This window comes from Sphingomonas sp. Leaf407 (assembly GCF_001425385.1).
Lineage (GTDB): Bacteria > Pseudomonadota > Alphaproteobacteria > Sphingomonadales > Sphingomonadaceae > Sphingomonas.
The window spans coordinates 1-47229 of the sequence record NZ_LMQO01000009.1 but is presented as its reverse complement, the minus strand read 5'-3'; the positions used below and the strand labels follow the sequence as shown (position 1 = coordinate 47229).

Here is a 47229-nt window from a genome sequence, read left to right as displayed (position 1 = left end):
GTTTACAACTCGCAGTCACTAGATGGCTTCCGCCCTGGGAGATGAAACATGGCCGCCGTGGCCTTCAATATCGACGAGGCCTACGAGCCTACTGCACACGAGATCGAGGCGGCCGGTAACGCCGCGCGTGCACTGTCGAGGGTAGATTCCAGCCGCCCTATTCACCTGACTGTAGAAGGGGCAGGTGAGGACGTTATCAGCCTGCCGTCTGGTGTGTTCAACAGCATCGTCAAGATGCTAGTTGAGATCGGCAACGGTCATGCCGTCACTGTCGTGCCGGTACAGGCAGAGCTTACAACTAGCCAAGCAGCCGACCTGCTCAACATGTCGCGTCCACACCTCATTAAGCTCTTAGAACGCGGTGATCTGCCGTTCCGGATGGTCGGCACGCATCGTAAGCTGCTCGGACGCGACGTGCTGACCTACCGCAGCCGCATGGATGCGGCCCGGCATGAGGCCCTGCAGGAAATGGCGGATCTGGATCAGGAAGCTGGCCTCTTCGACGATCACACGCCTCTCGATCGTCCCTGATGCTGGTCGGCCGCTACACCGTCCTGCTCGATGCCAACGTCATGCACCCCTCCATCGTGCGGGGTGCGCTTTTGTGGTTCGCCGCCAGCCGGCTGTTCCGGCCGCTCTGGAGCGAGGCCATCCTGGCCGAGTGGGAGGAAAGCTTAAGGCGACGGTTTGCCGATCTGGCAGCTGACCATTTCCAACGCCAGCGGACCTACATGGACAGCTTCGGAGAGGCGCTGGTGGAAGGCTACGAACCGCTGATGCCTGCCCTGACACTGCCTGATCCCAAGGACGTCCATGTTCTTGCCGCAGCGATTCACGGCAGAGCCGACGCGATTGTCACGTACAACCTCAAGGATTTTCCGGTCGAAGCAGCCGCCCGCCACGGTATCGAGGTGAAGCATCCCGACGACTTCATCGTTAATGTCATCGACCTCGATACGGCCAAGGCGCTGACCGCAATCGGAAACCAACGCCGTCAGTTTCACAATCCCGCTGTCACCGCCGAAGATTACCTCGACCGCTTTCGGAAAAGCGATTTGGTCCAAGCAAGCCACCGACTGCAACCCCTTGTCGAGCTATTCTGAATGAGGGTTCTGACACCAGTAAGCGCTTGAAAGGCGGCGACCTATCTCAAGCGTCAGAACCGTTCGGTTTTGACACAAAGCTTCCTCGAAAACGATGGTCTTTTGGGAACGATAGATCTTTCCCAAAAGCCGTTTTCACACGAGAAGGGAGAACACTAGAACCGCTTGCGAACGCCCACAGGCGGTAGAGCGCGGCACGCTAAGCGCCGCGCTCGATCGGATTATTCAGCGAGGCTTTCGATAATTGGGCACTCCGGGCGATCATCGCCGTGACAGCGCTCAACCAAGTCGATCAGCGCCAATTGCATAGCTTTCAACGCGCGCGCCTTGCGGCCCAGCTCGGCAGCGCGCGCTTTCGCCAGCGCCTTAACTTCGGCGCTCGACCGATCCCGATCCGACCACAAGCCGAGTAGCGTGCGGATCTCCTCGATTGGAAACCCAAGGTCTCGCGCGTTGGCGATGAACCGCAGCCGATGAATGTCCACTTCCGAATAATCCCGGTAGCTCCCGCGCCGGAGCGGTGCGGGCACAAGGTCGATCTTCTCGTAGTGGCGGATCATGCGTTGCGAGACGCCGCTGGCCTCCGACGCCGCCCCGATGTTCATAGTTTCACCGTGTTCAGACGCAGCGCGTTGAGCACGACGGTGAAGGAAGAGAGGGCCATCGCAGCGCCAGCCAGCATTGGTGACAGAAGGATGCCGGCAACGGGGTAGAGCACGCCGGCCGCGACGGGCACGCCGACCCCGTTGAACAGGAATGAGAAGAACAGGTTCTGCCGAATGTTCCGCATCGTCGCACGGGCGAGCTTGCGCGCGCGCACGATCGCCGAAAGATCGCCGCGTGTGAGCGTCATGCCCGCGCTTTCTATCGCTACGTCGGTTCCCGTCCCCATCGCGAGCCCAACGTCGGCAGCGGCCAGCGCCGGGGCGTCGTTGATACCGTCGCCGGCCATTGCAACCTTGGCACCATCAGCTTTCAATTCGCCGATGATCCGCGCCTTATCTTCCGGTCGCAGATCGGCGCGTACATCGTCCAGGCCGCCCACGGCGCGCGCAACCGCATCGGCCGTCCCGCGATTGTCGCCCGTCAGCATGATAACGCGCAGACCTTCCTTGCGAAGAGCCGCGATGGCGTCGCGCGCCGAAGGGCGCACCGGGTCAGCAACCGCGAGCAAGCCCGCGAGTGCGCCGTCGATCGCGATCAGGATGACGCCGGCTCCCTCGCTCCGATGGCGATCGGCCGAAGCGTCGAGTGACTGGGGATCGGCACCGACCCGGCTCATTTGTGCGGCATTGCCGATCACCACCGATCGGCCGCCAACCGTGGCACTGACACCCATGCCGGTCTGCGAAGCGAAGTCTGCGACCGTGGCGAGTTGCAATCCGCGTTCCTTGGCGGCGACGACGATCGCGTGGGCTAGCGGGTGTTCGGACTGTCCTTCGACAGCCGCAGCGAGCGCGAGCATGTCGTTCTCTCCAACGGTGCCGGTTGCCTCGATCGCGACCAGCGACGGCTTGCCTTCCGTTAGCGTGCCCGTCTTGTCGATGACCAGCGTATCGACCTTATCGAGTGCCTGTAGGCTTTCGGCATTCTTGACGAGCACGCCGGCCTGCGCGCCGCGGCCGGTGCCAACCATAATCGACATAGGGGTCGCGAGCCCGAGCGCGCACGGGCAGGCGATCACCAGCACGGCGATCGCATTAAGAAGGGCGTGACCCATGCGTGGCTCGGGACCGACCAGCGACCACACCACGAAGGTCGCGACCGAGATCAGCACGACCAAAGGTACGAACCAGCCCGATACCCGGTCGGCGACCGCCTGGATCGGGGCACGGCTGCGCTGCGCTTCCGCGACCATGCGGACGATGCGCGCCAGCATCGTGTCCGAACCGACCGCGCCGGCTTCCATAACGAGGCTGCCCGTGCCGTTCACCGTCCCCCCCGTGACTGCGGCATCGACTTCCTTGAGGACGGGGGCCGGCTCGCCGGTGAGCATGGATTCATCGACCGAGGAGCGACCCTCGACCACCACGCCATCGACCGGGATCGCATCGCCGGGGCGGACCCGCAACCGATCTCCGGTTGCCACGTCGGCAAGGCTGACTTCTTCCTCTGACCCGTCAGACCGCAACCGTCGCGCTGTCTTGGGAGCGAGGTCCATGAGGGCGCGTATCGCGCGGCCAGTCGCCGCTCTGGCGCGCAATTCGAGAACCTGTCCGAGCAACACCAGTGTCACGACGACGCCGGCAGCTTCGTAATAGACTGGGACCATGCCCCCGTGCATCCGGAACGTCGCAGGGAAGATGCTGGGCGCGAGTGTTGCGACCAGGCTGTAGAGGAATGCCGCACCGACGCCGATCGCGATCAGCGTGAACATATTCAGATGGCGGGTGCGAAGCGACATCCACCCCCGCTCGAAAAACGGCCATCCCGCCCACAGCACAATTGGCGCAGTGAGTGCGAGTTGGACCCAAGGCGAAGCGGTAGGGCTAACAACATGGAGCCCAAACATCTCGGCGAACATCGAAACAATGAGCAGCGGAACGGTGAGCGCTCCTGCTACCCACAAACGCCGGGTGAAATCGACTAGTTCTGGATTGGGACCGTCATCGAGCGACGGCTCTTCCGGTTCGAGGGCCATGCCGCAAATGGGGCACGTTCCCGGCCCTTCCCGACGAATCTCAGGGTGCATGGGGCACGTCCACATCGCTCCCGGGGTTGCCACCGGCTCGGGCTTTGGCTTGGCCCCAAGGTAGGCATCAGGGTCAGCGACGAACTTGGTTCGACACCCTGCACTACAGAAATGATACTCGTGCCCGGCATGCTCGGCATGGTGCGCTGTTTTTGCCAGATCAACGGTCATGCCGCATACCGGGTCGGTCACTGTGGCAGAAGGTTCTCCGCCCGCTTTCCCTGAGCAGCATCCTTCCTTGGCAGCTTGTGGAACAGCCGGAGATTTGGAGGACGAGCAGCAGGACGCGCCCGCCTCGCGCTCGATCGCAGCAGCTTTATCAGCTTGCTTGTTCGAGCACCCGCAGCCCCCGGCCAAATGGGCGTGGAAATCAGGGTCGTTCATAGAAAAACTCCTTCAACCCGAGAGCATGTAGGGTCTGACACCGTGTCAGGGTCAAGCCCCCCTTCCAACGACTCACGGCACCTAATTAAATTACGTCGCAAAGCTCGATTGCCCTCAAACCAATAGCTACATGGCCGACGCAGGGGGTTCGAGCGTGCCGAGCCAACCTACCAGCACGAGGATCGCGACCACGCACGAAGCCTCGACTGCAAGACTTGTTCGCAAGGTTCGCAGCGCGCCTTTATAATCGCCTGCTGACACCGATCGTTCGAATGCCGGTGTAAAGCGGAAGCGGTTAAGCGAAGCGAGTCCGAGCATCCCACCCAACAGCACAAGCTTGGCGATCAAGAGCCTGCCGTAGACCGTCGTGCCGAGGGTCGGGAGATTGCCAAGGCCAACCAACAGCCAAGCGTTGATGAGGCCGGTGATGACGATCGTACCGACGACAATCGTGCCGGTCAGACCGAACCCGTGCAGCGCTCGATAGGTCAGTGCGAGGTGGGCGGCATCGGTGCGCCGCGCTGGTCGTGTCACCAGCAGCCCAAGCCCGAGCAGCGCTCCCACCCACGCACCAGCGCTCAGGAGATGGAGGATATCGGCCGCCAGATGCACCCACCCGGTCGCGCCTTCGTCCATCGCCCCGTGCCCCGTCCAGGCGAGCGTTGCGAGAGCGACGCCGGAAAAGATGGCGACCAAGCCAAGCGGCATCGTGCGCCGCGCCGCTATTAGGGCAGCGATAGACGCCACCAAGAGCGCGATCATGCGTACTTTCCATGCCGTGCCCGTTGCGGAGTCAGAGAGCAGCATTCCGACTGCTTCCCGATCGATCGGCCACGGAGGTGCACCTGCCATCGCGGCTGCGAGCAGCGCGACCGCTATGCCGGAGAATAGCAGGGCGAGAAGCCCGGTCCCGAACAGCCAAGGGCGGAAGGCAAGCGCGTTGCCGCGCTCACCGACCTTCAACCCGTAGAGGCCGAATGCCGAGAGGCCGAACAGCCCGCTCAGCGTCACGTAAAGCGCGAAGCGAACCGCGATCAGCGGCCAGTCGGCTTCCACCTTACTTCACCGTGAAGGCGTAGTTTCCGGTGATGCGGTGTGTGTCGGTCGAGACCACATGCCAGGCAAGCTTATAGCTACCCGCGCCGAGCGGCGACTTGGGCGTGACGACGAGGGTGCGACCGTCCGAGCCGACAGTTGCGGTCCCGACGACTTTCATTGGTGCGTGCGTCATGCCGCCATGCCCGGTCATCATCAGATCCGCACCGGAAAACTTGGGCATCAGCTTCTCGCTGAAGCGCAGTGTGACATTGGCGGGCTTCGCGACCATCGCATTCGGTGCCGGGGATGCGGATACGAGTTTGGGATGGGCCTGGGCGGCTCCGGCAAGGCCGAGAAGGACGACAGCGGTAGGAAGGAAGACGCGACGCATGGGAATACTCCGATCAGGTTCGTGCCTGTTCTACGCGGCCCGGCCGCTCGCCCCTCATGACGGAAGTCGAGGGGTGATGGGCATCGCTGCGTAACAAGTGGTAGAGGCGCGGAGTGGACAGCATGGACGATCTAGACAGAACATTGGCGAGGCTCGCGGGCGCACCCGTGCCGGCATCGCTGGACGGGATCGAAGCGCAGGTGTTCGCACGCATCGGTGCGCAGCCCGTCGCACGGTTGACCGGATTGGGCGTCGGGGGCGTGATGGTCGCAGCGCTCGCGATCGGCATGGTTGGCGCGGAACTTCCGGCGACCGCCAGCCCTGCGGTGTCGCTTTCGCCGCTCGGGGGCGCATCACCACTGGCGCCATCGGTCTTGCTGATTGGTGAGCCATGACATCGACCAAGCGGCTTATCGTCTGCGTTGTACTGGCCTTCCTCGCGGCTATCGCAGGCGTATTTCTTGCGCGCGTGTTGCTGCCCCAGCCTAAGCAACCGGGCACCGCCTTGCACGAGGTCCTGCACCATAAGCTGGCGCTTGATGGCAATCAGCAGGCCCGGCTGAAAAGCCTAGAGGACCGGTTCGCGGTGCAACGCCACGCGCTGGAATTGGAAATGCGCGCGGACAATGCACGGCTAGCCGAGGCCATTGAGACCGAGCATGGCAACGGCCCCAAGGTGACCGCCGCGGTCGATCAGAGTCATGCGGCGATGGGCGAGTTACAGAAGGCAACGTTGGCGCATATCTTCGCCATGCGGCAGCTTTTGCGCCCGGATCAGACCCCCCAATTCGATGCTGCGGTGGTGAAGGCGCTCACCGACGACCAGGGGTGAGCCTCGATTGGACCACCCTGTCCGACGGCGAACTGGCGACGCTCAGCATCGCTGGCCGACAAGCGGCATTCTCCGAAATCATGCGTCGCTATCGTCAGCCTATATTCCGGCTCGCGCGCGCCTTTGTCGGCGAGGCCGACGAAGCGCTCGATTTGGTTCAAGAGACGTTTGTCGCGGCGCATCAGGCGATGCCGCGCTACGATACACAGCGGGCGATGAAAGCATGGCTTTCTACGATCGCCGTCAACAAATGCCGGGATTGGGCAAGGAAGCGCGCGGTCCGTCGGTTTTTCTCCTTTGCCGCACCGCTCGACGAACAGGCCGAGACGATCGCGGACGATCAGGTAGCAATCGATGACGCAGCAGCCGATCGGCAGGAACTTGCCAAAGTGACGCGCGCCATCGCGACCTTGCCGATGAATCTCAAAGAACCGTTGGTGCTCCGCACGATCGAGGGTTTGAGCCAGGCGGAAACGGCCGATGTATTGGGGATCAGCCAGAAGGCGGTCGAAACCAGGCTATATCGGGCTCGCGCGCGCCTCGCCGAAAATTTGAAAGAGAACCAAGGGGTAGGCGCACGGGACGCGTAAGAGGTGAGACGGGCCGGCAGCGGCTCAATCCCAAGGAGCTACCATGTCGCGCGTTCTAGACCGCCGCCAATTGCTGCGCGGTGCCACTCTTGCAGGAGGCGGTGTTGCGCTGTCGGCATATATGCCGGCATGGGCGCAGCCTGTTTCCGCTGGTATTGTGAAGCCGCTGCCTACTGTATCGGGTGATGAAATCCGGCTCCGGGTCGCGCACCAGATGATGATGATCGACGGACGGCAGAGCCACGCCATCGGCATTAACGGCACTGTGCCCGCACCGCTGATCCGGCTGCGGGAAGGTCAGACCGTGCGGCTGCATGTCGAGAACGGTCTTGATGAGCAGACCTCGTTGCACTGGCACGGCCTGATCGTGCCGTTCCAGATGGACGGCGTGCCGGGCGTTGCCTTCCCCGGCATCGATAAGCGCACGACCTTCACCTACGAGTTCCCGATCGTGCAGGCCGGCACCTATTGGTATCACAGCCATTCCGGGTTGCAGGAGCAGATGGGGCTCTACGGCCCCATCGTGATCGACCCCAAGGGCGTTGACCCGATCCAGTCGGATCGCGAGCACGTTATCGTGCTGTCCGACCACAGCCAGCTCCACCCGCATCGCATCTTCATGAAGCTCAAGAAGCAGTCGGGCTATTTCAACCGGCAGCAGCAGACGCTCGCCGGCCTGCTCAAGGGCGAGGACCAGCCGCTCAAGGATCGCCTCGATTGGGGCAAGATGCGGATGGACCCGACCGACGTCGCCGACGTGACGGGTTCAAACTACACCTATCTCGTCAACGGGCATGGGCCGCAGGACAATTGGACGGGGCTGTTCAGGCCGGGCGAGCGGGTGCGGCTGCGTGTCATCAATGCGTCCGCGATGACGACCTTCAACGTCCGGATTCCGGGGTTGAAGCTGAGCGTTGTCCAGGCGGACGGCCTCAACGTCCGTCCCGTTGAGGTCGACGAGTTCCAGATCGGCGTGGCCGAGACCTACGACGTGATCGTCACTCCATCGGACGAGCGCGCCTACACGCTGGTCGGTGAGAGCGTGGACAGGTCCGGCATGGCGCGCGCAACGCTAAGCCCCCGCGAAGGCATGGCCGCTGAAGTCCCTCCACTTCGCAAGCGCCCTGTCGCCACCATGAAGGACATGGGGATGGACATGAACATGGATATGTCGGGCGGCGGTTCGATGCAGGGCATGGACCATAGTGGCATGCCTGGAATGGATCACGGATCAATGGCCACGGCTGAAAAGCCCGCCGCTGCGATGGACCACGCGCAGATGGACCACGGTGCTGCCGGTGCCGGCGCGGGCGGAATGGCCGGGATGGATCACGGCGCGATGCAGTCGGGTGCTACGATGCCAGGCATGGCAGGTGCGCCCGACGCCGCAGGTGGTATGGCAATGGGCGGCATGGCGGGCATGGACATGAACATGCGCGACTTTTCGAAAGCGCCGGGCGTGAAGAAGGGGCCGGGTGTCCAGACCATCTCGCCGATGCCGATGGATCGTACCGGCGACCCCGGTCAGGGTCTGGAGAATGTCGGGCATCGTGTGCTGAATTACCGCGATCTGGTCGCGGTCGATCGCAATCCCGATGTGCGCGCGCCGTCGCGCGAGGTGCAGATCCACCTTACCGGCAACATGGAACGCTACATGTGGGCGCTCGACGGTGAAAAGCTGTCCGAGGTGAAGGCACCGATCCCATTTCTTGCTGGCGAGCGCGTCCGCGTCACGCTGGTCAACGACACGATGATGGGCCACCCGATCCACTTGCACGGCCACTTCTTCGAATTGGTGACGGGGCACGGCGCGTACAGCCCGAGAAAGCATACCGTCATGGTCCAACCGGGGGGCAAGGTCAGTTGGGACGTGACCGCCAACGAGGGCGATTGGGCATTCCACTGCCACATGCTCTACCACATGCACGCGGGCATGATGCAGGTCGTCCAGGTCCGTTCGGCGAAGGGAGAGGCGGCATGAAGGCGCTGCTTCTCGCCGGGATCGGCGCGCTGGTCGCCACGGCACCTGCCACGGCGCAGACGATGGACCATTCAATGATGCCGGGCATGAGCATGCCGGGCATGAAAATGCCGGCGAAAAAACCGACCGCTAGATCGAGACCGGCCACAAAGCGGGCCCCTGCCAAGAAGGCAGCGACTAGGAAGGTCCCGGCAAAGCGTCCCTCCAAGCCTGCAGCCGATCCACATGCCGAACACACGATGCCCGGCATGGACATGAGCGGTGCGAACGCGGCCGATCCGCACGCCGGCCACGACATGTCCCAAATGTCAGGCATGAACCCTGCTCCGGCTACCGCAACAGGCGAGCACACCGGCCATGATATGTCGGCGATGCCCGGCATGGATATGGCACCCGGCCAGCCAACGCAGCATGACATGTCTTCAATGCCGGGAATGGCGACCGTGCCTGTCGGTACAGACCTGAAGCCGGGCAATGCGCCCGCGCCTGCACCATCTCCGGTGCTGGCAGCGTCTCGCTATTACGGCGAGGCAGCCATGAGCGATGCCAACCGCGACCTGCGCCGCGAGCATGGCGGAATGACCTACTACCAAGTGCTCTTCAACCTTGCCGAGTATCAGGCGCGCAAAGGCGGGGACGGCTATCGATGGGATGGCGAGGCTTGGATCGGGGGAGACATCAACCGTCTCACCCTGAAGAGCGAAGGCGAGGGCACATTTGGCAAACCGCTCGAAGCGGCCGAGGTGCAGGCGCTCTACAGCCGTGCGCTCGATCCCTATTGGAACCTTCAGGCGGGCGTCCGCTACGACTTCAAGCCGAACCCTTCTCGCACCTACGCGACGGTCGGGATCGAGGGGCTTGCGCCCTATTGGTTCGACGTCGAGGGGGCACTGTTCCTTTCTGACAAGGGCGACGTGCTTGGCCGAGCCGAGGCATGGTACGACGAGCGAGTGACACAATTCTTCGTCCTTCAGCCTCGCGTGGAAGCCAACTTTGCAGCCCAAGACGTGCGCCAGGACGGCATCGGATCGGGGCTTACGGACCTCGAACTCGGGCTCAGGCTGCGCTACGAAAAGTCGCGTGAGTTTGCGCCCTACATCGGCGTGTCGTGGGAAAGGCAATTCGGCGACACGGCACGCTTCACGAGAGCACGCGGTGATGACACGGGCGGCTTCAGCTTCGTTGCCGGCGTGAGGACCTGGTTCTGAGGAGCGGCAGGCTCCGCCTTCATGTCGGTGCCAGCAAGCTTCATCGCTGGCTGGCACTGATTATCGGGGTGCAGCTACTGCTCTGGTTCTCCAGCGGCTTGTTGATGAGCATCCTGCCGATCGAGCGGGTACGAGGAGAACACCTCGTTGCACGCGAGAACACGGCGACGATCGATCCGGCTCAGGAGTTTGCTTCCCCGGCATCGGTGTTGGGCGCTGCCCCCGGCCCGGTGCGCGAACTGCGCTACACGACCTTGTTCGGACAACCCGTCGCCGAGTTGACGATGGCTAACGGCACGGTCCGGATGCACGACGCCCGGACCGGTTTGCCGATGCAGCGTATCGATGCGCCCTTTGCGCTACGAGTTGCACGCGCGGCATATCGCGGCCCCGGTGTCCCTGTTGCGTCCGTCATGTTTGCTCGAACAGCGAGCACGGAGTTTCGTGGCAAACTGCCGGTCTGGCGTGTGGAGTTCGAGGACGCCGAGACGACGCGCGTGTTCGTGTCACCGGAGAACGGTAGGATTGTCGGTGTCCGAACGGGTACGTGGCGGCTCTATGATTTTTTCTGGGGCCTCCACATCATGGACTGGAAAAACCATGAGAACTTCAACACCCCTTGGATGATGGCATTTGCAGCTGGGGGGCTAGCCCTTGCGGTGGCAGGCGTGGTGCTGCTCTACATGCGCTGGCCGCGCCGCAGGCAAAGAAAAGTCCAAGGGGTGCACGACGTTGCCGCGTAACTCTCTCTAGGTGGGGGATACCTCGGGAGAACGACTATGAAGACCATTACCACGATCGGCATGTTAGCCGCAGCGCTCGCCGCCAGTCCGCTTGCCGCACAGAGCAGCATGGCGGGCATGGATCATAGCCAGATGCAGGGAATGGATCATTCCAAGATGATGAATGATCCGGGCAATCCTTACGCCGCATCCGAGATGGACATGCATCAGAAGATGATGGCCGCGAAGCAGGGAGACGCATCGGAGATGTGGACCCGCAAGATGATCGAACATCATCGTGGAGCCGTTACCATGTCGCGCGTGGCGCTTCGGGACGCGAAGGATGCCGACACGAAGCGGATGGCGCAGATGACCATTACGAAGCAGGAAAAGGACATCGCCGAGCTTCAGGGCTGGCTCAAGTCGCATGGCAAGCGCGCCCAATAAGGCCGCTGGCAGGAACCCCGCCCCCGGGCGGGGCTTCACCAAAGGAGTTTAGCAATGAAGTTTACGATCCGGAGTGCGATCGTCGCCGCAGCGATGATGACCCCGGCTGTGGCCTTAGCGGCGAACAGCATTGCCATGCACCGCGATCCAGGGTGCGGCTGTTGCGAGCAGTGGGCCAAGCAGGTCCGTCAGCAGTTCGGGCGCAACGTGCAGATCATCGATGACGCTCACCGCGATGTGCTTCAGCGCAAGATGGGTGTCCCCGCCGACCTCAGTTCATGTCACACCGCGGTAGTCGACGGTATGGCATTTGAGGGCCATGTACCGATTGCCGACATGAAACGGGTGCTTGCCCAGCATCCCAAAGGCGTAAACGGGCTTGCCGTGCCGGGTATGCCGGTGGGATCACCTGGCATGGAAATGCCGGGCATGAACGCACAGCCCTATGAGGTGATCGCGTTCGGACCAACCGGACGCAAGGTGTTCGCCCGCCATTAAAAGAGGGAGGCGCGGACGCCTCCCTCCCATTTACTTTTCATGCCCGACATGTCGTGGCCGGCATGGTCTTTACGCCTGCCGCTTTCATGTCGGTGCAGGGCGTTGTCGGAATCGATAGTGGTTTGAAGATCGTGAGAGCTTTCATAACTTAACATATCCGCTATGCCGGATGCATGGATAACGATTCGGCTATCATTGCGCTTGGTGCGCTCGCGCAAGGCACACGCCTCGACGTGTTTCGCCTGCTGGTTCGCCACGAACCGGACGGCATGGCGGCGGGTGAAATTGCCCGTCAGCTCGACGTGCCGCAGAACACCATGTCCGCGCACCTCGGCATTCTCGCGCGCGCCGGCATCGTGCGCTCGGAACGGCATAGCCGGTCGATTATTTACCGTGCCGATCTAGACGGGCTGCGCGCGCTAACGCTGTTCCTCGTCAAGGATTGCTGTGCCGGCTCGCCTGAACTGTGTGCGCCGCTCCTGGCCGAACTCACCCCCTGCTGCTGAAAGGACGCCCCGTGGCCGTCGATATCGTGATCTATCACAACCCCGAGTGCGGCACGTCGCGCAACACGCTGGCGATGATCCGCAATGCTGGCATCGAGCCGCACGTCATCGAATATCTGAAAACCCCACCCTCGCGCGCGTTGCTGGTCGAGCTGATCGACCGCGCCGGGATCACGCCCCGCGATCTGCTACGCGAGAAGGGGACGCCCTATGCGGAGCTGGGCCTTGGTGACGATGCGCTGTCAGACGACACGCTGGTGGACGCGATGATGGCGCATCCGGTCCTCATTAACCGGCCGCTGGTCGTCTCGCCGCTCGGCGTGAAGCTGTGCCGACCGTCCGAAGCGGTCCTCGATCTGCTGCCTGATGCCCAACAGGGCGCGTTTGCCAAGGAAGACGGCGAACAGGTTGTGGATGCTTCGGGCCAGCGCATCGCCTGATGCTGCTCGCGTTCGCTATCTTCGTCGTCACGATCGCGCTCGTCATCTGGCAGCCCAAGGGCCTGGGCATCGGCTGGAGCGCGCTAGGCGGCGCGGCCGTCGCGCTACTCGTCGGGGTCGTTTCGCTCTCTGACGTGCCGGTGGTGTGGGGCATCGTCTGGAACGCGACCGCGACGTTCGTCGCGATCATCATCGTCAGCCTGTTGCTCGATGAAGCCGGGTTCTTCGAATGGGCGGCGCTCCACGTTGCGCGCTGGGGCGGGGGGCATGGTCGTCGGCTGTTCGTGCTGATCGTCCTGCTCGGGGCGGCGGTGTCGGCGCTGTTCGCCAATGACGGCGCCGCGCTGATCCTGACGCCGATCGTCATCGCGATGCTGAGGGCCCTGGGATACAAGGACAAGGCGACGCTGGCGTTCGTCATGGCGGCGGGGTTCATTGCCGATACCGCAAGCCTGCCGCTGATCGTCTCCAACCTCGTCAACATCGTGTCGGCCGACTTCTTCCGGATCGGCTTTGCCGATTATGCCTCGGTGATGGTGCCGGTCGATCTGGCGTCGATCGCCGCGACGCTGGTCGTGCTGCTGCTGTTCTTCCGGCGCGACATACCCGCCAGCTACGATGTGGCGCAGCTCCGCGCGCCCGCTGATGCGATCCGTGACCATGCCACATTCAAGGCGGGCTGGGTCGTCCTCGCCCTGCTGCTCGCCGGCTTCTTCTTGCTCGAACCTATCGGCGTGCCGGTCAGCGCCGTCGCTGCTGCCGGTGCCGTGCTCTTGCTGGTCATCGCCGCGCGCGGCCATGTCATCCAGACGCGCAAGGTGCTGGCCGGCGCGCCGTGGCAGGTCGTGATCTTCTCGCTCGGCATGTACCTGGTCGTCTATGGCCTGCGGAATGCCGGACTGACCGACCATCTTGCCGGCCTGCTCGATCGCACCGCGCAAGGCGGCGTTTGGGGTGCGGCGTTCGGCACCGGGATCATTGCCGCGCTGCTGTCGTCGGTGATGAACAACATGCCGACCGTTCTGGTGGGTGCGCTGTCGATCGACGCGACGCACGCCACGGGCGCGATCAAGGAAGCCATGATTTACGCCAACGTGATCGGGTGCGACCTTGGCCCGAAAATCACACCGATTGGCTCGCTCGCGACGCTGCTCTGGCTGCACGTCCTCGGGCAAAAGGGCATTCGGATCGGCTGGGGCTATTACTTCAAGGTCGGCGCGACGCTAACGATTCCGGTGCTGCTGGTAACGCTCGCGGCACTCGCGATCAGGATCAGCATGGGATGACGGCACTCGTATATCTGGCCGCGTCGCTCGCGGAAATCGCAGGCTGCTTTGCCTTTTGGGCATGGTTGCGGCTGGGCAAATCGCCCCTGTGGCTGGCTCCGGGCGTGGTATCGCTTGTGCTGTTCGCCTGGCTGCTGACACGCGTGGACAGCGATGCAGCAGGGCGGGCCTATGCAGCCTATGGCGGCGTCTACATCTGTGCATCGCTGATCTGGCTGTGGGCTGTCGAAGGGGTGAGGCCCGACCGCTGGGACGCTGGTGGAGCGACACTCTGCCTGATCGGCACCTGTATCATTCTGCTTGGCCCAAGGACCGCCTGATGCCGCTTCGCGCCCTCTCTGACCCCGATCATCTACCCGCCCTTGATCGGCGCTATGCGCTCGATCGTCCTGCCCTTGGGCTGGGCGCTGGTGATCCACCTCCGCGCATACTGTTGCTCTACGGCTCTTTGCGGGAGCGGTCCTTTTCGCGGTTGTGCGTTGAGGAAGCCGCTCGCCTGCTGCAATTCTTCGGCTGCGAAACGCGAATCTTCGATCCTTCGACGTTGCCGCTGCCCGATCAGGTGACGGGGGACGATCACCTGGCCGTCCACGAGCTACGCGAACTGTCGATGTGGTCGGAGGGGCATGTGTGGTGCAGCCCCGAGCGCCACGGCCAGATCACCGGCATCATGAAGCTGCAAGTCGATCACCTGCCGCTGTCGATGGGTGGGATGCGCCCGACGCAGGGCCGCACGCTTGCCGTCATGCAGGTGTCGGCCGGATCGCAGTCGTTCAACAGCGTGAACACCCTGCGCGTCCTCGGCCGTTGGATGCGAATGGTGACGATCCCAAACCAATCGAGCGTCGCGAAGGCGTTTGCGGAGTTCGACGAAAGCGACCGAATGAAGCCTTCGGCCTACTATGATCGGATCGTGGATGTGATGGAGGAGCTGGTGCGCTTCACGGTCCTTCTACGCCCGCACACCACGCAGCTTGTTGATCGCTATTCCGAGCGAAAGGAGGCAGATGTGCCGATCGATAGCGCCACGGACCTTTCGAGCATCGCAACCTCGCCAACGTACCGGAAAGGCGAGTAAAGTTCTCTTAGTGTGGCGAACCGCTCCTCCGACATTGTGCATCACTGAGTGTGCTTCTAGATGCATCCAATGAAACGCCGGGCTCGCCCATTCTCCAAGATATTGCGTTCCATGGCGTTTTTCGTCCTGGCAGTGATGTTGCTGGTCCGGCTTGGCCCGCTCTGCGAGACGATGGCGATGGCCGCGCCTCCGGCTGCGTCCGCGATGATGGACTGCGCCAGCAAATCAGCAGGCGCTCCCATCAAAAAGGCACCTGCGTCGGCCTGCGCCATACCGTGCGTTGCGGTTGCCGGCGAAACCGTCGAGCATATCGGGCTGGTTCCGTCCTCCCATCTATCGCCTTGGCCAGCTCCACAGACGGGCCTTTTGGGCATGGCATACGCTCCGGCCACGCCCCCTCCGCAAACCGTGTGACGTCGAACACCATCACACGTAAATTTCGGAGAATATCATGACCAAGTTTAAGCTCATCAGCGCTGCCTTCGCCCTCACTCTGTCGACTGGCGCATTCGCCGCTGTCGCCAATTGCTGCGCCGACATGGCGTGCTGCAAGGACGGTGCGGACTGCTGCAAGGATGGCGCAAAAGCCAAGGCCGCGGACTGCTGCGATCATGCTAAGGGCGGCATGAAGCACGGCTGAAGCTGGATAGGGGCGGGCAACCGCCCCTATTTTTCTAGTCTACATCTACCCGCCGCGGCACGCCGTCGCGCCATGGTCGCTGTGACGAGCGGAGAGTTACCCGTAGGGTTGAGGCTCTTCCCCGAACCGCATCCATCGTTCGGCCCATCTCGCGTGCGATTACCGCCAGAGTCTGCTTGGCCTCGATACGCCGACGAAGCTCGACGTCATCATCATTGGTCCAAGACGTTCCACGTCGAGCGGTCAGCCCAAAAACTCCTCGATCAGGAGCAATCCCAAAAAGCCGATGAAAAACATGGCGCTGATAAGCGGGGTATCGGGCTTCTCGTGCGCCTCCACCAATAGCTCTTCCGTCACAAGGTAGAGCAGCGCCATCAAACCGAAACTGAGAAACCCGGCGATGACGACGGGCGGAAACGTCGCAACGGGAGTCGCTATCGCCGCACCGATCGGCAGCAACAACGCGATCCCCATCGTAATCGCGATGATCCGCGCCTTGGACTTGATCGTCTCGCCCAACTCGGTGGTCACGGTCAGTCCGAGAAACAGCACCTCCAACGTCAACGCGATCGTCAGCAACACGCCGGCCTTCCCGCCAGCGACGAACGCCAACCCGAGAACAAGCCCGTCGATCAGGATATCCACTGCGACCGCGCCCAACATAGCGATCGGGCCACTGGCGCGACCCTCAAGAGCTTTGAGCGACAGCATCACGAGAATGCCAAGCGCGCCGCCTGTGAATGTCGCGATCGGTGAACCTTCGTGCATCACCTGGGGCAAGATCTCGGCTGCCGCTGCGGCGAACACGACGCCTGCCGCCAAGTGCTGCATAGCGCTTACGAAGGCATCACTTGGCCGTCTCGATACCGCGAATAGCGAGCCGATCAGTACGGCGACGACGGGAATGAGCGTGAAGGCAACGGCCTGCATAGCTTAAGCCCTCACGCTGTCATGATTCAAAGGCGGCAGTTCGATGTGTCCCCCTGATGGGGCTGGCAGCTCGCGCCGTCCGAAACGAGCGTAGAGCGTCGGCAGCACGAACAAGGTGAGCAAGGTTGCGGATATCAGGCCACCAATGACGACGGTCGCCAGCGGCTTTTGCACCTCGGCTCCAGCACCATGACCAAGTGCCATCGGCACAAAGCCAAGCGATGCGACGAGCGCCGTCATCGCAACCGGCCGGAGCCGCGCCAGAGCGCCTTGATGCGCCGCTACCGCACGACCCATGCCTTGCCGCATCAGATCATGGATGGACGACACCATGACCAGCCCGTTGAGAACCGCGACACCTGATAGCGCGATGAAGCCGACTGCCGCTGAAATGGAGAACGGCATGCCTCTTAGCACCAGCGCAAGGATGCCTCCGACCAGCGCCAGCGGAACGCCGGTAAACACGATCAACGCATCCCTGACGGAGCCAAGCGCGCCGTAGAGCAGGAACATGATGACCACGAAGCAGATCGGCACCACAACGCTAAGCCTATCGCGGGCAGATGCCAGGTTCTCGAACTGACCGCCCCATTCGAGATACGTGCCAGGCGGCAATTTCACCTGAGCGTCGATGGCTGACCGGGCATCAGCCACGACACCGGCCACGTCTCGATCGCGCACGTTGGCCTGCACCACGACACGCCGCTTGCCGTTCTCGCGGCTGATCTGGTTGGGACCATCGACCACGGCGATATCCGCCACTGTCGATAGCGGTACGAAGCCGCCACTGCCGGTCGGCACCGGCACCTGAGCAACCGCCGTCAGATCGGATCGTGAGCTTTCGGCCATCCGGATCACGACGGGGAAGCGACGATCGCCTTCAAAGATCACGCCAGCCTGTCGGCCGCCAATGGCTGCGGCAACCGTGTCCTGCACGTCACCCGCCGTCACCCCGACGCGGGACATGGCAGTGCGGTTCGGCCGGATATCGAGCATCGGCAAGCCTTCGGTTTGTTCAACCCGCACGTCTGCTGCACCCCGCGTCTTTCGAAGGATGCCGGCTATCCGATCTGCGGTCGCGTTCATCTCGCCAAAGTCGTCGCCAAAGACCTTGATCGCGATGTCGCCGCGCACGCCTGCAATCAGCTCGTTGAACCGCATCTGGATCGGCTGAGTGATCTCATAGGCGTTGCCGGGCAGAGTGGAGAGCCGCTTTTCCAGCCGCTCGACCAGCTCTTCCTTGGACAGGCCGGGGTCGGGCCACTCCTTCTTCGGCTTCAGGATGACGAAGGTGTCGGTCGCGTTAGGCGGCATCGGGTCCGATGCGATTTCGGACGTGCCGGTGCGCGAGAAGGCGAAACGGACCTCAGGGGCCTTGGCGAGTGCCTTTTCCACCTGGAATTGCATCGCCTGGCTCTGATCGACCGATGTGCCCGGGATGCGGACCGCCTGCACGAGGATGTTGCCCTCATCGAGCTGCGGCAAGAACTCCTGCCCCAATGTCGTAAAAGCGGCCCCGGCGAGTGCCAGCGCACCGATCGCGACGCCGATGGTGAGGGTGGGTCGGCGCATTGCCGCATCAAGTCCCGGCTCATAACGTTTCCGGAGGAAGGTGACGACGCGGCTTTCCTTCTCCTCGACCCGCTTGCTGAGACAGATCGCAATCGCTGCCGGTATGAAGGTCAGCGATAGGATGAAGGCGAACACCAGAGCGATGATGACCGTGAGCGCCATCGGCTCGAACATCTTGCCTTCGACACCCGTGAAGGTGAGCAACGGCGCATAGACAAGGATGATGATAGCCTGCCCGTACACCGATGGCCGGATCATCTCGCGCGCCGACGCCGCGACAATCCCGAGACGTTGCTCGATGGTCAGCACGTCATCACGACCATGCTGCGCCTCGCCCAAACGCCGTAATGCGTTCTCCACAATAATGACCGCGCCATCTACGATCAGACCAAAGTCGAGCGCACCAAGGCTCATCAGATTTGCGGAAACGCCCGCCTCCAACATGCCGATGCTGGTCAGCAGCATCGTGATCGGAATGACGCAGGCCGCGATCAGCGCCGCGCGGAAATTGCCAAGCAGCGCAAACAGAACGACGATTACCAGCACCGCACCTTCGGCGAGGTTGCGGGCAACCGTCGAAATTGTGGAGTTCACCAGCTCGGTCCGGTTCATGACCGGCTTCACGACAACATCGACCGGCAAAGAGCGGCCGATCTGCGTCAGCCGTTCGGCAACGCCGGTCGATACCGTGCGGCTATTCTCCCCGATCCGCATAACCGCGGTGCCGACGACAACTTCATGGCCGTTTTCTGACGCCGATCCCATGCGTAGCGCCTGCCCGGTGCGAACGGTCGCGATCTGGTTAAGCAGGATCGGAACGCTCTCGCGGGTGGCAACGACGGTACGTGCCAGCTCGTCGGCGTTGCGAACACGCCCATCCGATCGAACCGCCAGCCCTTCTCCGTTGCGGTTGACCACGCCAGCGCCCGCGCTGGTATTGCTGCGCTGAAGGGCGGTGGTGAGATCCTGAAGCGTTAGCCGCATTGCCGCCATGCGCTGTATGTCCGGAATAACGAGATATTCCTTGGTGTAGCCACCAAGGGAGTCGACGCCAGCAAGCCCGGCCGTGCTTTTGAGCTGCGGCGTGACGATCCAATCCTGTACGGTGCGCAGATAGGTCGCCTTGTCGGCGTCGCTGACAAGGTGATCCCCCTCGGGGGTGATATAGCTGGCATCGCGCTGCAAGCCGGGTTCGCCGTTGCGGTGGTGAACTTGGTCCAGCTCGCGATATTCGACCGTCCACATGAAGATATCGCCGAGGCCCGTAGCGATCGGCCCCATCTCGGGGTTCACACCTTCGGGAAGGTCTTCCTCAGCGGTTCGCAGACGTTCCGCGACCTGCGCTCGCGCAAAGTAGATATCGGTCTTTTCACCGAAAACCGCTGTGATCTGGGCAAAGCCATTGCGACTTAGCGAGCGGGTATATTCAAGGCCAGGAATGCCCGCGAGCGCGGTTTCGACCGTGAACGCAACCTGCTTCTCGATCTGATCGGGGGAGAGGGCAGGAGCAACGACATTGATCTGCACCTGGTTATTGGTGATGTCGGGTACGGCGTCGATCGGAAGCTGACGCAGCGCGCCAATCCCGAGCAATGCAGCCGCGATGGTGAGAAGCAGGACGAGCCAGCGCTTCTCGACGGAGAGGGTGACGATGCGACCGATCATGGCTCAGTCCTCATCCCCGCCTGCACCCTTGCCGAGTTCGGCCTTGAGCGTGAAGCTGTTGGTGGAAGCGATGCGCTCCGAGCCGGTAAGGCCTGCCGTTACGGTGACTTGCCCGCCGTTGGTGCGACCAAGCGTCACGGGAATTGCCCGGAATCCTGTCGCAGTGCGGACGAACACGAACGACTTGTCCTCGATCATCTGCACTGCGGCCGATGGCACGGCGACGGTGCGGTCCCCGGTCGCAGGAACGAGGATCGATACGTTGACCGTTTCGCCGACGCGCCATGTGCTGCCGGCGTTGTCGAGGGTAGCGATCACCGGCACCAATCGGGTCGTCTCGTCCAGAATGGGGGATACGAACGTGACGCGCCCCTCCTGACGCCGCCCCGGTGCCGTCACTTCGACACGCACGCCGGGTTTCACCCGACCGGCATCGGTGGGGACGAGTGAGGTGGTTACAGTGACCTTCGACAGGTTGGCGACGCGGAACAGCTCTGCATCGGCCGCGACCGCCTGCCCGAGTGTAGCGGATCTCGCGATGACCTGGCCGGCGATCGGCGAGCGAACCGCGATGCGGTTGAGCGCGCCGCCTCCGCTGCCCGTCGCTGACAATTGCTGCTGCGCGAGGCGAAGGGCAATGCTGGCCTCCGTCGCTGCCGTCCGCGCTGCGACCAGATCCTGCTCTGGCGAAACACGTTCAGCGAACAGGCGCTGTTCGCGGCGAAGGTTTGATTGGGCGAGTGCGGAACGCGCGCGCGCGGCTTCTACCTCCGCTTTCAGTGATGCCGCTTCCCGGCTTTCGATGATAGCCAGCGGGTCTCCCCGGCTGACTGACTGCCCGAGATTGCTGGTGAGGGAAACGAGCCGACCGCCTACGGAGGTGGACACAACCTGCACACCCTGAGGATCGCCCTCGATCGTTGCCGATAGCTCGATCGCTCCGGCCACGCCGCCTACTGTAGGACGCGTAACCTCTATCCCGGCATCCGCAATCTGCTGCGCGGACAGGGTGACGATATCCTTTGGACCCTCCTTGGCTTCGCTGGCCTCGGCACCTTCGGTCTTCTCGGCTCCGGCTTTCTCACCGGCCTCGCCGTTGCCACCCCCGCCGCATCCGGCAAGGAGGACAGCCAGGGTCACAGGCGCGAGCGCCCGCATGATGGTCTTCGTCATTGATTGGTTTCCTCGGTCGAGGGCGCTGCGGCAACGAGCCGTTCGAGGCGTGCCTTGGCGTCGTGATAGGTGGCGAGCGCATCGATCGCGGCGGTTCGTGTTTCGGACAGGGTACGTTCGGCATCGAGCAAATCGAGCTGACCGAACTTGCCCTCCCGGTAGCCGATCCGGGCGATCCGAGCGGCTTCGCTTGCCGACGCCAATGCCGGCCCGCTGGCGTTGCGAGCGGTCGTCGCGGCATTCGCGACGTTCGCCTGTGCGCTTGCGATATCCTGCGCGGTATCCAGCTCGGCCGCGCGACGTAGCGCCTGCGCCTGATCAGTCTGCGCCCGCGCCTGCGCCACTGCCGCCTTGCCGTTGTTGAACAGTGGGAACGGGATCGACAGCCCGAACACCGCTGCCACGTCGTTCGTAGCCTCAAGCCGTCGTGCGCTGGCGCTGAGTGTCACGTCGGGAATGCGCTGCGACCTAGCAAGCCGCACCTGTGCCTCTGCCGTTGTCACGTCCGCGCGTGTCGCCGCCAATGCCAGCGTCCCGGCGGTCTCGATCGGCCGCGCTGGACCAAAGCCCTCGACACGGCCGAACCACACCAAGTCCAACGGTCCCGTGAGGGGTTGGCCGATCCGTCGGGCAAGATTGCTTCGGGCGACCTCGGCAAGCCGCTCTGCGCGCTCCACAGCCGTCTCCGCGTTGATCCGCAATACATCGGCGCGCTGCTGTTCGAGCGGTGATGCTCGCCCCGCTTGAACGCGGACGCCGGCTGCGCGCGATGCTTCGCGGGCGATACCGGCCTGCTCGCGCGCGGTCACCAGTCGGCGTTCCGCTGCGGTCGCCTCGATGTAGAGCTGCGTGATGGCAAGCCGTAGATCAGCCTCGGCCAACGCCGTGCCTATCCTCGCTCGATTACCAATCGCATCTGCGACAGCGATCCGTGCCGATCGTTTGCCACCCAACTCGATCGGTAGTGCCAGACCTGCCGTTGTCTCGGCGCTTCGAAGACCGCGATATTGGCCGCTGCCGGCAATGTTCTCGGTCTCGGCGACGATCGACGGGTTCGGGCGGTAGCCGGCAACCGTGCGGCCTGCTTGTGCTGCCCGGACGCCAGCCGTGGCAGCCTCAAGGCTGGGGGCGCTGGCTCCGGCAAGCGAAAGCGCCTGCTCAAGGGTGAGCGGGGGACTGGTCGATGTTGGATCGGCTGACTGCGCCTGTGCGATCGACGCGCACGACGCCACGGCCAATAAGGCCGCAATAAAACGGTGCATGGGTAACGGACTCCTGACGAACCTTGGGCATCCGCACGGGCTTTCCCGGCGGAATTAGGCGTTGGTCAGGCTTGGGGAGGACGTAGGGCTGGGTCCGACGCTACCGGGGCCTTGGGCGCATTGCGCCACATCGATGCAGTCATACGAACGCTGCTGGCTGGTCCGGTTGAATCGGACGCGATCGGCACGCCGACATGATGGCCGTGGCAACCACCATGATGGTGAGGATAAGCCTTGTCGGCGTCTGCCGGCACTTGGTCGGCATCGCCGTCGCAATGATCGAGGGAGCTGACCGCTGTGGTATCAACGCACGTCACGCCTTCGGTCGCATGCGCGACTGATCCAAGCCCGAGCATAAGCACGAGCATGAAACTGAGGAACAGGGCGGAGAGGCGGTGCATCGGCCCGCGCCTTAGCAGCTTACCGACTGCCATGTAACGACTGCTGGTAACTAGCGGGGGCGGGTGAGGGCTCGCTACGCATTTCGGCGCGTGCCTGCCGCATGATCTGAACACCGCCCGATATTCCCAACACAGCCATCAAGGTGGCGACGGCGAGATCAGGCCACGCGCTGTTGAGGCCGAACACTCCGCCTGCGGCCAGTACGACGGCGATGTTGCCAATCGCGTCGTTACGCGAGCAAATCCACACTGACCGCATGTTCGCATCACCGCTTCGAAAGCGGTACAGCATGACCGCGACTACAAGGTTCGCGATCAACGCGGCGATGCCGACCACGCCCATAATTTCGGCATGGGGCGTTGCTTCGTGGAGCGCCCCCCATCCCGCCGCGAACAAGACATAGACGCCTAGCAAAGCAAGCGTCGCCCCCTTCAACATCGCAGCGCGTGCGCGCCAGGCTATCGCCATTCCGGCAACGCCAAGGCTGATTGCGTAGTTCGCAGTATCCCCAAAAAAGTCGAGCGCGTCGGCTTGCAGCGCCTTCGATCCACCCGTGATGCCGGCAACGATCTCGATAACGAACATGCCGCCATTGATGGCGAGCGCAATCCATAGCGCGCGCCGCCACTTAGGGTCGTTGAGAGTGTCCGCCTTGTCGGACGCGCAGCTTGTGCAGGCCATATTCGCCACCTCGATAGAATCGATCTGACAGCCTATATGCACCCTCTAGTCGCTAGAGGGTCAAGCGCTGTGTCTGAGAAACTGACGATCGGAAAACTGGCTGGTGCGACCGGCACGAAAGTCGAGACGATCCGCTACTATGAGCAGATTGGCTTGCTGCCGGCTCCTGAGCGATCGGCGGGGAACTATCGGACCTATGAGGGCGCGCATCTACGCCGCCTGTCCTTCATCCGTCGCGCGCGTGATCTTGGCTTTTCAATCGATCAGGTGCGCGAGCTTATGGGGCTTGCCGATCGGCGCGATCAGTCCTGCATCGCCGTCGATGTCGTTGCCAACCAACACCGCGACGCGATTAGACGCAAAATTGCAGACCTCACCGCGCTTGCTGGTGAACTCGACGCGCTAATAGATTCCTGTAGCCGCAACACCGTCGCCGACTGCCGGATCATCGAAGCACTTGCCCCTTCCGCATAGCGCATCGCTGCTGTCCGGTGGAATGATCGGCTTGCACCGCTTGGGCACTTCAATCCGTGGAGCTGACGATCGCACTTCTTGCCGCCACGTCATCCCGACTGATCTCGATGGTACAGCGCACCGTCTTCTTAGTCCTCACAGCTATCTTGTAGCAGGCTTGCACAGCCTTGCGATTTGCGGTGATGATCCGATCGGCTGCCGCGATGTTGGCGAAAGCATCCGGCCCAGCAGCTCGCATGAGGCGCTGCCCGGCTTCCCATTTCGGTAGGTCAAGCGTGCGCGCTGCCATCCACTCGGGCACCTGCCACTTCCCCGGGAGCTCGCGCGCGATGATCCCCGGCACGATCGTCCATAGCAGCGCCCCGCCCAGGCACGCTCCCGCACCGACCTGCCACAAGGTACGGCGCTGCTCGTCCGCACGGCGGGCAGAACCGCCGATACCGTGCAAAGCGGTCGTCGCCTTGTCCATCTTCTCACCGGCGGTCGCGATCATGCGCCGATCCTCGTCGCGGGCATGGCCGCCAGCCGCGACGATCCGGTCGGCGACATAGCGCGGCGCGACATTGTCCTCGGCCGTTTTCGCCAGCACGCCGACATTTTGCATGGTCGCGTTGAGCGCCTTCGCCATTTTCCCCAGCGTCTCGCTGTAATCGGGTATCTCCGGCACCTCGGCGCGCTCCGCGGACAGCCGCTCGACGGCGCGGCGCAACAGCGCAAGCTCACCGCGGACACCTTCAAACGCCTCCGCTGCGGCGTCCGGTTCGTGATCGTCACTCATGCACTTCTTCCCCTTTACTGCATGAAACCACAAACCGGATCGTACCCGAAAGCACGAACCGTCACCGGCTCATCCCCCGATCCCGGTCGCGCCCACGATCGAGCGACGACGACAGCGCATCGCCGATCGACCGCTCGCTTTCCTGCTTCAGCGCCAGGTCGGGTGCATGGCGACGCAGTGCGGATTCGAGCTGCGGGTCACGGTGCAGCCCGCCCGCCGCCTTCTCCATCCGCTCGCGCAACCGCTCGGCACCGGCACTGTCGCCGGCCCGCTCCATGCCTGCCCGCGCCTGCTGCATTTTCTGCCAGCCTTCCACGAACCGCTCGGCACGCGCGTCCGGGTCTAGCCGCACACGCTTCTCGTCGGCCATCGCGCGTGCCGCGCCAACTGTATTGCCGCCCGACACCTGCTCGATAAGCTTCGGATCACGCGCAAGCGCCGATGCAAGGTCGCGCGCGGCATGGGGACGGGTCGCGTCCAGCCTCTCGCCAGCCTTCTGCAAAGCGCTCTCCTGATGCGGCAGCACGGGCAGACCCTTGTTGCGCATCCGGCCGATATCGCCCGCGGCACGTGCATAGCGTTCGATCGCCTTGGCCTGAGAGACGTCCAAGGTGGTGTTAATCGGCCCCCCCTGGCTGCGATCACGGGCGGTGTTAATCAGACCCCCCTGGCCGTGATCGCGGGCAGTGTTAATCGCCCCCTCTTTCGCGACAGCCGGCTTTGGCCGGAAACCGGCAAACATGCCCTTGGCCTTGTCGCGCACCTTCTCGACCATCTGGCGTGCGAGTTCCGGGAACCGGATCTCGCGCCGATCGGCGAACGCCCGCGCCTGATCCTGCTCGGGCTTAGCGTAATCGCCCGCCATGTCCTTGCCGCGATCACGCGAGAGCGCGCGGACGAGCTGGCGCTGGTCGCTGAAGTCGTCGCGGCCATAGTGGAGCTGCACGTCGTCACGATGACGCGACATGCCGACATAGGCGCTGTGCCGGTCCATGCCGGGGGTGGCGAGGACGTGCGCGCGATCGACCGTCACGCCCTGCGATTTATGGAACGTCGCCGCATAGCCATGATCGACATGGGCATAGTCCTTGGTGTCGAACGCGACGCCGCGCCCGTCATCGAGGCGCACCGCCATGCCCTCGGACGATACCCGCTCGATCGTCGCCAGCGTGCCGTTCTTCACCCCCATGCCGCGCTCGTTGCGCAGGAACATGATGCGGTCGCCCGTCGCGAACTGCCGCTCACCGCGCTCGGCCTTCACCGTCACGTCGTCGCCAAGGTCGCCGGATGCGCGCAACCGGTTGCGCGCCTCGCCATTGAGGCTCTGCACCTCGGCGTTGGTGTGGGTGAGGATGATCCGGGTCTTGCCCGGCTCGGTCTGGCGTGCGCGATCCCAACCGTCCACCAGCTCGCCCCGCGCCTCGTCACGGTTGTCGGCGACGTGGACCATGCCCTTGCTGTCATAGGCATGGATCGCCTCGCCGGTGCGCCCGGTCGCCAGCGCACGCGTGGCGTCGCGCTGCCAGTCCTCGCGCTGCCGGCGTATCTCGGTGATCTCGGCCGCGCCGTGGCGCTCGGTGACGCTGCGAAAGGCCGCGCCGGCCTCGATCGCCTGCAACTGCTCGGGGTCGCCGACCATCACGACCTTGGCCCCGGCATCGCGTGCTTGGGACAGCACCCGCTCCATCTGACGCGAGCCGATCATGCCGGCCTCGTCCACCACCAACACGTCCCTTGGGCCTAGCTGTTCACGCCCCCGCCCCCATGCGTGTTCAAGGCTGGCGATGGTGCGGGACTGGATGCCGGACCCGCCCTCAAGGTTCTCGGCCGCGATGCCTGACAACGCCGCGCCGCGCACCGTGTAGCCCTGCCCCTCCCAAGCCTCGCGCGCGACGCCCAGCATCGCCGATTTACCGCTGCCGGCATAGCCGACGACGGACGCCAGCCCACTGTTGCCGGTGACGTGATCGAAGGCGTCGCGCTGCTCGCTCGACAGGACAAGCCCTCGGCCCTCGGCTGCGTCGATCGCGGCGTCACGATGCCGATCGACGATGCCATGCGCGGCGCGGCCCGCCAGCTCGTCGCTCGCGCGCTCAAGCCGGTTCTCCACCGCGATCATGTCGCGGCTGGTGAACCGCTCCTGGTCGCGCCCGTCCTTCCCCAATGCGACCAGCTCGGGGCTGGCGCGCACCGCCCCCATCACCTGGTCGAACTGCTCCTTGCCGTCGCTGTGCCGGAAGGCGAACGTCGCCAGGTCGCGAGTGGTGAACGTGGCCTGCTGCCGCGTGATCGCGTCCAGCGCGACATTGGGATCGGCGATGATCTTCTCGCCGTTCTCACGAGCGATGCGCGTGTGATCCTCGATCCGCTCCGCCTCAAGCCCCTGCTCCGGACGACGCGATGCGGCCGGGCCGATCTTGTGCTGCGGTTCCAGCCCGATCCCCTGCGCCTCGTAACTGCGGTGGTCGATGCGACCCTCAAGCCCAAGCTCGGCCATGCGCTCATTAACGTGGGCGCTCCACGCCTCGCGCCAGTCCTTCAAAAGCTCGGTCGAGTTCCAGTCGCGGTTCTTCTTCCCGAACCCCTCCGGCCCCACGTCGCGCATCGCAAGCATGACATGCGCGTGCGGCTTGGGCGTGCCGTCCTTCGCCTTGTCCCAATGCACGTTCAGATCCGCGACCATCCCGCGATCGACAAACTGCTGCTTCACGAAATCGCGCGCTAGCTGGACGCCCTGTTTCTCATTCATCTCGCGCGGAATCGAGAACTCCACCTCGCGGGCAAGCTGCGCGTCCTTGCGTTTCTCGCCTGCCTCCACCTCGTTCCACAAGGTCGTGCGGTCGTTTAAACGCTCCGGTGCGCCCTGTGGCAACATCACTTCGGAGTGGATCACGCCTGCCTTGTTGCTGAAGTCGTGATTCCGGTTCAACCGATCGTCGTGCAGCTCGGATGCGGAGCGATAGGCGGCGCTCGCGACGGCGCTCGATCCGTTCGCGCGGCTCACAACCTTGGCGGAGAAATGGTAGATCGCCATGACGCCCTGCTTATTGCACTTCTGAGCGCACGTCGGCAACGACGTATAAGCGCGCACTCATCCTCCGCTTCGCTCCTCCTGATTGACTTGGTGCTGCGTTCTGCTCGTTCTGGCTTTACCCATATGCTCGGCGCGCTAAGATGTTGATGAGCGATACGCGGAAGGGTAAAGGCGATGCGGAAGGTTCGCGATTACGATGCCGAGCTGAAGGCACTGGGTGACAAGGCCCGCGCGCTCAAGGCAAAGCGGGTCGAACAGCTTGGCCAGCTCGTCGTTGCGACCGGGGCCGATGCGCTTGATCCGGAAACCCTCGCCGGGGTGCTGCTCGATGCGATCGGATCAAAGGATGCGGGCGCGAAGGAGGCATGGCGCGCGAAGGGCGCGGCCTTCTTTCAACGACGTGGGCGCAAAGGTGGCGGCGCTGCTGCAATCGACGGATCGGGCACTGCGACTGAACCAGGCGGCGACGCTGCGGGCGGAAGCGGCGGAACGGCGAACGGATAGCAGGGGCTGGGTCGTGCAACGTCGCGAACGAACACGCCATCTGATTGAACTGGGCGGGCTGGTCCAGAAAGCCGGGCTGGTCGAGCTGACCGACGACGATCGCGCCACGCTCTACGGCGCGCTGCTCGATCTCGCCGGGCGTGGTCGCGGCGACGATGCTGGCGACGTGCTGGCGCTATGGAAGCGGCGCGGCAAGCGGGCGTTCGACGCGGAAGCGGAAGGGAGCGAAGCGCAATGAGCGATTTCGATATCGAGACGATCCGTGCCCAAGTCCGCGCGATGAATTTCGTGCGCGGCACGCCGGCGGAAATCGCGATGTGGCATGAGGACATGGCGGACTCGCGCGCCAACCTGGTCATCGAGGACATGATCCCGACGCCCAACGACGATGCGTTCTTCGCGATGATGCTTGACGAGGGCGTGCCCCCTCCCCTTGTATCGCAAATCCTGCTCCGGCTGCTCGATCATCCCGACTCCGACCGGTCCTTGCCGGTCACGCCGATGGAAGCGCACTGATGCCGAGGCGACGGATCAGCCCGCTGTTCGCGGTCTTCGTCGCCTTCGTGGTGCTGATGGCGAGCAACGCCTGGCTCAAGGGCATCTTCGGCTATGGTGAGATTGCGACCGACATTCCGTTCCTGCTGGCCGGCGCGATCCTGTTCCTGGCTTGGCGCTTCAACCGGCGCGCCGCCAACCAGCGGAGCGATCTGCTCGGCTCCGCTCGTTTCGGCGACCGAACCGACGTGCGAAAGCTGGAGGCGAACGGAGATCTCCTGATTGGCCGCTCGGCGAAGTCAGGCAAGCTGCTGCATTACGACGGCGCGGCGCATCTGCTAACGATGGCACCCACCCGGTCGGGCAAGGGCGTCGGCACGATCATTCCCAACCTGCTGCTGCTCGATCGCTCGGTGATCTGCATCGACCCCAAGGGTGAGAATGCCCGCGTCACCGCCCGTGCGCGTGCCGCCAAGGGCAAGGTCTGGTGCCTCGATCCGTTCGGCGTGTCGGGTCAGCCGCCTGCCCGCTACAATCCGCTCGACCGGCTCGATCCCGCCAGCCTCGATCTCGCGGAAGATGCCAACACCCTCGCCGACGCCCTAGTGCATGACGCGCCGGGGCAATCGGGCGAAGCGCATTGGAACGAGGAAGCCAAGGCGCTGATCGCGGGGCTGATCCTGCATACCGTCGTCCACGAACCCGCCGACGCCCGAGTGCTGGCGACGGTGCGCGACAAGCTGACGCTCGCCCCTGCCGGCTTTGCCGCTTTGCTGGCCAAAATGCAGGACAGCGCCGGCGCCGGTGGCCTGATCGCCCGCGCCGCCAACCGCCAGCTCGGCAAGTCCGATCGCGAAGCCGCTGGCGTGCTGTCCTCGGCACAGCGCCATACCCACTTTCTCGACAGCCCTCGCATCGTCGCCAGCACCGCCGCGTCGGATTTCACCTTCGCGGGGCTGAAGGACACGACCGCCACCGTGTTCCTGTGCCTGCCGCCCGATCGGCTCGACACCTATGCGCGCTGGCTGCGGCTGCTGGTGAGCCAGGCCGTCACCGACATGGCGCGGTCCACCGCCCGTCCTGCCCGGCCCGTGCTGTTCCTGCTGGACGAGTTCGCCGCGCTCGGCCGTCTCGAACCGGTTGAACGCGCGATGGGCCTGATGGCGGGCTATGGCCTCCAGCTCTGGCCGATCCTCCAGGACATGCACCAGCTTAAGGCCACCTATGGCGAGCGCGCCGGCACCTTCATGTCCAACGCCGGCGTGATCCAGACGTTCGGGGTCAACGATCATGCCACCGCCGACATGCTCTCGCGCACGATCGGCGACACCACGATCGAATATGATACCGTCAGCACGTCGCGCGGCACCGGCTGGGGCGAAAACCGCGCTGGTCCCTCGGAGAGTGTCAGCGGGCACGTCTCCGCTCGCCGGCTCGCCACACCGGACGAAATCATGCGAATGCGGCCCGATCAGCTTCTGCTGCTCCGCCAGGGCGAAAACCCGCTCGCGGTCGAGAAAATCCGCTACTACGATCAACGCGAGTTCACTGGCCTGTTCGATCCTGCGTGACGATGTGCGAAAGGTGAGTTTTGGGGTAGCGCCTCACCTTCCGAAGGTGACGGAGCTGGTGATCGGATTGACGATCTACGAAACCGATCGCGAAGGAGCTGATTTAAGCACCAACAGCGAGGTTCGGTGCTGCAAGGGTGCGGATCGTGGCAAAGCCCTCTTCCCTGCCCTCATGGCGCTCTTGGTCGGCTCTGGCGTAGTATCTGGTCGCCAGCTTGCCTTTCTTCTTTTTCCGCTAAGCACGCGGCGTTTGCGCCGCTCTGGTGACAGCGCAGCTGGCACCAGACGAATAGTGCATCGGCCATTAGGCCGATTCCATTTGCCTATTCTGACGGTGGTTATCCACAGGCTCGCCACCCCAAAGCTCACCTTTCGCCGTTCAGATTCTCTAATTCTTCTGATTCAAGATTCAGAGCCCTGAAAGGTCCGTATTTCTGCCGAAAAATGCCTCCAATAGTGAGCGTTGGGGTCGATTCGCGTGAGTTTCGGGGTAGCATGCGGTGAGCTTTGGGGTCGGTAAAAGTGAGTGTTCGGGCAGGGTCCAGTGAGTGTTGGGGTACCCCAATGGTTGGGTTAAAAGGATCGGTGAGTTTTGGGGTATCCGCCTCTCTGCTCCACGGGGGAGCTGAAACATTTGCCTAGCTCACTTTTCGTGATTAGGGTGAGTTGGTAAGTTCCTCTAGCTCACCGTTGGTCAAGCCTATGTCGCAACCTGCCGTGGTCGATATGACATTCCGCACGCTGGCCCAGAAGGGACGTGGAAATCCTTTTGATCCCGCCAACTACGGTGAAATCGTCAAGCCCGGCGAGTTGGTCGATATTGTAGAGCTAAGCCCCCTCACCCTCGCGGATCGCCGTATCTACAACCTGCTGATCGCCAATGCCTGGGAACGCATTGGCGAGCCGATCATCCATCGCATTGCGAAATCCGGACTGAAAGGGACGCACCAAGGCAACGAGCGCATAGAGAGTTCACTGCTGCGCCTCATGGGCACCATCGCGATCGTCACGATCCGCAAGGATGGCAAGAGCTACAAGCGCCGTGTCCAGCTGCTCGGCCCAAGTGATGAAAGCCTCGAAAAAGACGGCTTCCTTCACTATCGTATCCCAGAAGAGCTAATCGAGATACTGCGGAACAGTCAGGTTTATGCCCGTCTCAAGACGCAGGTAATGTATTGCTTCGAGTCAAAATACGCACTTTGTCTCTATGAAATGATCGAGCGGCGCATTGGTCTCGAATACAAACAGAAAGAGGAGTTTACGATCGAAGAGCTGCGCGGCCTGCTTAACGTGCCTGAAGGTAAACTCGAACGCTTCGCTGATATGAACAAATATTGTCTGAAGGTGGCTGTCGAGGAAATTAACAAGCTTTGCCCCTTCTATGTCGATTTTACGCCGATCAAGAACGGGCGCAAGGTCGAACGGGTGGCACTCCACTGGTTCCCAAAAACGTCCAGCGGCAAGCGCGACGCACAGAACCTGATCGACCAGCACAGCATTGTACGACGGGCAAAGCTGCGCGGCGGAATTCCCGAACTGCCCGTGCTGGTAGATTTCAGCGCGTCGGCCCAAAGGTGAGCCGCTACCCCAAAACTCACCGATAGGCTTTGCTACCAACCTCTACATGCCAGACACGTGTTCACGTTCCATCGTGTTCTCGTGTTCTCGTGCTATCATGTTCACATGCTAACAAGTGGGCTGGCGGATTCCGGGGTGCCCGTTACAGATGCCGGGCATTCACCCAGCCCTTGCATGTTCCACTCGGGACGGATCATTCGGATCGCCCCCTCTTCGGGGTCGGTACATAGAACGGACCCAGATATACGTTAAGCGCCCTCATCCGGGTTCAGGCGGCGCAAATCACCCGTTTGTCGCGCATCTGCGATGGCGACAGGGTTTTCCGTCATCCCTAGTACCTAGCGACGACTTTTGGGACAAAGCCGTCGTAGCAAGTCCAGTCACATCGCGACGATCTACGGGAAAGGCTGTCTGGCGCTCGGCGCCTTTCGCGCGACGGCATGGTGATCGCTCCACCGCCGTCTAGAAAGGGATAGGCTATCGAAAGAGTCTGGGTGACATCGCCCAGCAAAACGATCGATTTCGCTACTGATTTCATCATGGTAGGCCGCTTGCATGACCGCATCCGATCGCGCCGAACAGAATCTGATCCTCCGCTGTCCGGAGCCGCTCAATGCGGAAACGCCCCCGGATAAACTGATCACGTCCTTCCTGACGCCGCAGGCGAACTTCTACATCCGCAGTCACGGACCAACGCCGGAGCTGGCCGACGATCATCGTATAGCGCTGGACGGCTTAGTCGACCGCCCGCGCTCCTACACGGTTGCCGAACTTCAAACGGCATTTGCGACCCGGACAGTGACCGCGACCATGCAGTGCGCCGGCAATCGTCGGGCACATCTTCAAGACGTGGAAAAGACTTCGGGCGATCCCTGGGACGTGGGCGCGATTGGCAATGCGGCGTGGACCGGCGTCGCACTGTGCGACGTGCTCGCCGCAGCCGGCATCCAGGACGGCGCGTCGTTCGTCGGCACTACGGGGGCCGACAACGTGGATGTCGATGGTGAGACGGCACCGTTCGGTGCCTCGATCTCGATCGCCAAGGCGCTAGAGCCCGACGTGCTGATCGTCTGGGCCATGAATGGCGAGGCGCTGGCCCCCGAACATGGCGCACCGCTGCGGCTCGTCGTGCCGGGTTATGCGGGCGTTCGTAGCGCCAAGTGGCTGACGCGCATCGAGGTGCGCGATCGCCCGTCCGATGCGCCGATCCAGGCTAAGGACTACAAGCTCTTTCCGGCGTCGGTAGCGAAGGAGGACGCAGACTGGGATCGGGGTCTGACTATCGAGGAGATGCCGCTCAATGCTGCGATCTGCGCGCCGGTGGACGGCGCGCATGTCAGCGCCGGCGCGTGCGAAATCGCGGGTTATGCGGTCGCCTTCGGCCGAGCGGTCACCCGCGTCGAGGTCTCCGTCAATGGCGGCACCGACTGGCTGCAGGCGGAACTGACTGCAAAACCCGATGCGCCTTGGAGCTGGACGCAGTGGCACGTCACGGTCGATCTGTCTCCCGGACTCCACGTCCTGATCGTGCGCGCCGTTGACGGTGCCGGGCAGATGCAGCCCGAACGGCCCGAGCCGATCTGGAACTTCGCCGGCTATCTCTCGACTGCCTGGCATCGCATCGCCGTTACCGCTGGCTGATGGACGCGCCGCACGACGCCGATCGGGCCCATGCGAAGCTGGCGGAGAGCGCGAGCAAGCTGAAGGACAGCGCAGTCCAGCAGGTGGACAGCGCCGACCGTCGCACAGAGCTTGCCGCGGACCGCACAATCCTCGCCGGCGAACGCACCTATGCTGCCTGGGTGCGTACCGGACTGGCGGCGCTCGCTTCCGGTATCGGCGCGCGCGCGCTGCTCAAGGACGTCGTGTTCCCGTGGCTGGCGACGGCGACCGGGACCATGCTGATCTTGTTCAGCGCCTTTTGCTTCGCCGCTGCGGTGTGGCGAGAGATGGGCGCAGGCGCCCCGCCGCCACGACCGGACATCAAGCGCCTGCCAGCGACGTTGCTCCTAGTGATGAACGGGTTTCTTATGCTCGTGTCACTGGCCGCGCTCGTCGGCATCTGGACGGCACGCTCGTAGCAGCCATCCCTAGGTTTGCTGCGAACCGATCAGACCCCGCAGCGCATCCGCGGCTTTCGTGCGGTATCGCCCCCTTGTGACGAAGCCCGAAAACGACGTGGGCCAAAGCCGATCGGTCCCGCATGCAGCGTACCCGGGGTCGGTACATATAACGGGCTCAGATAGACGCTGCCGACTGGCCGGTCCGAGCATTTGCCCGACCAACATGCCCATTGACGGTTGGGGCAAACGTCTAATAGATCGACTTTGGCAATGGATTTCTGCCGGGCAATTTGGCCGAACCGCTCTGATAAGAGCTGATGATTCCTACTTGGCGCCTTCAGGCAGCAAGGAGGAATTGTGCGCGCTACCTTTCGCAATCTCGTCGGCACGCTGAATGTCGCGGCATTCATGCGCGATCGTCACGACCATGCGATCTCTGTCCTGCGCTGGGCGCTGATCTTGCTGCCCATGGCGGCACTCGTCGGGACGCTATGTGCGGCGTTCCTGCTGAGTCTCGATACCGTTACGCGACTGCGGTTTGCATCGCCTTGGCTGCTCTATCTGCTACCGGTGGGCGGGTTCGTTGTCGGATTCCTCTACCATGTCACCGGGCGCACAGTGGAAGGCGGCAACAATCTGATCGTCGAGCAGATCCACGAGCCTGGCGGCGGGGTGCCTCTGCGGATGGCGCCGCTCATCTTCTTCGGCACAGTGGTGACGCATCTTTTCGGTGGCTCGGCCGGACGTGAGGGCACCGCCGTCCAATTGGGTGGAAGCCTTGCCAGCGGTTTCGGCCGCGCGCTCCGCCTCGATGCGGGCGGCACGCGCATCCTGTTGATGACGGGTATCGCAGCCGGGTTCGGCGCGGTCTTCGGCACGCCGATCGCAGGCGCGGTCTTCGCGCTCGAAGTGCTGGCGATCGGCCGCGTTGAATATTCCGCGCTAGTGCCTTGCCTCGTTGCAGCGCTAGTCGGCGATTGGACGTGCCTCGCCTGGGGTATCCATCACGGTGTCTACCCGATCGGTGCGTTGATACCGGTCGATGCGCTGCTCGTGACGAAGGCGGGTATTGCGGGGATCATATTCGGATTGGTCGGTTTGGCCTTCGCCGAAGCCAACCACGTGGTCGGGGGATGTCTGAAGCGGATCGTCCCCTATGGTCCGCTACGTCCAGTGATCGGCGGGGTCGTCGTTATCGCGCTCGTCTTCCTGTTCGGCACGCGCGACTATCTAGGCCTGGGTGTCCTGGCAGCGAGGCCCGAGAGCCTTACCATCGCCAGCTTCTTCGGACCAGACACGCATCCGTGGAGTTGGGCGATCAAGCTGCTGTTTACTGTCGTCACGCTCGGTGCGGGTTTCAAAGGCGGTGAAGTCACGCCGTTGTTCTTCATCGGCGCGGCGCTCGGTAACGCGCTGGCGCCTTTCTTGGACGTACCGACGGGCCTGTTCGCCGCGATCGGCTTTGTTGCGGTCTTTGCCGGGGCTGCCAATACCCCGCTCGCCTGCACCTTCATGGGGATTGAACTGTTTGGCGCCAGCTATGCGGTGCCGATCGCCGTCGCCTGTTTCGTGGCCTATCTCTGCTCGGGCCACAATGGCATCTACCTGTCGCAGCGCGTTGCGATACCCAAGGTGCCCGCGAACGGCCTCGCGCCCAATGCAACACTGCGCGAGACACGTACACGCCGCACAGCACTTCGCGCGCAGAACCGCGTGTCGTGAGTGATGTGCTTAGCCTGATCCCCCCGATACGTCGGGCGCAGCCTTCGGATCGGGGTCTTGCGCCTTGCCCTTCGCGGCGCCCGGCTGCTTTGCGCTCATGGCGGTCAGATAAGCGACGATCGCCGGCACGTCAGCCTGTGCAACAGGAGCCTTGTAGACCTCGCGCATCTTGGTGACCTCCGCGGTCCACTGATCGGAGGAGAGTGGCGGCTGGTTCAGCGCCATGCTCGCCGAATGACACGAGGTGCAGTTGGCGTTGATGACGTCGGCATGCGGGCCGGCGGGATATTGCCCTTCGTCGGTCGGGAGATCGACCGAGGTGGACGCCAGCGAGAAGCCGCGCGCCGAAACGCTTGGCGGCGGTGGTGCGGTCGGGGCGGCAGGCGGCGGGGCGATGCGGCTGTTCGGGGCACCGATCGCGAGTAGAAGAACGACGGTCGCGCCGACGAACCCGAACGACAGCGTGCCGATGGAAGGCGTTTTCATGGGGGAGCGCTCCTCAGCCGACGACGATGTTGGTGGTTTCGATGTTGCCGCGCATGAACCCGCCCGGGTTCCAGATCGGCGTCATCGGCTGCGCGATGCCGGCGGTGTTCCAGCAGCGCGACATCAGTCTGGTCGGGCCCGCATGGCTGAGCGGCACCTGCGCATCCCAGCGGCGGAAACTGTATTTGCCGTGATCGGGGCCAAGCGTCGTCTTGTACCAGCTCTTGCCGTTGTCGGTCGACACATCGACCTTGGCGACGCCGCAATCGCCGCCCATCGCGATGCCGCCCAGCGGGATTGACCGGTCAAACGCGATCGCCTGCCCTTCGTCGAGGCTCGTGACCCAACTGCGCGGGATCATCTTGTTGATCGGGACGGCCGGGAAATCCTTCTGGCCAGGCCGCACGTTCGCGCCTGGAGTGTCAGGGATCTTGTACGCCTTGGCCATCCAGTAACCGTCGTCGGGCGCGGCAAGCACCTCGATGTCGTTCAGCATCTTGACCCAATAGGTCGAATACCAGCCGGGTACGATCAGCCGGACCGGGAAGCCGTTGAGGAGCGGCATCTGTTCACCGTTCATCCCGAAGGCGAGCATCACTTCGCCGTCGCGTGCGTGGTCGATCGACAGCGACTTCGCAAAATCCGGTCCACCCGCGACCACCGGCTGGTCGAGCGCACCGAACCGCACCGCGACCGCGCCCGGCTTCACGCCGGCGATATCGAGCACGTCGCGCAGGCGCACGCCGAGCCATTTGGCGTTGCCCATCGCCCCGTGACGCCACTGCGCACCGGCAACAGGGGGCTGGAACAGCGCACGCGAATTGCCCGAGCATTGGTTGATCGCCGCCAGCTCGACGCGTGGCAACTTCAGCAGTTGCGCGAGCGAGATCGACAGCGGCCGCGTGACCGCGCCGTGCACCTTGATCCGGAACGCCTCGACATCGATCGCGGTCGGAATGTCGGCCCAGTGCCAGCGGACGAAGAACTGGTCGTTCGGTGTGAAGACGTCGCCATTGAACACGCTCATCGGCGTTTCCAGCAGCGGCGGGTGGATCCGCTGGAGGATCATGCTGCCCTTGCCGGGGAACGCACTGGTTATCGGCCGTTCCGATGGGCCACCCGGAAGATGCAGGTCGACCATGCTCTGCGCCAGCGCGGGTGCGGCGATCAGCGCGCCGCTGCCGATCGCAGCCTCTGCGAGAAAGCGACGGCGGTTCGTCGCCTGCGCCAGTTTCATATCCAGGCTGTCCACCAGCATTCTCCCTTCGATGTCATGCTCTTATGCGCGATCCGTCCGACGGTCTGCCCGGTACGGGTCGATCGGATGGGCCGGTTCGATCCGGCAGGACGATCAGTTCGGCCCATCAATTGGCTTGGGCGATGCAGGGCGACACGAACAGGTTTCCGCGCCAGCCGCCTGCGACCGTCTTGGCGCCGACCAGCAGCCACATCGCTGCGAGCGCGATGGTGAGGATGGTGCCGACGATCCCGAAAAAGCCGAGCTGGAGCGTCGTGCCGAGCTTGAAGGTGGCGACAGTGTAGACGCCGAGCGGGAAGGTGTAGCCCCACCAGCCAAGGTTGAACGGGATACCCGCGCGCCAGTAGCGGATCGTGATCAGCGTCGCGAGCGCCAGCCACCACAGGCCGAAGCCCCAGAGCAACAGCCCGGCGATCGTGCCGATCCCCTGCGCTACCGCGCCGATCTGGCCGAGGCCGTTGGCGGCGAGGATCGCGGGCGCGTCGCTACCGAGCACCAGCATCCCGAGCGCACCGGTGCCGATCGGACCGAGCGCGAGCCAGCTCGAGGCGGCCATGCTCTCGTGCGGCAGCTTGTGGAGAGCCATCCGCAGGATCAGGATCGCGAGAATGCCGAACGCGACCGGCACCGAATAGGCCCACAGGACATAGGAGGTCGCCAGCACCACGAACTGATGATGGGCGTCGGCCAGATGCGGTGCGAGCAGGCCTCCGCTCGCGCCTGCGACCTCGGCCGCGACCACTGGCAGGAGCCACACCGCGGTCATGCCGTCGAGCGAATGTTCGTGCCGGGTAAACATGAGGTAGGGGATCGCTACACCGCAGGCGAGCGACATCGCGACGTCGATCCACCACAATGTCTCGGCGATCGGGATCACGCCGGCGCCGAACCGCGGCAGGCCGAACGCCAGGAACCCGTTGATGATCGTCGCGAGGCCCATCGGGATCGTACCGATGAACATCGATACGGTGTTGTGCCCGAAGATCCGCCGCGCCTCGTGCCCGAACATCGTCCAGCGCGCGGTGTAGAGCCCGGCGAACAGCGTGAAGAGCGCGATGTTGAAATACCACAATGCCTCGCCGACCGGGTGCAGCGACGTGCCGACGCCCGGCACCTGCGGTAAGGCCAGCGCCAGGATACCGGTGCCCATGGTCGCGGCGAACCAGTTGGGCGTGAACTGCCGGATCATCTCGCGCGGTGAGTCGAGCCGGCTGAGCGGCTTCAGGCCATCAAGAACGGGTTTCAGATCGGCGGTCACTTGCCAGTCTCCTTGATGAGATCGGTCAGCGCATCGGCCGCCCGGGTACGATAGCGCTCTTTGTGCCGCAGCGCGTAGAACGGACGCCGCGGCAGACCGAGCGGCAGATCGTGCAACGTTCCGGCCGCGATTGCAGGTGCGACGACATGCTGCGACAGGACCGCGACGCCTGCGCCAGCCTCGACCGCGCTACGTACCGCCTCGTTCGACGGCAGGGTCAGCGCGGTGGTGAGGTCCGACGGATCGACGCCGCGCTGGCGCAACACCTCCTCGAACGACGAGCGCGTGCCCGATCCCTGTTCGCGGACGATCCAGCGCGCGGCGCGGATCCAGTCCTCGTCGATCGTGTCGGCTGCGCGATCGCTTACCAGCACCATGCGGTCGTTCGCGACCGTCCAATGCGCGAGCGCGGGCTCGTCGATCACACCCTCGACGAAGCCGAGCTCGACCGCACCGTCGAGCACGCGCGCCGCGGCCCCCTCGGTGTTGTCGATCGCCAGTTCGATTGAGATCGCGGGGTAGCGCGCATGGAACGCCGCCAGCTGGCGGGGCAGCCAATAGCCTGCGATCGTCTGGCTTGCGACCAGCCGCAGTGTGCCGCGCTCCAGTCCTGCATATTCGGCCAGTGCAAGTTCCGCGCTGGCGGCACGGCCAAGCACTGCGCGCGCGTCGACCAGAAACATGCGGCCCGCTTCGGACAGTTCGATCCCGCGGCCGACCCGGTGGAACAGCGGCACGCCGTGCCGAGCTTCTAGCGCGGCGATGGCAGCGCTTGCGGCTGACTGCGTCACATTGAGCGCTTCGGCAGCGCGCGTCATGTGCTCGCGCTCTGCGACACCGACGAAAATCCTGAGTTGTTCGAGGGTCATGCCCGATCTCCTTGCCCCAATGATAGGGAAAGGAGATCAATCGCACCAACCAAAGATTACAGTCATTCCAATCAGATATACCGATCGTTCATTTCAGAATGTCGATAACCGCCTCACGTTCATCGACCAGTTCGGCAATCGTGCGATCGAGCATCGATCGCTGGAACGGATCGAGGGTCAGGCCTTCGATACGCGCATACCCACCGCTCATGCAGTGCACCGGCACGCCGCACACCAGTCCTTGCGGGATACCGTAGGAGCCATCTGACACCACGCCCATCGACACCCAATTATCGCCTGCGCCGTGCACCCAGTCGCGCAGATGGTCGATCGCTGCATTTGCGGCCGACGCGGCCGAGGACGCACCCCGTGCTTCGATGATCGCGGTTCCGCGCTGCGCAACGGTGGGGATCAGGGTTTCGCGGTACCAGGCCTCGTTTCCGATACGGTCGGCAAGCTTTTGGCCATCGAGTTCGGCATTCCCCCAGTCGGCAAACATCGTCGGCGAATGGTTTCCCCAGACGACGAGCTTTGTAATCGCATCGACACCTACACCCGCCTTGGCCGCAAGCTGTCCCTGCGCGCGGTTGTGATCGAGGCGGATCATCGACGTGATGTTTTCGGCAGGAAAACCCGGTGCGCTTTGCGCAAGAATCCAGGCATTTGTGTTGGCGGGATTGCCGACGACCAGGATCTTGGCGTCACGTTTGGCCACTGCGTCCAATGCTGCGCCCTGCGTCTTGAAGATCGCTGCGTTGGCAGCGAGCAAATCACGGCGCTCCATGCCCTTTGAGCGGGGACGAGACCCAACCAGCATGGCCGCATCGATGTCCTTGAAAGCCACCATCGGATCATCAGTAATGATCACACCTGCCAGTAGCGGGAACGCGCAATCCTCCAGTTCCATGACCACGCCGCGTACGGCGTCCATAGCCTGCGGCACGTCGAGCAGTTGAAGGATAACGGGCTGGTCCGGTCCGAACACGTCACCCTGCGCAACCCGGAAGAGCAGCGAATAGCAAATTTGTCCTGCGGCACCGCTGATCGCGATCCTGACGGGGGGCTTGGTCATTTTAGAAAGGGCTTTCCTTGGGAAATTACAGACGGTGTAAGACCGATCAACGCGCCGCCACGGCAAGCGCCGCATCGCGCCCGGATGGCACCAGATTGGCGAGACCTTTTCCTGATCGCACGGCACCAGGAACGTAGATCAGGCTTTGCGCATCCGTACTGATAGGGATTGTCGACACGGTGGTGTACGTCAGCGTGTCGATCCCAGCGACCTTGTTGGTTCCGGCCAGGCTGGCATAGATTCTCGTACCATCGCCCGACGGCCAAACCGCACTTGGAGCCGCTTGTAGCGGGACGGTTGCCACAGCCTCCAGGCTGTCGGTTCTATAGACCTTGATTGCAGGTTGATCGCCGCCAATGCTGACATAGGCAAAGGAATCGTCCGCGCGCTGGGCGAAGTTGACCGCGCCCGTTGCTGGACCAGTGTTTATCACTTCGCGTACCGCAAACGGCGGTTTGGCAGCAAAAACCGTGGTCGTGCCGCTCTCGCGGCGTGTTGCCCAAATCTGTTTGCCATCTGGCGAGACCGCGATTGCTCCCTCACCTGCACCGTTGCTGGCAACGTGTCCGACGACGCGCCGATGCTCGACGTCGACAACCAGGATGGACGGCCTTTCAGTAAGCGATACAAAGGCATAGCGTCCGTTTGGCGACAGGATGGTCGCGCCCGCTCCGCCACTTGCTGGTACGCGGGTGATCTCCCGCGCGGTCTTAGGATCCACGACTGCGATGGCATGTTCATCGCCGAGCGAAACCCAGAGTTCGTGCCCATTGGGCGTAAACGCGACGGCGGTAGGCGACGTCTGGAACACGGTCCGGCCTCGTTCCGTGTTCGTGGCCAGATCTACGAGCGTCACACTGTGCTGCGCTAATGCCGATACCGCCAGGGTCCGCCCGTCACGCGTTGCAGCCAGGTGCTGGACTTTGGGGCTGGAAAAGCTGGGCTCAGCTATCGCGCTTTTGGTGAGGTCGATGCGTCCCAGTTCGTTGCCCGCTGCAGGATCGATGACAACGATCTTTGTCGATGTCGGGTCAGACACATAGATCCGGTCATGATGACTAAGGTCGATATCAGCCTTCGACCACGGTGCCTGAACCGCCTTGATATCGCAGGGAAAGTCGTCCGCCGCAGGTGCAGCCCAATAGGCCTGAGCGATCGCCGGGACTGGGGCTACGGAGGCCAACATCGCGGCAACCAGAACGATCGCAGCTTTCATCGTTTGATCCTTATCGCGGATCCGGCGGGTGATCGTGCCAGTCCGATGCCGCTAGATCGACCGATATCTCCCCTGCGTCCAACGCATGGTAGCGATGGTTTCAATACGAAAACGCGATCATAGATTGTCTACCGTTCTTTTTAGATGATCAGAACAACCATGCTTATGCGTTGGATCGATGGCTGCGCCGCGATCATTTACGCTGTCACGCTCGGCATTCATCGCTCGCGTGTCATAAATGGGAATACTAAAGGCATGACGATGAAATCTCGCACGGCCTTGCTAACGGCGATAGCCGTGTCCGTATCGACGGGTGCGTTAGCGCAAACGGACGGTTTCGCGTCCGCAATGGATGCGGCGATGGCGCGGATGCACGGCGCGATGATGACCGGTTATTCAAGCGATCCCGATCGCGACTTCGCAAGAATGATGATCCCGCATCATCAGGGTGCGATCGACATGGCCGAAGTCGAACTGCGGTTCGGCAAGGATGAACGCCTGCGCCGGCTCGCCCAGGGAATCATCGTCGAACAGCGTCAGGAAATCGCGGTGATGCAGGGCATCCTATCCGAAGGCGGCGCGTTGCTGCCTCACACCGAACCGACCGCGACCGGTCACCCCCATCACGGAGACCGTCCATGAAGCGTTTCACCCTAACCGCCTGCGCCGCCTTGTGTTTCTCGGGCCCTGCGTTTGCCCAGCAAGTGCCGAACGCGACCCCCGACGTCCCCGTCAGCGCGCAGGACCGGTTCTACACCTCGGACCAGTTCTCCAACACCGTGTCGGTGATCGATCCGTCGACCAACACGCTGCTCGGCGTGATAAAACTCGGCGACCAGACCCCCGCGAACCTCAGCCCGCTCTACAAGGGACAGCTGCTCGTCCACGGCATGGGCTTCTCGCCTGATCGCAAGACGCTGGCGGCGATCTCGATCGGCTCGAACTCGGTGACGTTCATCGACACTGCGACCAATGCCGTGAAGCATACGACCTATGTGGGCCGATCGCCGCACGAAGCGTTCTTCCGCCCCGACGGTCGCGAAGTCTGGGTCGCGGTGCGCGGCGAGGATTATATCCAGGTGCTCGACGGCAAGACCTTCGCGCCGACTACGCGCATCCCCGTTCCTAATGGCCCCGGCATGACGATCTTCTCGCCGAACGGGAAATACGGTTACGTCTGTTCGAGCTTTTCTCCCGAGACCGTTGTGATCGACACCGCCTCGAAGAAGATCGTCGGTCGCGTCAAGCAGGCGAGCCCGTTCTGCCCCGACATCGCCGCGACGCCCGACGGCAAGCAGGTCTGGTTGACGCTGAAAGACGTCGGCAAAGTCATGGTGTTCGACGCCAAGCCACCCTTCGCAGTGCTCAAGACGTTCGACACAGGCGCGATCACCAACCACGTCAACATCGCCCGCACCAAGGCTGGCCAGTTCGCCTATGTGACGGTCGGCACCGAGAACGTCGTCAAGGTGTTCCGCACCACCGACTTCGCGCAGGTCGCGAACATCCCGGTCGGCGCGCTCCCGCACGGCCTTTGGCCGTCGGGCGACGGTACGCGGATGTATGTCGGGCTGGAGAACGCCGACGCAGTCGCGGCGATCGATACCGCCAGCAACACCGTTATCGCGACGATTCCGATCGGTCAGGGGCCCCAAGGCGTGGCCTACGTTCCCGGCGCGGTGCCGGTAGGCGATGGCCGTGCAAACCTGATGCCGCTCGCCCAGGCCGGCATGAAGATCCAGCTGACTCTTTCCGGGACTGGGCGCAGCCAGGTCACGCTGTTCGATCAGGGCCAAGTCCAGATTTTGCAGGCGGCGGTTGCGGGCCTCAGTCCAAAGATGCCCTATGTCCTTGGGCTATCCTCCCGCGCTGATGGCAGCGGCGTGATCCAGCCTCTGGCGAAGTTCATGACCAATCCGGCGGGCGGCGCGATAGTCAACACGCTCGGACCGCTCCGCCAGATCGTCAGCGACGCAAAAGGCGACATGCGCCGTTACCTCGTCATTGCTCCGGGCGACCCGATGATGCCGGGCGCCGTCGTTCAGGTGCAAAAATGAGGATTCCGGTGAAACCTGCGATCTCTTGTCCGTATCCGGTATCTTGGTCATGACGCTGGTATAGGCTGCCGCAGCGTTTTGAGACTGTCGGAAAACACATGCTTTCGGACAGGGTGCGCTCCGGCCTTGGGTCGTGGCGCCAACAGGATGGCAGAGTGTGCGACAAACCCTGTCGCTTTGGTCAGCTGTACGGAAACCCGAATCTGGGGGTTTGCTGACACCCGATCGCGTTAGCGTACATCTGGGTCCGTTCTATGTGCAGACCCCTCTTCAAAGCTGCGCGTCACCGCTCCCCGAACGGGTGCTTGCCGTACTGGCGCATGAGAAGGTCGATTGCCTCGCCCATCAAGGCCTGAAGGGTAGTTCCGTTCTCGGCCGCCAGCACATTTAAGCCTCGGCTAACTTCCGGACTAAAGTATGCGCTGACAGCCTTCTTGCCCTGCCGCGCCGCCGATCGCACCGACGCCGAGCCCTCAATGGCTGGGGTCGAGACGCTCGGCTCCACCTTCGCGCGTTCTGCACGCTGCTGCCTCATGGCGCCAAATTTGCTCATGTCAGCCTCGCTTCTTTCTGCACTGCTTACTTGTGGGCAAGTTCACACGTTCGCTTGTCCACGTCCATAGCGCGGCGATCTCCTCCGCCGCCTTACCGTCAGGCTCCGCCTCTATCGCGGTTTTCCCTTGCGCCGTGCTGTGGTGATAGATCGCGCGCATCGTGAGCATGACGGGCGCGACCGGCACACCCATACCCTCAACGCCTTCGCTGCCCTCAATCAGCTCCCGCGCGTCTCTGTAAGTAGTTGGCGCGCGCTGAGGACCGCCCATGAAGAGCACGAAGGCCGGCTTGCCTGCTGCCTTCACCAGCTCGGCCGTCGTTTCAACGGCTGACAAGTCGAACGCTTGGGGACGACAAGGAATAAGGATCAGGTCCGCAGCCTTGCACGCCTCGCGCGCCATGATGTCCGCGTGTGGGGGCGTATCGATAATGACTAGGTCCGCGCCTAGATCGGCTGCTTGCTGCACCTTGCGCGGAAGGAGGGTGGGGGAGGCACAATCTACGACCTCAGGGTCCGCGCCGCCTCGCCAGTGGTTCCATTGGCTAGCGGTCGCTTGCGGGTCCGCGTCGAGGATCAGCGCGGAGAGGCCCGCACTGGTGGCGGCACCGGCAAGGTGGATGGCAAGCGTGGTCTTACCCGCTCCGCCCTTCTGGCTGATGATAGATATGGTCTTCATGTAGCCCCTGCACGTGTTCGCGTGTGAACATGATGGATAGCACACAAGTGAGCAAGATAACAATCTCACTTGTGAACTGATAGCCTTCGTGGCCTGTAGCAGCGTGGTTGGGTGGTCGTAAGCTGCACCCGAGGTTCGCGGCATAAGGGAGCATACGTGACAGGAATATCAGGGGGGTCAGGATCAGGCGGCTGGACGTGGGTGCAGGGCTTCGGAACGGCCTTTGCGGGCGTGCTTGCCTACCTTGGCGCGCGTTTTGGCGCGCAGGCCGGGAAGGAGAACGCAGACAAGGCCATCTTCGTCCAGATCGTCACCAGCGAGCGCGCGGTATGGCGAGAAGCAATGCGAGGGCTGGTTGTAGAGTTAACGGCCGAGGTGCGGCGTGGTGCAGTTAGCCCTGCCAAGCCGGTGAATTGGCGAAAGGTACATGCCGCGCGCGCTGGTATCGTACTCCGCCTAAACCCGGCCTGCCGCGACGTAGGGACTGAGGACAAACATGCCCTGGATCGCGCGCTCTTCCGCGCAGTCGAGGAGCTAGTGAGTGCGCGGCATACTCCAAAGCCCGATTGGCTCAAAAAGGCGGATACGGTCGAGAAAGCAGCCCAACGGCTCATCAAGAAGGAATGGGACAAGTCGAAGAAGGAGGCTCGCACAGGCAGGCTTGAAGAATGAGGCTGTGAGGGCCGCAGGATAGCAACTGTCGACTGTCTCAAATGTTCTAAGTTTCGCAACAGAGCCCTTAGAGCTCGTGTTCTCTCATGTGCTGATGTCGCAAAAGTCGGTTGCAAAATACTTTTATTACGATACAATTTTGCAACATGCTGATTGGCTATGCTCGTGTGTCCACCGATGACCAAGATCTCCGGCTGCAACGCGCCGCGTTGAAGGAGGCCGGATGCAAGCGGACGTTCGAGGAGAAGATCTCGGGCGCGAAGCGTGACCGGCCCGAGCTGGCCAAGATGATCGAGCAGCTGCGCGACGACGACACGGTGGTAGTGACGCGGCTCGACCGACTGGCGCGCTCGACGCGCGACCTGCTGGACATCGCCGAGAAGCTGAAGGAGGCTGGTTCCGGCCTGCGCTCGCTGGCCGAGCCCTGGGCCGACACGACCTCGCCAGCTGGTCGCATGGTGCTGACCGTGTTCGCCGGCATCGCTGAGTTCGAGCGTGAGCTGATCCACCAGCGCACCAGCAGCGGACGAGTGGCGGCTAAGGCGAGGGGAGTCCGCTTTGGCCGTCCGCCAAAGCTCACCCCCGATCAGATCACGCTCGGCGAACGATTGATAAGCGAAGGCACATCGGTGCGCGAAGCCGCCAAGCTGCTCAAATGCCACCATGCCACACTCTACCGGGCGCTGACCGCAGCGACGGTGGCTTTATAATGCGGTGGACTGCGCAGCCTGACACTTCGGCAGGGAAGGCCTGATGCCTATCCGGCCCGAGCACGTGTTCTTGTACCCGATCGACTGGGTGCAGCTATCACACCAGGTACGCTTCGTGCGGGCGGGGGGACACTGCGAGCATTGTGGACGTCCCCACAGGCAGAAGGTCTTCCACCTAGGCGACGGACGGTGGTGGGATCGGAACCGGCAATGCTGGCGCAATGGCCGGGGCCGGCGCGTGCGACGGCCTACGGAAAACATTCTGGTACAAGGCCGGTGGACACCGGTGGTCCTGGCCTGTGCGCACCTTAACCATGATCCGAGCGACAGTGCGCTTCACCAGCTCGCAGCGCTCTGCCAACGCTGCCACATGCTCCACGATGGCCCGGAGCATCGACGCCGGCGCTGGATGAACGCGCACTATCGGCGTGCGCTGGGTGATCTGTTCTACGGTCCATACCCCAAGCTGGGAGGCGACTGGATTACGCCCACCCCGCTCAGCATGCTCGACGATCACCGCAGTGGAACGTCTTCCCGTTGACACTCGTTTCACTTATTGCGTTTACAACTCGCAGTCACTAGATGGCTTCCGCCCTGGGAGATGAAACATGGCCGCCGTGGCCTTCAATATCGACGAGGCCTACGAGCCTACTGCACAC

General features: G+C 63.1%; 51 protein-coding genes and 1 riboswitch. Of the genes, 31 read left to right on the top strand and 20 right to left on the bottom strand.

The genetic code is table 11. The annotated features are described in order from the left end of the window. Window positions 1–48 precede the first annotated feature (48 nt). Window positions 49–531 carry a helix-turn-helix domain-containing protein gene (locus tag ASG37_RS17205; RefSeq protein WP_055763354.1) on the top strand — a complete coding sequence of 161 codons (483 nt, stop codon included), beginning with the start codon at window positions 49–51 and terminating at the stop codon, window positions 529–531. Then, window positions 531–1103, top strand: coding sequence for a putative toxin-antitoxin system toxin component, PIN family (locus ASG37_RS17200; RefSeq protein WP_055763351.1), 573 nt, complete (start codon window positions 531–533; stop codon window positions 1101–1103). Before ASG37_RS17205 ends, ASG37_RS17200 begins: the two co-directional genes overlap by 1 nt. A 221-nt stretch (window positions 1104–1324) precedes the next feature. Here the strand turns inward: ASG37_RS17200 and ASG37_RS17195 are convergent, their stop codons facing one another. The 4 genes from ASG37_RS17195 to copC all read right to left on the bottom strand — a co-directional run bounded on the left by ASG37_RS17195 (window position 1325) and on the right by copC (window position 5608). Beyond that, window positions 1325–1708 (bottom strand): MerR family DNA-binding protein, encoded by a 384-nt coding sequence (locus tag ASG37_RS17195; protein WP_055763348.1) that lies wholly within the window; start codon window positions 1706–1708, stop codon window positions 1325–1327. Next, complete coding sequence (locus ASG37_RS17190; protein WP_082445487.1) at window positions 1705–4179, bottom strand: heavy metal translocating P-type ATPase; 2475 nt, start codon at window positions 4177–4179, stop codon at window positions 1705–1707. Before ASG37_RS17190 ends, ASG37_RS17195 begins: the two co-directional genes overlap by 4 nt. Before the next feature lie 126 nt (window positions 4180–4305). Then, a complete protein-coding gene (copD, locus tag ASG37_RS17185; RefSeq protein ID WP_055763342.1) occupies window positions 4306–5235 on the bottom strand; it encodes a copper homeostasis membrane protein CopD in 930 nt (309 codons plus the stop codon). A 1-nt stretch (window position 5236) separates the two neighbouring features. Beyond that, window positions 5237–5608: a copper homeostasis periplasmic binding protein CopC gene (gene copC / locus ASG37_RS17180; RefSeq protein WP_055763339.1), complete on the bottom strand. Its 372-nt coding sequence runs from the start codon at window positions 5606–5608 to the stop codon at window positions 5237–5239. A 122-nt stretch (window positions 5609–5730) separates the two neighbouring features. Between copC and ASG37_RS17175 the strand changes: the two genes are divergently transcribed. The 13 genes from ASG37_RS17175 (at window position 5731) to arsH (ending at window position 15196) form a co-directional block, all read left to right on the top strand. Next, the gene (locus tag ASG37_RS17175) at window positions 5731–6003 is read left to right on the top strand and encodes a hypothetical protein (protein WP_055763369.1); all 273 of its coding nucleotides are present in this window, start codon (window positions 5731–5733) and stop codon (window positions 6001–6003) included. Continuing rightward, window positions 6000–6440 carry a periplasmic heavy metal sensor gene (locus tag ASG37_RS17170; RefSeq protein WP_055763336.1) on the top strand — a complete coding sequence of 147 codons (441 nt, stop codon included), beginning with the start codon at window positions 6000–6002 and terminating at the stop codon, window positions 6438–6440. Before ASG37_RS17175 ends, ASG37_RS17170 begins: the two co-directional genes overlap by 4 nt. Continuing rightward, the gene (locus tag ASG37_RS17165; protein ID WP_055763333.1) at window positions 6437–7030 is read left to right on the top strand and encodes an RNA polymerase sigma factor; all 594 of its coding nucleotides are present in this window, start codon (window positions 6437–6439) and stop codon (window positions 7028–7030) included. Before ASG37_RS17170 ends, ASG37_RS17165 begins: the two co-directional genes overlap by 4 nt. Before the next feature lie 43 nt (window positions 7031–7073). Continuing rightward, complete coding sequence (locus ASG37_RS17160; protein ID WP_055763328.1) at window positions 7074–9011, top strand: copper resistance system multicopper oxidase; 1938 nt, start codon at window positions 7074–7076, stop codon at window positions 9009–9011. Next, the gene (locus ASG37_RS17155; protein ID WP_055763326.1) at window positions 9008–10219 is read left to right on the top strand and encodes a copper resistance protein B; all 1212 of its coding nucleotides are present in this window, start codon (window positions 9008–9010) and stop codon (window positions 10217–10219) included. The genes ASG37_RS17160 and ASG37_RS17155 overlap by 4 nt, the downstream gene beginning before the upstream one ends. Further along, complete coding sequence (locus tag ASG37_RS17150; RefSeq protein WP_055763323.1) at window positions 10210–10962, top strand: PepSY domain-containing protein; 753 nt, start codon at window positions 10210–10212, stop codon at window positions 10960–10962. Before ASG37_RS17155 ends, ASG37_RS17150 begins: the two co-directional genes overlap by 10 nt. Window positions 10963–10998: 36 nt before the next feature. After that, window positions 10999–11388 (top strand): DUF305 domain-containing protein, encoded by a 390-nt coding sequence (locus ASG37_RS17145; RefSeq protein WP_235516307.1) that lies wholly within the window; start codon window positions 10999–11001, stop codon window positions 11386–11388. A 54-nt stretch (window positions 11389–11442) separates the two neighbouring features. Next, complete coding sequence (locus ASG37_RS17140; protein WP_055763320.1) at window positions 11443–11886, top strand: DUF411 domain-containing protein; 444 nt, start codon at window positions 11443–11445, stop codon at window positions 11884–11886. Between the two features lie 173 nt (window positions 11887–12059). Continuing rightward, window positions 12060–12392, top strand: coding sequence for an ArsR/SmtB family transcription factor (locus tag ASG37_RS17135; protein WP_055763316.1), 333 nt, complete (start codon window positions 12060–12062; stop codon window positions 12390–12392). A gap of 11 nt (window positions 12393–12403) precedes the next feature. Beyond that, window positions 12404–12832 (top strand): arsenate reductase (glutaredoxin), encoded by a 429-nt coding sequence (gene arsC / locus ASG37_RS17130; protein WP_082446616.1) that lies wholly within the window; start codon window positions 12404–12406, stop codon window positions 12830–12832. Continuing rightward, entirely contained in the window at window positions 12832–14118 is a 1287-nt protein-coding gene (locus ASG37_RS17125; RefSeq protein WP_055763311.1) for an arsenic transporter, read from the top strand. The genes arsC and ASG37_RS17125 overlap by 1 nt, the downstream gene beginning before the upstream one ends. Then, window positions 14115–14438: a YnfA family protein gene (locus tag ASG37_RS17120; protein ID WP_055763308.1), complete on the top strand. Its 324-nt coding sequence runs from the start codon at window positions 14115–14117 to the stop codon at window positions 14436–14438. Before ASG37_RS17125 ends, ASG37_RS17120 begins: the two co-directional genes overlap by 4 nt. After that, window positions 14438–15196, top strand: a complete 759-nt coding sequence (gene arsH, locus ASG37_RS17115) for an arsenical resistance protein ArsH (RefSeq protein ID WP_055763304.1) — start codon at window positions 14438–14440, stop codon at window positions 15194–15196. Before ASG37_RS17120 ends, arsH begins: the two co-directional genes overlap by 1 nt. A 56-nt stretch (window positions 15197–15252) precedes the next feature. Here arsH and ASG37_RS17110 read toward each other — a convergent pair whose 3' ends face one another. Beyond that, window positions 15253–15468 (bottom strand): hypothetical protein, encoded by a 216-nt coding sequence (locus tag ASG37_RS17110; RefSeq protein ID WP_055763301.1) that lies wholly within the window; start codon window positions 15466–15468, stop codon window positions 15253–15255. Window positions 15469–15647: 179 nt separating this feature from the next. Between ASG37_RS17110 and ASG37_RS17105 the strand changes: the two genes are divergently transcribed. Then, window positions 15648–15836: a hypothetical protein gene (locus tag ASG37_RS17105; RefSeq protein ID WP_041394287.1), complete on the top strand. Its 189-nt coding sequence runs from the start codon at window positions 15648–15650 to the stop codon at window positions 15834–15836. Between the two features lie 243 nt (window positions 15837–16079). Here ASG37_RS17105 and ASG37_RS17100 read toward each other — a convergent pair whose 3' ends face one another. Genes ASG37_RS17100 through ASG37_RS17085 form a run of 4 tightly spaced genes read right to left on the bottom strand, consistent with a single transcriptional unit; the run spans window position 16080 to window position 22438 of the window. Continuing rightward, on the bottom strand, window positions 16080–16766 hold the full coding sequence (locus tag ASG37_RS17100; protein ID WP_055763298.1) for a ZIP family metal transporter: 687 nt from the start codon (window positions 16764–16766) through the stop codon (window positions 16080–16082). Between the two features lie 3 nt (window positions 16767–16769). After that, window positions 16770–20003 (bottom strand): efflux RND transporter permease subunit, encoded by a 3234-nt coding sequence (locus ASG37_RS17095; RefSeq protein ID WP_055763295.1) that lies wholly within the window; start codon window positions 20001–20003, stop codon window positions 16770–16772. Window positions 20004–20006: 3 nt separating this feature from the next. Then, on the bottom strand, window positions 20007–21176 hold the full coding sequence (locus ASG37_RS17090; RefSeq protein WP_055763292.1) for an efflux RND transporter periplasmic adaptor subunit: 1170 nt from the start codon (window positions 21174–21176) through the stop codon (window positions 20007–20009). Beyond that, window positions 21173–22438, bottom strand: coding sequence for a TolC family protein (locus tag ASG37_RS17085; RefSeq protein WP_055763290.1), 1266 nt, complete (start codon window positions 22436–22438; stop codon window positions 21173–21175). Before ASG37_RS17085 ends, ASG37_RS17090 begins: the two co-directional genes overlap by 4 nt. A 194-nt stretch (window positions 22439–22632) precedes the next feature. Between ASG37_RS17085 and ASG37_RS17810 the strand changes: the two genes are divergently transcribed. Then, on the top strand, window positions 22633–22779 hold the full coding sequence (locus ASG37_RS17810; protein ID WP_156349056.1) for a hypothetical protein: 147 nt from the start codon (window positions 22633–22635) through the stop codon (window positions 22777–22779). 79 nt (window positions 22780–22858) lie between these two features. Here ASG37_RS17810 and ASG37_RS17080 read toward each other — a convergent pair whose 3' ends face one another. Beyond that, window positions 22859–23521 (bottom strand): cation transporter, encoded by a 663-nt coding sequence (locus ASG37_RS17080; RefSeq protein WP_055763288.1) that lies wholly within the window; start codon window positions 23519–23521, stop codon window positions 22859–22861. 36 nt (window positions 23522–23557) lie between these two features. On the opposite strand from ASG37_RS17080, the gene ASG37_RS17480 reads away from it, so the two are divergent. Next, window positions 23558–23995, top strand: a complete 438-nt coding sequence (locus ASG37_RS17480) for a MerR family transcriptional regulator (RefSeq protein WP_056677700.1) — start codon at window positions 23558–23560, stop codon at window positions 23993–23995. Between the two features lie 49 nt (window positions 23996–24044). Here the strand turns inward: ASG37_RS17480 and ASG37_RS17075 are convergent, their stop codons facing one another. Further along, a complete protein-coding gene (locus ASG37_RS17075) occupies window positions 24045–24773 on the bottom strand; it encodes a DUF6118 family protein (RefSeq protein WP_192143182.1) in 729 nt (242 codons plus the stop codon). 61 nt (window positions 24774–24834) lie between these two features. Further along, the gene (traA, locus tag ASG37_RS17070; RefSeq protein WP_055763284.1) at window positions 24835–27807 is read right to left on the bottom strand and encodes a Ti-type conjugative transfer relaxase TraA; all 2973 of its coding nucleotides are present in this window, start codon (window positions 27805–27807) and stop codon (window positions 24835–24837) included. A gap of 174 nt (window positions 27808–27981) precedes the next feature. Here traA and ASG37_RS17065 point away from each other — a divergent pair, with 174 nt between their 5' ends. The 9 genes from ASG37_RS17065 (at window position 27982) to ASG37_RS17030 (ending at window position 35740) form a co-directional block, all read left to right on the top strand. Further along, window positions 27982–28311 (top strand): conjugal transfer protein TraD, encoded by a 330-nt coding sequence (locus ASG37_RS17065; protein ID WP_031393025.1) that lies wholly within the window; start codon window positions 27982–27984, stop codon window positions 28309–28311. Between the two features lie 13 nt (window positions 28312–28324). Beyond that, window positions 28325–28549: a conjugal transfer protein TraD gene (locus ASG37_RS17060; RefSeq protein ID WP_031393026.1), complete on the top strand. Its 225-nt coding sequence runs from the start codon at window positions 28325–28327 to the stop codon at window positions 28547–28549. After that, window positions 28546–28827, top strand: a complete 282-nt coding sequence (locus ASG37_RS17055) for a hypothetical protein (protein WP_031393027.1) — start codon at window positions 28546–28548, stop codon at window positions 28825–28827. Before ASG37_RS17060 ends, ASG37_RS17055 begins: the two co-directional genes overlap by 4 nt. Beyond that, on the top strand, window positions 28827–30377 hold the full coding sequence (locus tag ASG37_RS17050; RefSeq protein ID WP_082446614.1) for a type IV secretory system conjugative DNA transfer family protein: 1551 nt from the start codon (window positions 28827–28829) through the stop codon (window positions 30375–30377). Before ASG37_RS17055 ends, ASG37_RS17050 begins: the two co-directional genes overlap by 1 nt. Before the next feature lie 58 nt (window positions 30378–30435). Next, complete coding sequence (locus ASG37_RS17805; RefSeq protein WP_156349055.1) at window positions 30436–30798, top strand: hypothetical protein; 363 nt, start codon at window positions 30436–30438, stop codon at window positions 30796–30798. 281 nt (window positions 30799–31079) lie between these two features. Then, window positions 31080–31955, top strand: coding sequence for a replication initiation protein (locus ASG37_RS17045; RefSeq protein ID WP_031392895.1), 876 nt, complete (start codon window positions 31080–31082; stop codon window positions 31953–31955). 555 nt (window positions 31956–32510) lie between these two features. Further along, window positions 32511–33596 carry a sulfite oxidase gene (locus ASG37_RS17040; protein ID WP_031392894.1) on the top strand — a complete coding sequence of 362 codons (1086 nt, stop codon included), beginning with the start codon at window positions 32511–32513 and terminating at the stop codon, window positions 33594–33596. Further along, entirely contained in the window at window positions 33596–34036 is a 441-nt protein-coding gene (locus tag ASG37_RS17035) for a YidH family protein (protein WP_051916165.1), read from the top strand. The genes ASG37_RS17040 and ASG37_RS17035 overlap by 1 nt, the downstream gene beginning before the upstream one ends. Before the next feature lie 239 nt (window positions 34037–34275). Continuing rightward, window positions 34276–34352, top strand: a riboswitch (Fluoride riboswitch). A gap of 23 nt (window positions 34353–34375) precedes the next feature. Beyond that, window positions 34376–35740: a voltage-gated chloride channel family protein gene (locus ASG37_RS17030; protein ID WP_031392892.1), complete on the top strand. Its 1365-nt coding sequence runs from the start codon at window positions 34376–34378 to the stop codon at window positions 35738–35740. Between the two features lie 9 nt (window positions 35741–35749). Here ASG37_RS17030 and ASG37_RS17025 read toward each other — a convergent pair whose 3' ends face one another. The 6 genes from ASG37_RS17025 to ASG37_RS17800 form a co-directional block, all read right to left on the bottom strand. Further along, the gene (locus tag ASG37_RS17025) at window positions 35750–36226 is read right to left on the bottom strand and encodes a hypothetical protein (protein ID WP_031392891.1); all 477 of its coding nucleotides are present in this window, start codon (window positions 36224–36226) and stop codon (window positions 35750–35752) included. A 13-nt stretch (window positions 36227–36239) separates the two neighbouring features. Then, window positions 36240–37484 carry a molybdopterin-dependent oxidoreductase gene (locus ASG37_RS17020; RefSeq protein WP_197975372.1) on the bottom strand — a complete coding sequence of 415 codons (1245 nt, stop codon included), beginning with the start codon at window positions 37482–37484 and terminating at the stop codon, window positions 36240–36242. 106 nt (window positions 37485–37590) lie between these two features. Continuing rightward, a complete protein-coding gene (locus tag ASG37_RS17015) occupies window positions 37591–38742 on the bottom strand; it encodes a TDT family transporter (RefSeq protein ID WP_031392889.1) in 1152 nt (383 codons plus the stop codon). Then, a complete protein-coding gene (locus ASG37_RS17010; RefSeq protein WP_031392888.1) occupies window positions 38739–39611 on the bottom strand; it encodes a LysR family transcriptional regulator in 873 nt (290 codons plus the stop codon). The genes ASG37_RS17015 and ASG37_RS17010 overlap by 4 nt, the downstream gene beginning before the upstream one ends. A gap of 88 nt (window positions 39612–39699) precedes the next feature. Continuing rightward, the gene (locus ASG37_RS17005) at window positions 39700–40683 is read right to left on the bottom strand and encodes a malate dehydrogenase (protein ID WP_031392887.1); all 984 of its coding nucleotides are present in this window, start codon (window positions 40681–40683) and stop codon (window positions 39700–39702) included. 46 nt (window positions 40684–40729) lie between these two features. Continuing rightward, a complete protein-coding gene (locus ASG37_RS17800) occupies window positions 40730–41899 on the bottom strand; it encodes a hypothetical protein (protein ID WP_051916164.1) in 1170 nt (389 codons plus the stop codon). A 165-nt stretch (window positions 41900–42064) separates the two neighbouring features. Here ASG37_RS17800 and ASG37_RS17000 point away from each other — a divergent pair, with 165 nt between their 5' ends. Both ASG37_RS17000 and ASG37_RS16995 read left to right on the top strand, forming a co-directional pair. Continuing rightward, the gene (locus ASG37_RS17000; RefSeq protein WP_234387257.1) at window positions 42065–42541 is read left to right on the top strand and encodes a DUF305 domain-containing protein; all 477 of its coding nucleotides are present in this window, start codon (window positions 42065–42067) and stop codon (window positions 42539–42541) included. Beyond that, complete coding sequence (locus ASG37_RS16995; RefSeq protein ID WP_051916163.1) at window positions 42538–43956, top strand: YncE family protein; 1419 nt, start codon at window positions 42538–42540, stop codon at window positions 43954–43956. Before ASG37_RS17000 ends, ASG37_RS16995 begins: the two co-directional genes overlap by 4 nt. A 283-nt stretch (window positions 43957–44239) precedes the next feature. Here ASG37_RS16995 and ASG37_RS16990 read toward each other — a convergent pair whose 3' ends face one another. Next, complete coding sequence (locus ASG37_RS16990) at window positions 44240–44509, bottom strand: ribbon-helix-helix domain-containing protein (protein ID WP_031392883.1); 270 nt, start codon at window positions 44507–44509, stop codon at window positions 44240–44242. A gap of 1 nt (window position 44510) precedes the next feature. Continuing rightward, window positions 44511–45188 (bottom strand): ParA family partition ATPase, encoded by a 678-nt coding sequence (gene parA, locus ASG37_RS16985; RefSeq protein WP_055763282.1) that lies wholly within the window; start codon window positions 45186–45188, stop codon window positions 44511–44513. Window positions 45189–45389: 201 nt separating this feature from the next. On the opposite strand from parA, the gene ASG37_RS16980 reads away from it, so the two are divergent. Next, complete coding sequence (locus tag ASG37_RS16980) at window positions 45390–45860, top strand: hypothetical protein (RefSeq protein ID WP_031392881.1); 471 nt, start codon at window positions 45390–45392, stop codon at window positions 45858–45860. Window positions 45861–46006: 146 nt separating this feature from the next. Next, window positions 46007–46570 (top strand): recombinase family protein, encoded by a 564-nt coding sequence (locus tag ASG37_RS16975; protein ID WP_031392880.1) that lies wholly within the window; start codon window positions 46007–46009, stop codon window positions 46568–46570. Window positions 46571–47229 lie beyond the last annotated feature (659 nt).

What these genes read in the sequence shown, in the direction of transcription:
- ASG37_RS17035 (WP_051916165.1), top strand. Translation starts at nt 33,596, where the DNA reads ATGGACGCGCCGCACGACGCCGATCGGGCCCATGCGAAGCTGGCGGAG.
- ASG37_RS16975 (WP_031392880.1), top strand. Translation starts at nt 46,007, where the DNA reads ATGCTGATTGGCTATGCTCGTGTGTCCACCGATGACCAAGATCTCCGG.
- ASG37_RS17050 (WP_082446614.1), top strand. Translation starts at nt 28,827, where the DNA reads ATGCCGAGGCGACGGATCAGCCCGCTGTTCGCGGTCTTCGTCGCCTTC.
- ASG37_RS17005 (WP_031392887.1), bottom strand. Translation starts at nt 40,683, where the DNA reads ATGACCAAGCCCCCCGTCAGGATCGCGATCAGCGGTGCCGCAGGACAA.
- ASG37_RS17065 (WP_031393025.1), top strand. Translation starts at nt 27,982, where the DNA reads ATGCGGAAGGTTCGCGATTACGATGCCGAGCTGAAGGCACTGGGTGAC.
- ASG37_RS17105 (WP_041394287.1), top strand. Translation starts at nt 15,648, where the DNA reads ATGACCAAGTTTAAGCTCATCAGCGCTGCCTTCGCCCTCACTCTGTCG.
- ASG37_RS17175 (WP_055763369.1), top strand. Translation starts at nt 5,731, where the DNA reads ATGGACGATCTAGACAGAACATTGGCGAGGCTCGCGGGCGCACCCGTG.
- ASG37_RS17010 (WP_031392888.1), bottom strand. Translation starts at nt 39,611, where the DNA reads ATGACCCTCGAACAACTCAGGATTTTCGTCGGTGTCGCAGAGCGCGAG.
- ASG37_RS17080 (WP_055763288.1), bottom strand. Translation starts at nt 23,521, where the DNA reads ATGGCCTGCACAAGCTGCGCGTCCGACAAGGCGGACACTCTCAACGAC.
- ASG37_RS17810 (WP_156349056.1), top strand. Translation starts at nt 22,633, where the DNA reads ATGATGGCCGTGGCAACCACCATGATGGTGAGGATAAGCCTTGTCGGC.
- arsH (WP_055763304.1), top strand. Translation starts at nt 14,438, where the DNA reads ATGCCGCTTCGCGCCCTCTCTGACCCCGATCATCTACCCGCCCTTGAT.
- traA (WP_055763284.1), bottom strand. Translation starts at nt 27,807, where the DNA reads ATGGCGATCTACCATTTCTCCGCCAAGGTTGTGAGCCGCGCGAACGGA.
- ASG37_RS17095 (WP_055763295.1), bottom strand. Translation starts at nt 20,003, where the DNA reads ATGATCGGTCGCATCGTCACCCTCTCCGTCGAGAAGCGCTGGCTCGTC.
- ASG37_RS17085 (WP_055763290.1), bottom strand. Translation starts at nt 22,438, where the DNA reads ATGCACCGTTTTATTGCGGCCTTATTGGCCGTGGCGTCGTGCGCGTCG.
- ASG37_RS17000 (WP_234387257.1), top strand. Translation starts at nt 42,065, where the DNA reads ATGCGTTGGATCGATGGCTGCGCCGCGATCATTTACGCTGTCACGCTC.
- copC (WP_055763339.1), bottom strand. Translation starts at nt 5,608, where the DNA reads ATGCGTCGCGTCTTCCTTCCTACCGCTGTCGTCCTTCTCGGCCTTGCC.
- ASG37_RS17190 (WP_082445487.1), bottom strand. Translation starts at nt 4,179, where the DNA reads ATGAACGACCCTGATTTCCACGCCCATTTGGCCGGGGGCTGCGGGTGC.
- ASG37_RS17055 (WP_031393027.1), top strand. Translation starts at nt 28,546, where the DNA reads ATGAGCGATTTCGATATCGAGACGATCCGTGCCCAAGTCCGCGCGATG.
- ASG37_RS17480 (WP_056677700.1), top strand. Translation starts at nt 23,558, where the DNA reads ATGCACCCTCTAGTCGCTAGAGGGTCAAGCGCTGTGTCTGAGAAACTG.
- ASG37_RS17155 (WP_055763326.1), top strand. Translation starts at nt 9,008, where the DNA reads ATGAAGGCGCTGCTTCTCGCCGGGATCGGCGCGCTGGTCGCCACGGCA.
- ASG37_RS17120 (WP_055763308.1), top strand. Translation starts at nt 14,115, where the DNA reads ATGACGGCACTCGTATATCTGGCCGCGTCGCTCGCGGAAATCGCAGGC.
- ASG37_RS17135 (WP_055763316.1), top strand. Translation starts at nt 12,060, where the DNA reads ATGGATAACGATTCGGCTATCATTGCGCTTGGTGCGCTCGCGCAAGGC.
- ASG37_RS16990 (WP_031392883.1), bottom strand. Translation starts at nt 44,509, where the DNA reads ATGAGCAAATTTGGCGCCATGAGGCAGCAGCGTGCAGAACGCGCGAAG.
- ASG37_RS17125 (WP_055763311.1), top strand. Translation starts at nt 12,832, where the DNA reads ATGCTGCTCGCGTTCGCTATCTTCGTCGTCACGATCGCGCTCGTCATC.
- ASG37_RS17040 (WP_031392894.1), top strand. Translation starts at nt 32,511, where the DNA reads ATGACCGCATCCGATCGCGCCGAACAGAATCTGATCCTCCGCTGTCCG.
- ASG37_RS17195 (WP_055763348.1), bottom strand. Translation starts at nt 1,708, where the DNA reads ATGAACATCGGGGCGGCGTCGGAGGCCAGCGGCGTCTCGCAACGCATG.
- ASG37_RS17110 (WP_055763301.1), bottom strand. Translation starts at nt 15,468, where the DNA reads ATGGCGCAGGCCGACGCAGGTGCCTTTTTGATGGGAGCGCCTGCTGAT.
- ASG37_RS17170 (WP_055763336.1), top strand. Translation starts at nt 6,000, where the DNA reads ATGACATCGACCAAGCGGCTTATCGTCTGCGTTGTACTGGCCTTCCTC.
- ASG37_RS16995 (WP_051916163.1), top strand. Translation starts at nt 42,538, where the DNA reads ATGAAGCGTTTCACCCTAACCGCCTGCGCCGCCTTGTGTTTCTCGGGC.
- ASG37_RS17160 (WP_055763328.1), top strand. Translation starts at nt 7,074, where the DNA reads ATGTCGCGCGTTCTAGACCGCCGCCAATTGCTGCGCGGTGCCACTCTT.
- ASG37_RS17020 (WP_197975372.1), bottom strand. Translation starts at nt 37,484, where the DNA reads ATGCTGGTGGACAGCCTGGATATGAAACTGGCGCAGGCGACGAACCGC.
- ASG37_RS17140 (WP_055763320.1), top strand. Translation starts at nt 11,443, where the DNA reads ATGAAGTTTACGATCCGGAGTGCGATCGTCGCCGCAGCGATGATGACC.
- ASG37_RS17075 (WP_192143182.1), bottom strand. Translation starts at nt 24,773, where the DNA reads ATGAGTGACGATCACGAACCGGACGCCGCAGCGGAGGCGTTTGAAGGT.
- ASG37_RS17145 (WP_235516307.1), top strand. Translation starts at nt 10,999, where the DNA reads ATGAAGACCATTACCACGATCGGCATGTTAGCCGCAGCGCTCGCCGCC.
- ASG37_RS17090 (WP_055763292.1), bottom strand. Translation starts at nt 21,176, where the DNA reads ATGACGAAGACCATCATGCGGGCGCTCGCGCCTGTGACCCTGGCTGTC.
- ASG37_RS17205 (WP_055763354.1), top strand. Translation starts at nt 49, where the DNA reads ATGGCCGCCGTGGCCTTCAATATCGACGAGGCCTACGAGCCTACTGCA.
- parA (WP_055763282.1), bottom strand. Translation starts at nt 45,188, where the DNA reads ATGAAGACCATATCTATCATCAGCCAGAAGGGCGGAGCGGGTAAGACC.
- ASG37_RS17800 (WP_051916164.1), bottom strand. Translation starts at nt 41,899, where the DNA reads ATGAAAGCTGCGATCGTTCTGGTTGCCGCGATGTTGGCCTCCGTAGCC.
- ASG37_RS17025 (WP_031392891.1), bottom strand. Translation starts at nt 36,226, where the DNA reads ATGAAAACGCCTTCCATCGGCACGCTGTCGTTCGGGTTCGTCGGCGCG.
- ASG37_RS17045 (WP_031392895.1), top strand. Translation starts at nt 31,080, where the DNA reads ATGTCGCAACCTGCCGTGGTCGATATGACATTCCGCACGCTGGCCCAG.
- ASG37_RS17200 (WP_055763351.1), top strand. Translation starts at nt 531, where the DNA reads ATGCTGGTCGGCCGCTACACCGTCCTGCTCGATGCCAACGTCATGCAC.
- ASG37_RS17100 (WP_055763298.1), bottom strand. Translation starts at nt 16,766, where the DNA reads ATGCAGGCCGTTGCCTTCACGCTCATTCCCGTCGTCGCCGTACTGATC.